This window comes from Nonomuraea sp. LP-02, assembly GCF_036289125.1.
GTDB classification, from domain to species: Bacteria; Actinomycetota; Actinomycetes; order Streptosporangiales; family Streptosporangiaceae; genus Nonomuraea; species Nonomuraea bangladeshensis.
In genome coordinates this window covers 4,286,334-4,344,004 of the sequence record NZ_JAXCLK010000001.1, presented here as the reverse complement: position 1 = coordinate 4,344,004, position 57,671 = coordinate 4,286,334, and the positions used below count along the sequence as shown (strand labels likewise).

Genomic DNA, 57,671 nt, shown 5'->3' with positions numbered 1-57,671 from the left:
CCGGCGAGGACACCTTCGTGGCCTGCCACTCCTGCGGCTACGCGGCCAACGCCGAGGCCGTCACCACGACCGCGCCCGCCGCCCGCTCCTACGACGACCTGCCCCCGCTCACCGTCATGGACACGCCCGACACCCCGACCATCGAGACGCTGGTGTCGTACGTCAACGAGCACCACGGCCTCTCCGTCACCGCCGCCGACACCCTGAAGAACGTCGTCGTCAAGGTCACCACCCCGGGCTCCGACAAGACCGAGACGCTCGTCATCGGCGTCCCCGGCGACCGCGAGGTCGACTTCAAGCGCCTGGAGGCCGCGCTCGCCCCCGGCGAGCCCGCCATCTTCGAGGCCGCCGACTTCGCCAAGCACCCCGGCCTCGTACGCGGCTACATCGGCCCGCAGATCCTGCGCGAGCTCGGCATCCGCTACCTCGTCGACCCGCGCGTGGCCACCGGCACCTCCTGGGTGACCGGCGCCAACGAGCCCGGCAGGCACGCCGCCAACGTCGTCGCGGGCCGCGACTTCACCCCCGACGGCACCATCGAGGCCGCCGAGATCCGCGCCGGCGACCCCTGCCCCCGCTGCGGTTCCGAGCTGTCCATCGACCGCGGCATCGAGATCGGCCACATCTTCCAGCTCGGCCGCAAATACGCCGACGCCGCCGGCCTCGACGCCCTCGGCCCCGATGGCAAGCCCATCCGCATCACCATGGGCTCCTACGGCATCGGCGTCTCGCGCGCCGTCGCCGTCATCGCCGAGCAGGCCCACGACCAGCTCGGCCTGGTCTGGCCGCGCGAGGTGGCGCCCGCCGACGTGCACATCGTCGGCACCGGCAAGGACAACCAGGTGGAGGCCGCCCTGGAGCTGGCCGGCGAGCTGGAGTCGCGCGGCCTGCGCGTGCTCGTGGACGACCGGCCGCAGGTCTCGCCCGGCGTCAAGTTCAAGGACGCCGAGCTGCTGGGCGTCCCGACCATCGTGGTCATCGGCCGCGGTCTGTCCCAGGGCGTCATCGAGCTCCGCGACCGCGTGACCGGCGAGAAGTCAGAGATCCCCCTCGCCGAGGCCGCTGACCGCATCGCCGCCACCGCCACCGCCTGACCCTCGCCGCCGTGAGGTGCCCAGCCGGTCAGGGCACCTCTCAGCTGCCGCCCTGGGCGCTGGGCGTGGCGGGCGCGGGAGCCGCCGGCATGCCGGGGAACGCGGCCGGCTGGGCCGGGCGGAAGGCGTACGCGCGGGCGACGGCGTGCTGCATGGCAAGGGCGGCGAACCGGCGCAGCGCGGCGTCCTCGGCCGCCACCAGTTCGAGGTAGGCGGCCGTCACCCCGCCTTCGAGGTGCGCCGCCAGCCGGGCCGCCAGTTTCGCGTCCGAGGGGAAGAACGGCAGCGCGTACGCCGCCTCCGCCTCCACCGGCTTGCCGCCGCGCTCCGTGATGAGCTTGCGGACCTGGTCGCGCCGCGCCCGGTGGGCGTCGTAGGCCGCGCTCATCCGCGCTCGAAGCTCTCCCGACGTCCGCGCCCCGAGCAGCCCGTACGCGAACAGCGCGGCGTGCTCGGCCGCCAGCGCCTTGCGCAGTTTCTCCAGGTCGTCCCCGTTCACGGCCACCTCGTTCACACCGACTTGGGCAGGGCGACGACGTGCGCGGCCTCGCAGGCGCCGATGCTGGCGATGAGCTGAGCCATCCCGGGGGAGATGCCCGCGAGCTGCTTGGGCCGCAGCGCCGCCGCCTTCCGCTCCAGCTCGCGCAGCCGCGACAGCGACGGCTTGTCCGGCTCGGCGGAGCCGGAGGGCGCGGGCGAGCCCGAGGGGGCGGGGGTGCCGAGGCCGGTGACGTGCTTGCGCAGCTCGTCCAGATGCGCCTGGTGGCGGTCGCGGAAGGGCACGAGCCGCTCGCCGCCGTCCGCGATCAGCGCAGAGTAGAGCGCGATCGTCCGCTCCTTCTCCGCGATCAACTGCTTCACGAGAACCGTCTCGGGCGAGTCGGGGACGGGCGTGGCCGGCTGCCGGGCCGGCCCGGAGGCGCTGCAGGCGGCGAGCGCGGCCACTCCGCCCGCCAGCAGGCCACGACGGGAGAGCTGACGCGGGCGCACGAGCGGGAACCTCCTGTTGTCACTGACGCAGATAGCATCGTACGGTCTGAGCCCGCGAACGCCGCCAGGCGACGCTCCGCCATTCGGCCGTGACGAGTGGCGCTCTTTCTGTGCCCTCGTACGGATAGGGTGTCAACTGTCGTCGCTGGCCCGAGTGGCCGGGCGGCGGGGAGCCAGTGGCGAGGTCCGCCCGGCTGAGACATGACAATAGGGGAGGTCGATATGGGCAGCGCATCACCCCGCGACCACCTGATGAAGCTCCTGGAGCCCGTGGTCAGCGCGGAGGGCCTCGATCTGGAGGACATCACGGTCACCCAGGCGGGCAGGAGACGCGTGCTGCGCGTGATCGTCGACCGTGACGGCGGCGTGAGCCTCGACGACATCGCCGACGTGAGCCAGGCCGTCTCCACGGCGCTGGACGACGACGACTCGATGGGGCAGGCGGCATACACGCTGGAGGTCTCCTCGCCGGGTGTCGACCGCCCCCTCACCGAGCCGCGCCACTGGCGTCGCGCGGCCAGTCGTCTGGTGAAGGCGGAGCTGCGCGACGGCAGCGTGGTGGAGGGCCGGATCACGGCCGCGGACGACGCCGGCGTCGATCTCGACGTCGAGGGCGCGCCGCGCCGGTTTGAGTACGAGGACCTGGCCCGCGGACGGGTGCAGGTGGAGTTCCGCCGCATCGACGACGTCGACGGCGACGAAGGCTAAGGGGGAGCCGCCGTGGACATCGACATGAGCGTCCTGCGCAGCCTCGAACGGGAGAAGGACATCTCCTTCGACCTGGTGGTCAAGGCGATCGAGGACGCGCTGCTGATCGCGTACTTCCGCACCGAGGGCGCGGCCTCGAAGGCGCGGGCCGAGCTCGACCGCGCCAGCGGGCACGTCACGATCTGGGCCGCTGAGCTGGGCGACGAGGGCGAGGTGGTCAGGGAGTTCGACGACACCCCTGGCAACTTCAGCAGGATCGCCGCGACCACCGCCAAGCAGGTCATCCTGCAGCAGCTCCGCGACGCCGAGGACGAGATCAACTTCGGCGAGTTCGCCAGCCGTGAGGGCGAGCTGGTCTCGGGCGTCATCCAGCAGGGCAAGGACCCTCGCGTGGTGCTGGTCGACCTCGGCAAGATCGAGGCCGTCCTGCCGCACGCCGAGCAGGTGCCCGGCGAGGACTACGTGCACGGCGAGCGCATCCGCGCCTACGTCGTGCAGGTCAAGAAGGGCCACAAGGGCCCCTCCGTCACCCTCTCGCGCACGCATCCCGGCCTGGTGAAGAAGCTGTTCGCGCTGGAGGTGCCGGAGATCGCCGACGGCACCGTGGAGATCGCCGCCGTGGCCCGCGAGGCCGGCCACCGCACCAAGATCGCGGTGAGGTCGCGCAAGCCCGGTGTCAACGCCAAGGGCGCCTGCATCGGCCCCATGGGCTCGCGGGTGCGCAACGTGATGACCGAGCTCCACGGCGAGAAGATCGACATCATCGACTGGTCCGAAGATCCCGCCGAGTTCGTGGGGAATGCCCTGTCTCCTGCGCGTGTTTCCCATGTCGAGGTTCTCGATCTCGACGGCCGGGTCGCGCGGGTGACCGTGCCCGACTACCAGCTTTCCCTGGCCATCGGCAAAGAGGGGCAGAACGCCCGGCTCGCGGCGAGGCTCACGGGTTGGCGGATCGACATCCGGCCTGACACCCAGGCGGAGGATGCCGCCGGTTCCGTAGATGCGTCAAAGCGGTAAGCTGGAATATGGTGGCCGTAGGGGCCCTCAGCGCACGTGTGTGGGCTGCAGGGTTCGCACGGCCAAGTCCGAGCTGCTCCGCCTGGTGCTGGCCGGAGACCATGTGGTCCCCGACCTGCGAGGACGGCTTCCAGGCCGAGGTGCGTCGCTGCATCCGGCCTTGAGTTGTCTGGAGCTCGCCGAGCGGCGGCGGGCGTTCCTGCGCGCGTTCCGCGTGCCGGGTCCGCTCGACGTCTCGCCCGTGCGGGCACACCTGGAGGGAGAACCCAATGTCATGTAGGACGCCGAGTTGATGGGCGGAGTCAGATTGCTATGAGCGCCTGATGAGCACGCGGCGATGAAGACGTCAAGGTAGCGACGGTCCGGACGGCACAGCCAGCCTCCCGGGCCGAGTAAGGGAGTGCAGTGGCGAAGGTCCGGGTATACGAGCTCGCTAAGGAGTTCGGCGTCGAGAGCAAGGTCGTCATGGCCAAGCTCCAGGAGATGGGGGAGTTCGTCCGTTCGGCGTCCTCCACCATCGAGGCGCCGGTGGTCCGCAGGCTCACCGAAGCTCTGGGCGCATCGAAGGGTGGGCCCTCCAGAGGCGGCGGACAGCCGTCCAACAGGCCGCAGCCGCCAAGGGCTGCGCACCGGCCGGCCGAAGGCCAGGCCGGCAACGGCAGCGGGCAGGCTCCGATGCCTGCTCCTCCGCGTCCGGGCCCCCGGCCCGGTCCGCGTCCGGGTCCGCAGAGCGGCCCCCAGGCCCCGCAGGCCCCCCAGGCCCCGCAGGGTCCCCAAGGTCCGCAGGGCCCGCAAGGTCCTCAGGGCGGTCAGCCCCGCCCGCCGGTTCCCATGCCTCACCAGCAGCCGCAGGCCGCGCGCGGTGAGACGTCCCCGGCTCCGCAGGCGCGCTTCGAGAGCGGCGCTCCGGCTCGGCCGACCCCGGGTCCGCGTCCCGGCCCGGCTCCGCGTCCCGGTCCCGGCCCCAAGCCGGGTCCGCGTCCCGCCCAGCAGGGCGGTGGCGGTGCGCAGGCGCCGCGTCCCGGCGCGCCCGCCGGCGGCGGCCCGCGTCCCGGCCCCAAGCCGGGCCCGCGCGGCCCGCGTCCCGGGAACAACCCGTTCTCGTCCAACGCCAGCGGCATGGGCCAGGCGCCCCGGCCGCCGCGTCCGGGCGGCGGCCAGCGTGACGGTGGCCCCGGCCCGCGCGGCGATCGCCGTGACGGCCCGCCGCGCGACGGCGCGATGCCGCGTCCGCCGCAGGGCCGCGGCGGCGACCGGCCCACTCCGGGCCCGCGTCCCGGTCCGCCCTCCGGCGGTCCGCGTCCGGGTCCCGGTGCCGGTGGCCCCGGTGGTCCGCGTCCCGGCGGTCCGCGTCCTAACCCGATGATGATGCCGCAGGGCCGTCCTGCCGGTCCCGGTGCGGGCCGTCCTGGTGGTGGCCCTGGTGGTGGCGGCGGCGGTCGTCCCGGTGGCGGCGGTGGCCGTCCCGGTGGTGGCGGCGGTCGTCCCGGCGGCGGCGGTTTCGCCGGCCGTCCCGGCGGCGGTGGCGCGGGTCCGCGCACCGGTGCCGGTGGTCCCGGTGGCGGCGGCGGTGGCTTCGGCGGCCGTCCCGGCGGCGGTGGCCGTGGTCGTGGCGGCGGCACCGCGGGTGCCTTCGGCCGTCCCGGTGGCCGTCCGGCCCGCGGGCGCAAGTCGAAGCGGCAGAGGCGCCAGGAGTTCGACAACATGTCGGCGCCGTCGATCGGCGGCGTGCAGGTCGCGCGCGGCAACGGCGCGACGATCCGCCTCCCGCGCGGCGCGTCGCTGTCCGACTTCGCCGACCGCATCGGCGCCAACCCTGCCGCGCTCGTGCAGATCATGCTGCACCTCGGCGAGATGGTGACCGCCACGCAGTCGGTCAACGAGGAGACGCTGCAGCTGCTCGGCGCCGAGCTCGACTACGACATCCAGGTCGTGAGCCCGGAGGAGGAGGACCGCGAGCTTCTCGAGGCCTTCGACATCGAGTTCGGCGAGAACGAGGGCGACGAGGCCGACCTCGCCGCACGTCCGCCGGTCGTGACCGTCATGGGTCACGTCGACCACGGTAAGACCAAGCTGCTCGACGCCATCCGCAACACGAACGTGGTGGCGCGCGAGGCGGGTGGCATCACCCAGCACATCGGCGCTTACCAGGTCGCCGCCGAGCACGAGGGCGAAGAGCGCAAGATCACCTTCATCGACACCCCGGGTCACGAGGCGTTCACCGCCATGCGTGCCCGAGGCGCGAAGTCGACCGACATCGCGGTGCTGGTGGTCGCGGCCGACGACGGCGTCAAGCCGCAGACGATCGAGGCGCTCAACCACGCCCAGGCGGCCGACGTGCCGGTCGTGGTCGCGGTCAACAAGATCGACAAGGAGGGGGCCGACCCCAACAAGGTGCGGGCCCAGCTCACCGAATACGGCCTGATCGCCGAGGAATACGGCGGCAGCACGCTGTTCGTCGACATCTCGGCGAAGAACGGCATCGGCATCGAGAACCTCCTCGAGGCGATCCTGCTGACCGCCGACGCCGAGCTCGACCTGCGGGCCAACCCGACGATGGACGCCCAGGGCATCGCCATCGAGGCACACCTCGACAAGGGCCGCGGCCCGGTCGCGACCGTCCTGGTCCAGCGCGGCACGCTGCGCGTCGGCGACTCCATCGTCTGTGGCGAGGCCTTCGGCCGCGTCCGGGCGATGCTCGACGACACCGGCGAGCCGGTCGACGAGGCCACGCCGTCGCGTCCGGTCCTGGTGATGGGTCTGACGGCCGTGCCGGGCGCCGGTGACAACTTCATCGTGGTCACCGACGACCGGATGGCCCGGCAGATCGCCCAGCAGCGCGCGGCGCGCAAGCGCAGCGCCGAGATGGCGAAGTCGAGCCGTCGCCGCACCCTCGAGGAGCTGTTCAGCGACCTCGAGAAGGGCCGCGTCGACGAGCTCAAGCTCATCATCAAGGGTGACGTGTCCGGTTCGGTGGAGGCCCTGGAAGACGCCCTGCTCAAGATCGACGTCGGCGACGAGGTCAGGCTCCGTGTCCTGCACCGCGCGGTCGGCGCCATCACCGAGTACGACGTCAACCTGGCGGTCGCCGACGACAACGCGGTCATCATCGGCTTCAACGTGCGGCCCGAGCCGCGGGCACGCGACCTGGCCGAGCGCGAGGGCGTCGACATCCGCTACTACTCGGTCATCTACCAGGCGATCGAGGAGATCGAGGCGGCCCTCAAGGGCATGCTCAAGCCGGAGTTCGAAGAGGTCCAGATGGGCACCGCCGAAGTCCGCGAGGTCTTCAAGGTGCCGAAGATCGGCAACGTCGCCGGTTCTCTGGTCCGCTCCGGTCTGATCGTCCGCAACAGCAAGGCCAGGGTGATCCGCGATGGCGTCGTCATCGCCGACAACCTGACCGTCTCGTCCCTGCGTCGCTTCAAGGATGACGCGACCGAGGTCCGCGAGGGCTTCGAGTGCGGCATCGGTGTCGGCTACAACGACATCAGGATCGACGACGTGATCGAGACGTTCGAGATGCGGGAGAAGCCGCGCGTGTGACACGCGGCCGGGCGCCCGGCGGGTCCTCCGCCGGGCGCCTCTCGCGCGCCCTGGCCTGCTCCCCACCGCAGCAGGACGGGCGCGCGCTCAGCACACCAGGCCAAGCGGTGGTGACCAACGATGTATGTGGGTGCTCTGACCCTGGACATCCTGCTCGGCGACGTGCGCTCGCTGAAGCAGAAGCGCTCCGTCGTACGGCCGCTGATCGCCGAGCTGCGACGCCGTTACCCCGCCATCGCGGTCGCCGAGACCGGGTGTCATGATCTGCATCGCAGAGCCGAGGTCGGCATAGCGGTGCTTTCCGCCTCCGCGGGTAACTGCAAAGAGGTGATGGACGCCTGCGAGCGGATGGTGGCCTTTCGTCCGGAGATCGAGCTGCTGTCGGCCAGGCAGCGTCTGTACCACGACGAGGATTGAACGACTAGCACGGCCAGATCGTGCGTGAGGGGGAGCCAACATGGTGGATGCCGCACGAGCGCGCAAGCTCGCCGACCGCATCCAGCAGATCGTCGCCGAGATGCTGGAGCGACGGATCAAGGACCCGCGTCTCGGCTTCGTCACCGTGACCGACACGCGCGTCACCGCTGACCTGCGCGAGGCGACGGTCTTCTACACGGTCTTCGGCTCCGAGGCCGAGCGGGCCGACAGCGCGGCCGCCCTGGAGAGCGCCAAGGGGATCATCCGTTCCGAGGTGGGCCGCCAGACCGGCGTGCGCTTCGCCCCGACGCTGACCTTCAAGCACGACCCGCTGCCCGACAGCGCCCGCCACCTGGACGACCTCATCAACGCGGCGCGGGCGCGCGACGCCGAGGTGGCCAGGCAGGCGCAGGGCGCCTCCTACGCCGGCGAGCCGGACCCCTACCGCAAGCCTGACGAGGAGGACGACGACGAGCTCGCCGACCTCCGGGGGGCCGAGCGCGCGGCCGGGGACGACCAGGCGTGACGCCGGACGTACGCGACCGGGCCGACCGGCCGCCGCGGGCCCGGGCGGGCGCGGGGCACGGCATCCCCGAGAGCGCGTGGAAGCGCGCGCTGCGGCTGATCGACTCGGCCGACGAGATCGGGCTGGCCTGCCACGTCACGCCCGACGGCGACGCGCTCGGCTCCATGCTGGCCGTGGCGTTCACGCTGCGCGCGATGGGCAAGCGGGTGCGCGCGTCGTTCGGCGACCGGCACTTCGCGGTGCCGCGCCTGCTGCGGTTCCTGCCGGGGCAGGAGATGCTGGTGCCGCCGGCCGAGTTCCCGGCGGCGCCCGAGCTGGTCATCACCTTCGACTCCTCGACGTTCGAGCGGCTGGGGCTGCTCAGCGGCAACACCGCGCGGGCGGCCGAGGTCATCGTGGTGGACCACCATCCGGCCGGCGCCGGGTTCGGCACGCTGGGGCTCATCGACGCCCACGCGGCCGCCACGGCGATGCTGGCCGAGCAGCTCATCTACCGGCTCGGCGGGCGGCTCGACCGCGACATCGCCACGTGCCTCTACGCCGGGCTGGTCACCGACACCGGCTCGTTCCGCTACTCCTCGACGACGCCCGCCGTGCACGAGATGGCGGCCCGGCTGGTGGCGACGGGGCTGCGCACCGACGAGATCGCCCGCGAGCTGTGGGACCGCTCGCCGTTCGGCTACCTCAAGGTGCTGGCGGCGGCGCTCGACCGGGTGCGGCTGGAGGACGGCCTGGTCTGGACGTACGTCACGCGGGTCGACCGGGCCGCGCACGGGCTCCCGTACGCGGAGATCGAGGGCATCATCGACGTCGTGCGCCGCACCGACGAGGCCGAGGTGGCGGTCGTGCTCAAGGAGGACGACGAGGGCGCCTGGCAGGTGTCCACCAGGTCCAAGGGCGCCGTCGACGTGGGCGCCGCGTGCGCGGCCCTGGGCGGCGGCGGCCATCACAACGCGGCCGGCTACACCTCGCACGACGGCGTCGAGGACACCATGGCCGCCCTCAGGAGAGAGCTGGGAAAGGCGTAGATGGCCGAGAGCGGTCTGATCATCGTCGACAAGCCGGGCGAGTGGACCTCCCACGACGTGGTGGCCAGGATGCGGCGCCTCGCGGGCACCCGCCGGGTGGGCCACGCCGGCACGCTCGACCCCATGGCGACGGGCGTGCTGGTGGTCGGCGTGGAGAAGGCCACCCGGCTGCTCGGCCACCTGACGCTGACCGAGAAGGTCTACGAGGCCACGATCCGGCTCGGCGTCACCACCAACACCGACGACGCCGAGGGCGAGGTCACCGCGACCGCCTCGGCGGCCGGCGTCAGCGCCGAGGAGATCCGCAAGGGCGTCGAGGCGCTGACGGGCGCCATCATGCAGGTGCCGCCGCAGGTCAGCGCCATCAAGGTCAACGGGCAGCGGGCCTACAAGAAGGCCCGCGCGGGCGAGGAGGTCGAGCTGGCCGCCCGTCCCGTCACGGTGCGGGCCTTCGACGTGCTCGGCGTGCACGCCCATGACGACGTGGTGGACGTGGACGCCGTCGTCACCTGCTCCAGCGGCACCTACATCCGCTCGCTGGCCCGCGACCTCGGGGCCGGGCTCGGCGTCGGCGGCCACCTGACGCGGCTGCGCCGCACCCGCGTCGGCCCGTACGACCTGTCGCTGGCCAGGACGCTCGACGAGCTCGCCGAGCGGTGCGTGATCCTGCCCATCGGGGAGGCGGTCGCCGCGGCGTTCCCGCGCCGGAACGTCACCGCCGAGGAGGCGAGGATCATCGGCCACGGCGGCCGGCTGCCCGCGGCCGGGCTGGGCGAGGGGCCGATCGGCGTGTTCGGCCCGGACGGCACGCTGCTGGCGCTGGTCGAGGAGCAGGGCCGGACGGCCAGGCCGCTCGCGGTCTTCGTCTAGACCGGCTGCGTCTAGGCCGGCTTGGCGGCGACGATGACGTCGCGCACGATCGCCTGGTCCACCCAGTGCTCGAAGTCGGGGTAGTCCATGACCTCCAGGCCGGCGGCGGTCAGGACGGCGGCGAGCTCCTCGCGCTTGCCGCCGTAGGTGTTCCAGGCGATGCCCATGGCCCCGCCGGGCCGCAGCAGCTCCGCCCAGATCGGCACCGCCTGGCGCAGCAGCTCCAGCGGGCTGCGCGACAGCCCCGAGCCGCCCTTGCTGCCGTGCTGGACGCCGTAGGGCGCGTCGGTCACCACCAGGTCGAACGAGCGCGGCTTGAAGAACTCCCTGCTGCGCAGGGTGTCGCCGTTGACCACGGCGAGGTGCTGCACGTCACCTGCCTTGACCGCCTCCTTCGACGTCCCGAAGGTGACGTTGAGCCGCCGCCCGGCGAGCGCCCGCTCCCGGCGCACCGGCACGGTCTCGGCGGTGTGCTTGAGCCGCTTGTTGCGCAGCCAGGTCTTGATGAAGCCGGCGTAGGCCTCGAAGTCCTTGGCGTCGATGTCGAGGCCGTAGGCGTCGTAGCCGTACATGAGGGCCTGGTTGAGCGTGGTCCCCCGGCCGCAGAGCGGGTCGAACACCGACAGCCGCTCGCCGAGGCCCTTGCCCGAGGCCAGCGCGGTGACGTTGAGCAGCAGCTTCGTGAAGTGCTCGTTGGTCTTGCCGGCGTATTTCTGGATGGTGATGAGGTCGCTGCTCAGCCGGTCGAGCGGGCGTACGGGCAGCGGGCGCAGCAGCGGCTCATCGCCCCCCTCACTTTCGACGCTGCCCTCGACGCCGAAGAGCGCGTAGACCGACGACAGGTTGGACAGCAGCGCGACGTCCCGCTCCGCCAGCGGCGCGGCCGTCTCGAACGTCACGTAAGGGACGCCGCCGAACACGTGCTCCTCGCTCCCGGAGAGCTCCGCCCGCAGCCCGCGCGCGCCGAAGACGGCCAGCTCGCTCCTCGTCAGCCGGACGGAGCTGTCGGCGTAGACCCGGTTGAACGCAGGCAGGATCAGAAGCGCGTATCGAGGCATGATGGCCGAGTGTAGCCCCCTCGATTGGAGGTCACGGCCAGGCGCGTGGCAGGCTTGTGGGGTTCGATCCGCGACGAGCGAATTGGGGTCCGGCGTGCAGGGTTCGGGTAGGTCTGTCGTCACCGTCGGCGTGTACGACGGAGTGCACCGGGGCCACCAGCGTGTCCTCGGGCGGGCCGTCGCCGTCGCGCGCGAGCGGGGGCTGCCCGCCGTGGCCGTCACCTTCGAGCCGCATCCCGACGAGGTCGTGCGCCCCGGCACGCATCCGGCCCGGCTGACCGGCCCCCGGCGGCGCGCCGAGCTGCTGCGCGCGCTCGGCGTGGACGAGGTCGAGGTCGTGCCGTTCACGCTGGAGCTGTCGCGCGCCGACGCGGCCGAGTTCGCGCGGACGGTGCTGGCCGAGCGGCTGCGGGCGGCGGTCGTGATCGTGGGGGAGGGGTTCACCTTCGGGCGGGACGCCGGCGGCGATGTCGAGACCCTGCGGGCGCTGGGCGACAAGTACGACTTCGCCGTCGAGGTCATGCCCCCGGTGGCCGGGGTGTCCTCGACCGGCGTCCGCGAGCGCATCGTGGCCGGCGACGTCGAGGGCGCGGCGGCGCTGCTCGGCCGCCCGCACCGGGTGGAGGGCGTGGTCGTGCGCGGATACCAGCGCGGCCGTCAGCTCGGCTTCCCCACCGCCAACGTCGAGACGCCCCCGCACACCGCGATCCCGGCCGACGGCGTCTACGCCGGCTGGCTGGAGTGCGTGCCCGTGGCCAACCTGCCCGCGCTCTACCCCGGCGAGCGGTGGCCGGCGGCCATCTCGGTCGGCACCAACCCGACGTTCGAGGGGGTGCCGCGCACGGTGGAGGCGTACGCGCTGGACCGCGACGACCTGGAGCTCTACGGCGCGCACGTGGCGGTCGACTTCGCCGCCCGGCTGCGCGGCAACACCCGCTTCGAGTCGATCGAGGCGCTGATCGAGCAGATCCAGGCCGACGTCGAGGCCGCCCGCCGGCTGACCGCGTGAGGCTCCGGCGCGGCGCCCGCCCGAGCACCGGGCGCGGGATGGTAACCTTGCATGTCGGCTCTGTGACGGCAGCGCTTTCGCGCCTTCGCCCACGTCGGCCATCCACGCGGCGACTGTAGGCACGCACGGTCGTTCGCGCTTTTGTCACATCCACGCGTGTCCGTAGTCAGAAGGAGAGCCGTGTCCCTCGACACCGCTGCCAAGAAGAACATCATCAGCGAGTACGCCACCGCCGAAGGCGACACCGGCTCGCCCGAGGTGCAGATCGCGCTGCTGAGCAAGCGCATCAGCGAGCTGACCGAGCACCTCAAGACGCACAAGCACGACCACCACAGCCGCCGCGGCCTGCTGCTGCTCGTCGGCCGTCGTCGCCGCCTGCTGAAGTACCTGCAGAAGGTCGACATCCAGCGTTACCGGACGCTCATCGAGCGCCTCGGTCTGCGCCGATAACATGGAAAGGGAGCGGCGCACGCCGCTCCCTTCTTCATATGGGTAGAGCAACGGCGTGAGGCGCGTGGCGAGGTGAAATCGGCCCCGCGCCTGACGTACAACTGAAGATCCGAGACACACAGCCCCCGCGTCCGCTCAGCACCATGCGACCCGCGACGCCTGCGGGCCGGTCCTCGGTAGTGGCTTCCGGTAAGAACGCATGTGACCGGGCGCTTCGATCGAAGACCGGCGCTGCACCTAACGAGGGTGCCGGTGAGAAAAGGGCGCGGGAGACCGACCACAAGGAGGTCCCCCGTGGAGGGTGTCCACACCGCTGAAGCCGTCATAGACAACGGCTCTTTCGGCACGCGCACGATCCGGTTCGAGACCGGTCGTCTCGCGCGGCAGGCGGCCGGCTCCGCCGTCGCCTATCTCGACAACGAAACCATGGTCCTGTCGGCCACCACGGCCTCCAAGACCCCCAAGGAGCAGTTCGACTTCTTCCCGCTGACGGTCGACGTCGAAGAGCGCATGTACGCGGCGGGCCGCATCCCCGGCTCGTTCTTCCGCCGTGAGGGCCGGCCGTCCGAGGACGCCATCCTCACCTGCCGCCTGATCGACCGGCCGCTGCGCCCGTCGTTCGTCAAGGGCCTGCGCAACGAGGTGCAGGTCGTCGCCACCGTCATGGCGCTGCACCCCGACCACCTCTACGACGTGGTCGCCATCAACGCCGCGTCGCTGTCCACGCAGCTCGCCGGGCTGCCGTTCTCCGGCCCGATCGGCGGCGTGCGGGTCGCGCTGATCGACGGCCAGTGGGTGGCCTTCCCGACGCATCCCGAGCTGGAGCGGGCCACGTTCGACATGGTGGTGGCCGGCCGGGTGCTGTCCGACGGCGACGTCGCGATCATGATGGTCGAGGCCGAGTCCACCAAGGACACGCTCAAGCTGGTCGCCGAGGGCGCGGTCGCGCCCACCGAGGAGACCGTGGCGCAGGGCCTGGAGGCCGCGAAGCCGTTCATCAAGGTGCTGTGCGAGGCGCAGTCGCGCATCGCGCAGGTCGCGGCCAAGGAGACGGCCGAATACCCGGTCTTCCTCGACTACCAGGACGACACCTACGCCGCCGTCGAGGCCGCGATCAAGAACGAGCTGGCCGCCGCGCTCACCATCGCCGGCAAGCAGGAGCGCGAGAACGAGCTCGACAAGGTCAAGGCACTGGCCGCGGAGAAGCTGCTGCCCGAGTTCGAGGGCCGCGAGAAGGAGATCAGCGCCGCCTTCCGCGCCGTGATGAAGAAGCTCATGCGCGCCCGCGTGATCAGCGAGGGCGTACGCATCGACGGCCGCGGCACCAAGGACATCCGCGAGCTGTCCGCCGAGGTCCACGTGGTGCCGCGGGTGCACGGCTCGGCGCTGTTCGAGCGTGGCGAGACCCAGATCATGGGCATCACCACCCTCAACATGCTGCGCATGGAGCAGGTCATCGACACGCTCAACCCCGACCGCACCAAGCGCTACATGCACAACTACAACTTCCCGCCCTACTCCACGGGCGAGACCGGCCGCGTGGGCTCGCCCAAGCGGCGCGAGATCGGCCACGGCGCGCTGGCCGAGCGGGCGCTGATTCCCGTGCTGCCCACGCGCGAGGAGTTCCCCTACGCCATCCGCCAGGTCTCCGAGGCGCTCAGCTCCAACGGCTCGACCTCGATGGGCTCGGTCTGCGCCTCGACGATGTCGCTGCTGGACGCCGGCGTGCCGCTCAAGGAGATGGTCGCGGGCATCGCGATGGGCCTCATCGGCGAGGGCGACGACTACGTCACCCTGACCGACATCCTCGGCGCCGAGGACGCCATGGGCGACATGGACTTCAAGGTCGCCGGCACCCGTGACGTCATCACCGCCCTGCAGCTCGACACCAAGCTCGACGGCATCCCCGCCTCCGTGCTGGCCGGCGCGCTCAAGCAGGCCAAGGGCGCCCGCCTGGCGATCCTCGACGTGATGCAGGAGGCCATCGACCGGCCGGCCGAGATGAACCCGACCGCGCCGCGCATCATCACGATCAAGGTCCCGGTCGACAAGATCGGCGAGGTCATCGGCCCGAAGGGCAAGATGATCAACCAGATCCAGGACGACACGGGCGCCGAGATCACCATCGAGGACGACGGCACGATCTACATCGGCGCCACCGACGGCCCGGCCGCCGAGGCGGCCCGGTCGGCGATCAACGCCATCGCCAACCCGCACATGCCGGAGGTCGGCGAGCGCTACCTGGGCACGGTCGTCAAGATCGCCGCCTTCGGCGCGTTCGTCTCGCTCATGCCCGGCAAGGACGGCCTGCTGCACGTCTCGCAGATCCGCAAGCTGCACGGCGGCAAGCGGATCGAGAACGTCGAGGACGTCATGGGCGTCGGCGAGAAGATCCAGGTCGAGATCGCCGAGATCGACGGCCGGGGCAAGCTGTCCCTGGTGCCGGTCGAGGTCATCGAGAAGGAGGCCGCCGAGCGCGAGGCCAAGGCCGCCGTGGCCGGCGAGGGCGACGAAGGCGAGGCCCCGCAGGCCGACGCCGAGGCCGCGCCCGCCGAGGAGCGGTCGGAGCGCCCGCGCCGCACCCGCACCCGCGTGCGCACCCGCGGCTCGGCCAACGGCGAGGGGGACGACCGCAACTCGTGAACACCACCACGCTGCACCCCGGTAAGGACGGAGCCGGGGAAGTCAAGCGCACCGTCCTCCCCGGTGGGCTGCGTGTGGTGACCGAGACCATGCCGACCGTGCGTAGCGTCGCGGTCGGCATGTGGGTCGGCATCGGCTCGCGGGACGAGGCCCCCGAGCACATGGGCGCCACCCACTTCCTCGAACACCTGCTGTTCAAGGGCACCCCCACGCGGGACGCGATGGAGATCTCGGCCTCCGTCGAAGGCATCGGCGGCGAGATCAACGCCTTCACCGCCAAGGAATACACCTGCTACTACGCGCGGGTGCTCGACGAGGACCTGCCGATCGCGGTCGACGTCCTCGCCGACGTGGTGACCAGCTCGCTGGTGAGCGAGGACGACGTGGAGTCCGAGCGCGGCGTGATCCTGGAGGAGATCGCCATGCACGACGACGACCCGTCGGACGTCGTGCACGAGCAGTTCGCCGCGGCGCTCTACGGCGACTCGCCGATCGGCCGGCCCATCCTCGGCACGGTCGAGTCGATCAACGCGCTCGGGCGCGAGCGCATCGCCGAGTACTACCACCGCTACTACCGGCCGCGCCGCACCGTCGTCTCCGTCGCCGGCAACGTCCGGCACGAGGACGTCGTCGAGCTGGTCGCGCGGGCGTACGAGCGGGCCGGCGCGCTGAGCGGCCCCGCCGAGTACGAACCACCGCGGACCAGCGGCCCCGGCGCCGGCCCGCGACCCGGCGTCCGGGTGCTCGACCGGCCCACCGAGCAGGCCAACCTGGTGCTCGGCACCACCGGCCTGTCCCGCACCGACGACCGCCGCTTCGCGCTGGGCGTGCTCAACGCGGCGCTCGGCGGCGGCATGTCGTCGCGGCTGTTCCAGGAGATCAGGGAGAAGCGGGGGCTGGCGTACTCCGCCTACAGCTACACCTCCGCCTACGCCGACACCGGGCAGTTCGGCATCTACGTCGGCTGCCTGCCGACGAAGATCGACGACGTGCTCAAGATCTGCCGGGACGAGGTGGCCCGCGTGGTCGCCGAAGGGCTGAGCGAGGAGGAGATCGGGCGCGGCAAGGGCCAGATGCGCGGCGGCCTCGTGCTCGGGCTGGAGGACACCGGCTCGCGCATGTCCAGGATCGGCAAGAACGAGCTCGTCTACGAGGAGCTCATGTCGGTCGACGAGGTGCTGGCACGCATCGAGGCGGTCACCTCCGAGGAGATCGACGAGATCGCCCGCGACGTGCTCAACCGGCCGCTCACGCTCGCCGTGATCGGCCCGTACGGTGACAAGGACTTCACCGACACGATCCGCTGAACGGCGGCGGAACGGTGGCGTAACGGCCCTCGCGCCCGGCGCGGGGGCCGTTCGCGTGCCTTGGGATAGGGTTGCCCTGTGATCAGGGTAGGTGTGCTGGGCGCGCTCGGGCGCGTGGGCGTCGAGGTGTGCAAGGCGGTCGAGGCGGCCCCCGACATGGAGCTGGTGGCCGCGCTCGACAAGGACGATCCCGTCGAAGGGCTCACGGGCGCGGAGGTGGTGGTCGACTTCACCCATCCCGACGTCGTCATGGGCAACCTCGAATGGGCGATCTCGCACGGCATCCATCCCGTGGTGGGCACGACGGGGTTCGACGAGGGGCGGCTGGCGACCGTACGCGCCTGGCTGGGCGAGAACCCCGGCACCAACTGCCTGATCGCCCCCAACTTCGGCATCGCCGCCGTGCTCATGATGCACTTCGCCCAGCAGGCGGCCCGCTACTTCGAGTCGGTCGAGATCGTCGAGCTGCACCACCCCAACAAGGCCGACGCCCCCTCCGGCACCGCCCGCCGCACGGCGGAGCTGGTGGCCGAGGCCCGCGCCAAGGCCGGGGCGGGCGCGATGCCCGACGCGACCAGCACCTCCCTCGACGGCGCCCGCGGGGCCGACGTCGGCGGGGTGCACGTCCACGCGGTGCGCCTGGCCGGCCTCATCGCCCACCAGGAGGTCCTGCTGGGCGGCGACGGCGAGATCCTCACGATCCGCCACGACACGATGAGCCGCTCGGCGTTCACGCCGGGCGTCCTGCTGGGCGTGCGCCGGGTGCGCGAGCTTCCCGGCCTCACGATCGGCCTGGAGCCCTTGCTCGACCTGTGATCGGCTTGACGTGCGATCGGCTTGACCTTTCATGGGCACGGCCGCACGACGTGCCCACCAGGCGATGGGCCGGTGGGCACGCCGTGAGGAGAGGGTCCCGGCTCCGCACAGCCGGGCCTACGATCACCCACACTAATAACGGTGTGCGCGATCGGCCCGAAGGATGAGATCGTGTCGGCGTGGTGCGATGGGCTGATCCTGAGGAACTCCCCGGTCTCGTGTCGGTCGAGCTGGCGGCCGACCGTCTCTTCGAGCAGGTCGGCATCACGTTCCCGCCGGGCACGACGATGATCGAGGAGGCCGGCGACCCCGGTCTGGTCCTGGTCGAGGGCGAGCCGCCGGCCGGATTCGCGCTGATGGGCCAGGTGGACGGACACCTCCATCTCGACCAGCTCGCCGTGCACCCTGAGAGCATGCGCCGCGGCATCGGCGGGCGGCTCGTGACGGCCGTCCTCGACCACGCCCGCGCCATCGGGGCCCGGCGCGTGACGCTGACCACCTATCGCGACGTCCCGTGGAACGCCCCCTGGTACACCCGTCACGGCTTCGCCGTCCTCCCGCCGGAGGAGTGGGGGCCGGAGCTGCGCGCGCTGGTGGAGCACGAGCGCGCGCTGGGTCTGGAGGTCGCACCCCGCGTGGTGATGGCCGCCGCCACCAGCTGAGTGCCGCGGGCATGTGATGGCGGGCGCTTCACGGCTGGGCCGGGGGCGCCGACGGCAGGGCCGACGGCGCCTGACGGCGGGCCGGTGGGGCCTGACGGCGGACTGGTAGGGCCCGATGTTGGCCGGTGGGGGCTGACGGTGGACCGGCGGGGGCTGACGTTGGCCGGTGGGGGCTGACGGTGGACCGGCGGGGCCTGACGGTGGCCGGTGGGGGCTGACGGTGGACCGGCGGGGGCTGACGTTGGCCGGTGGGGGCTGACGGTGGACCGGCGGGGCCTGACGTTGGCTGGCGGGATCTGACGGCGAGGCTCGTGGGCGTGTGAGGGTGGGGGCGGTGGGCGTCTAAGGGTGGGGGCGGTGGGTGGCGAGCCAGTCGGTGGCGTGGTCCACGGCGGCGCGTAGGGAGAACAGCCGCGCTTCGGCCGCCCCCACTCGCCCTCGCCGTACCGCCCCCGTCTGCTCGAACGCGGCCCCCAGCGCGGGGAAGTCGCTCGCGTCGAGCTCCACGTCCTCGAACTCGGTCCACCGCCGCCCGTCCCCGTCGTCCACCACCGCCCGGTAGGTGCGCCGCGGTGGCCGCTCGGCGCAGCGGTACTCGGCCAGGTGGAAGGCGGTGCACCGGTCGTAGCCGACGCCGAGCAGCAGCACCTGGGCGTCGGCGTCGTACAGGCGGGCGAGGGGGGAGCGTTCGCCGAGCAGGCAGTCCCGCGCGTGCCCGTCGGTGATCTCCGCCGCCCTGGCCCCCACTGCGGCGAACGAGGTGTGCGGATGGGCGCTGCGCCGCGCACCCGGCAGCGTTCGTACGTGCTCGGCGATCACCCCCATCCCCTGCGACGGCGTGGCGGCGGGATCGAAGGCCGGCATGCGCTCGCGGTAGGCGGCGATCTCCTCGGGCGTCATCCCGGCCACCGCCGCGCGGTAGAAGGGCGAGGTGTCGGAGTTCCCGGCGGTGCCGGCGGGGACGGCGAGCGTGCCGCCGTCGCCGAGCAGCCCGCGCAGGGCCGCGACCACGGTGGCGGCCCCGCCTTCGGTGGGGCCGACCTGGCGCAGCGACGAGTGCAACATCACCATCTGGCCAAACGCCACACCAAGAGCCGAAAAATCACGACTCAAGGCATTAAAGGTGTATTTCGGGTACTTAACGCTCTTAGCGGTCACAAGATCATCCGATCGGGCTCAGGAGGTACTGTCGAGGCTGTTTGGTCATTCTTGGCCGTTCTGTTGATCATGGCGGCATAAATGCCACGCCGACGACGGTATAGTGACGGACCAGAAAGAGTGCCGGATGCGTATGCCAGGGTGTTGTCCCCTATACTGCAACGGGTCGCGGCTGGTAAATACCTGGTAAGTAGTCCAATCCCCCACGTAAGAGGCGGCTTGTGTCATGCTCGACCGCTTATGACCGAAAGGTCGGGTTCGAAAAGGCAGGGGGCGTGGACGAGACGGCTGACCACCCGCGGCACAAAGCGGCAAAAATGCCGATTAAGGCTAGCATTGCCCCGATTTGGGCTGGTTCGGCCATTTCGACAGTCGGCATGCGCACGCTCGGTGTCGCCTATCCGCTTCTCGCCCTGGTGCAGACGTCCTCACCCGCCGCCGCAGGCTGGGCCGGGTTCGCGCTCACCCTCCCCATCCTGCTCTTCTACGTGCCCGGCGGCTTTCTGGTCGACCGGTTCTCGCCCCGCCGGGTGATCCTGTGCGTGGAGGCCGGTCGCATGCTCAGCGTGGCCTCCGTGCTGGTCGCCATGATGTTCGGCGGGCCGTCGCTCGCGCATCTCCTGCTGGCCGCGGCGGTCGAGGGCAGCCTCTGGGTGCTCTACACCCTGGCGGAGTCGGCCCTGCTGCCCGCGATGGTGCAGCCGGCCAGGATGCACAGCGCGCTCGCCAAGAGCGAGGCCGCGAGCCACTTCGCCTCGCTGGCCGGCCGGCCGCTCGGCGGCTATCTCTTCGGGGTCGGCCGGTTCGTTCCCTTCGTGGTCAACTCGGTCCTCTTCGCGATCTCCTACGCCTTGTTCTTCGGATGGGGGCGCGACACGGGCCGGCACCCCAACCGGCCGTCACGGCTGCGTGACCTGGCCGAGGGCTTCCGCGAGCTGACCAAGCTGCCGTTCCTGGGCGGTTCGATCGTGGTGACCACCTTCACCAACCTCATGGTCAACACCCTGATCATGATCTACGTGGCGGGGTCAGGAGGCATGTCCTCGCTCAAGGTTGGGATCGTGCTCGCGGCGGGAGGGGTGGGAGGCGTGCTGGGCTCGGCCCTGTCGTTCGTCCTGCCGCCCTTGCGCGGCGTGCTGCGGCTGCACCTGTGGATCTGGGCGTTCGCGCTCGTGCTGGCGGCGTTCGGCACGTACGTGAGCCTGCCGTCCTACTTCTTCGCCCTGGCCTTGGTGGCCACGGGCATCGGCGGCGCGCTCAGCAACGTGGCGATCAGGTCGGTGGAGGTCCACAAGGTCGATCCGGCGACGCTGGCCCGGGTGGTCGGGGTGTCGCGCCTTTCCTCGTACGGCGGGTTCTGCTTCGCCGCGCCCCTGGGCGGCTTCATGGTGGCCTGGGGCGACGTGCAGGGCGGCTCGGCGGTGCTGTGCGTGCTCATGGTGGCCGCGGCGGCGCTGAGCGGCTGGCCGCCCATAGGCGCGCGGCTGACCCCGCTGCTGCCGCCCGATCTGCCGAGGCCCGAACTGCCGGGGCTGCTGAGGATGCGGGGGGCGCGCCGCCTGTCCCGGGACCTCGTGCCCTCACCCAGTGTCGAAAGGTGAGTTTCCGGCCATTCATCAGGAAAGGCGCGTTGTGAAATTCTCGCGTGCCGTCATCGTTCGTGGCGTCCGGCGGACAGCCCCGCGAGGGAGTTGGTGAAGGCCGCGACGTCTCCCCCCTCGTCGAGGCAGGACGTCATCGCCGCACGGAGCGCCGCGCTTTCCACCGACAGCATGTCCGCCAAGGAAAGAGCGCTGACATCGATCAACGTGCCCTGCTTCTGATGCCCGTCACGCATGCGCACCCCATCCGTTTCGGTCGCCCGCATATGAACCCGTGTGCGGGCGCGTTCTGCATTGTGGCTATTTAGCATTCTGTGACAGCGCGGTGCGCTAATCAACCTCTAGTATGGAGCTCTACGGTTGCCTCACCTCTTCGGATATGAAGCGGAGGACCGACGTGACGGAGAATTTCCTGCCGCCGCAGAGCTCCCAGGTCTGGGAGCGCGTGCCCAATCGCAACCCGAACTTCACCGGCCGCAAGGACCTCCTCACGGCATTGAGAAAAAGCATCAACACCGTGACCGCGGTCGTCGCGCAGCCGCGGGCGCTCCAGGGCCTCGGCGGCGTCGGCAAGACGCAGCTGGCCATCGAGTACGCCTGGCAATACCGCGCCCACTACGACCTGGTCCTCTGGGTCTCCGCCGACCAGCCCCTGCTGGTGCCCTCGACGCTGGCGGAGATGGCGCCGAAGCTCGGCCTGCCCCCCGCGAGCAGCACCGGCGTGGAGAAGACCGCCCAGGAGGTCATCCGCGCGCTGGAGAGCGGGTCGCCGTACCGCGGCTGGCTGGTGATCTTCGACAACGCCGAGGAGCCCGAATACGTCAAGGAGTTCATCCCGAGAGGCCCCGGCCACGTCATCATCACCTCGCGCAACTCGCGCTGGAGCGACCACGAGCCGACCATCCAGGTGGACGTGTTCAGGCGCGAGGAGAGCGTGGCCTTCCTCCGCAGGCGGCTGAGCGAAACGGTCCGCCTCGACGAGGCCGACCGCATCGCCGAGCAGCTCGGAGACCTGCCGATCGCGCTCGAACAGGCCGCGGCCCTGCTGGTCCGCACCCTGATGCCGGTGGAGGACTACCTGGAGCTGCTGCAGGAGCAGACCAGCAGGCTGCTGGAGCTGGAGAAGTCACCCACCTACCCGACCTCCATGACGGCGGCGTGGCGCCTGTCCGTCGAGCAGTTGCAGAAGACCCTTCCCGCGGCCGTCGAGGTGCTGCGCTGCTGCGCGTTCTTCGGTCCCGAGCCCATTCCGCGTGACGTCTTCCGCCGGGGCAATCGCTCGGTCGGCTCACGCCTCGGGCCGATCCTCTCCGACCCGATCACGCTCACCAACGCGCTGAGTCAGCTGGAGCGGCTGGCTCTGGTCAAGGTGGAGCCGTCCGTCCGCACTCTCCAGGTCCACCGGCTCAACCAGGCCCTGCTGCGCGACGAGACCCCGGAGAAGGACCGCGCCGAGCTGCGCCACGAGGTCCACCTGCTGCTGTCGGGCACCGCTCCCGCCGATCCCGACGACACGGCCAACTGGCCCCGCTACGAGGAGCTGGCCGCGCACCTGGAGCCGTCCGGACTGATCGACTGCACGGTGCCGACCGTCCGGAGGTTCGCCCTCAACCTGGTGCGTTACCTCTACATGCGCGGCAGCTACCGCCAGGCGCAGTCGCTGATCAACGAGTACATCGCGAAGTGGTCCCAGGTGGACGGCACCGACCACAAGGACGTGCTGGTCGCCCGCGTCCACCTGTCCAACGTCTACCTGCAGCTCACCCAGTACACCAAGGCCGTCGAGCTCATCTCCGAGACCTTCGCCCGCATGAGCGACTCCCTCGGCCCCGACCACCCAGAGGCGCTGTGGGCCAAGACCGGCTATGCCGGAGCCCTCCGCGGCCGGGGCGAGTTCTCCGAGGCGCAGAAGCTGGACGCGGAGGCGTCCGAAACCTACGAGCGCCTCTACGGCGACACCGACCCGCAGACCCTGCGCGCTCGCCACAGCCTGGCTCTCGACTACACCCTGACCAGCGACTACGACCGGGCCAGCCAGTTGCTGCAGGACGTCTATCTCAAGCAGAGCAGCATGGAGGGCGTGGGCCGTCGCGTGCTGCTGCTCACCTGGACCAACCTCAGCCGGGCCGTCCGGCTGGGCGGCCAGTTCGAGGTGGCCACCGACCTGGCCGAAGAGGCCTACTCCTACGGCGTGGCGAGCCTGGGCGAGGACCACCCGAGCACATTGATCGCGGCCAAGGACCTGGCGATCTGCCTGCGCCGCGTGGGCAGGCTGCCAGAGGCCCTGCAGCTCATGAGGGACACCTACATCCGCTCGCGCCGCCTGTTCGGTGAGGAGCAGGCTTACACCATGGCCTCCGCCCTCGGCCTGGCCAACGTGCTGCGCGCCATCGGAGAGCTGGACGAGGCGCTGGAGCTCACCGAGCGGGCCCTGCGGCTCTACCCGGTGGTCTTCGGCGGCGAGCACCCGTTCACCCACGCGGCGCGGATCAACCACGCCCTGCTCCTTCGCCTCACGGGTGACCCCGAGGCGGCCCTCGCGCTGGACGAGCGGATGCTGGCCGGGCTCACCGCCCGCGTCGGCCGCGACCACGACTACACCGTGAGCTGCGCCATCAACCTGCAGAACGACCTCGCCGCCCTCGGCAGGCACGAGGACGCGCGCGCCCTCGGCGAGGAGAACCTGCGGGTCATCCAGGCCGGCTTCTCCGCCGACCACTACCTCAGCCTCATCTGCGCCGCCAACCTCTGCCTCGACCTGGAGGCGGCCGGCGCGAGCGAGGAGTCCAAACGGCTGCTCGCCGAGACGACGCAGCGCTTCGAGCTGACCATGGGGCGCGAGCATCCCGACGCGCTGGGGCTGCTCGCGGGCGAGCGGCTCAACTGCGACTTCGACCCGCCGCCCATCTGATCCGCCTCACCCGGGGCCGTGGGACCGCCGGTGCGCCTCGGCCATCGCGCGGGCCCGCTCCGCCGCGCCCGCGCTCACCGGCTCGCCGTCCAGGCCGGCGAGCGTGTCGCGCAGCGTGCCGACGAAACGCGTCCCTTCCTCGGTCAGGCCGCCGCTGTCCAGCAGCGTCGCCGTGACCTGGGTGGAAGCCTCGCGCCAGCGGGCGAACTCCACCTCGGCCCTCGCCCCGTGCTCAGGGTCGGCGAGGTGCCGCCGCCAGAAGGCCGCGACGGCGGTGTGCGCGTACGCGCCGTGCAGCAGTCCGTGCAGCGGGCGCGGATCGGGCCGCCAGGGGGCGTAGAAGCGGCGCCCGTCGTCCGGCAGGGTGAGCGTGACGAGGTCGGTCAGCGCGTACAGCTTGATGTGCTGGAGCTCGTGCGCCAGGGTGAGCGCCATGCCGATCCCGTCCACGGGGTCGGACAGGGCGATCGCGCCGAAGAGGTCGCGCGCGGAGGCACTGCGCTGCTCCACGGCGGTGCCGAGGATCGGCGTGAGCACCGAGACGGCCGCGCCGACCTCCTCGGCCACCGTCGCGTGGCGCGCCCGCAGGATCTCCCACGCCTGGCCGAGGCAGGTGCTCCAGCGCCGCCGCCGCGCCGGGGGCAGGCGACCGGCCACGTCGTCGCCCCGCCACCGATGGGGGTCGAGGTCGTCCACGGTCATGGTGGTGTCCGGGCCGAACGACATCCGGTGCAGGGCCTGCCAGCCCCGCCCGTCGTGGCCGGGACTCACCAGGAAGGCGCGCCCTCCGGCGTGGATGCGCGCGCCGCCGTCCGCCGGCTCGACGGCCGCCACGACCCGTTCTGGGCTGCCGGGCGGCAGGGTCAGCAGGCCGAGGGAGGGCAGCACGAGCCGGCCGCCGGGCGCCGGGACCTCCAGCCGGCACGCCGCGCCTGCCCGCACGGCCGCGGCCAGCGCGACCGCCGCCAGCCGGCCGGGGTCGGCCTGGCCACGGCAGGCCCGCAGCGCCCACGCGCCCACCGCGGGATGGCGCAGGCAGCCGCTCACCTCGCCGGGCGCGCCCGCCTCCAGCTCGGCCAGCGCCTCGTAGGCGCGGGCGGCGGTGCCGGACTCCTCGGCGGCCAGGCGTACGAGGAGACGGTGCTTGCTCGTCTGGGCGGCGCGCAGCTCGGCCAGGGCGGCCGCGCCGCCGCCGCCCGTGGCCAGCTCGGCGAACGCGGCGGCGGACAACCGGTGCCTGACGGGCCTCATCGCCCTGCTCTCAGCCGGGCCACGTCGCGTCCGCAGCGCGCCCCGATGTGGCTGATCAGCCGGTAGAGGTCGGGGCAGTAGACCGACGGCTCGGCGAAGCCGGTGCGCGGGCTGTAGCGGTGGGCGTACTGGCCGCCGCCGCAGACCGAGACGAGGTCGCAGCGGCGGCAGGTGGACGACAGCGCCAGCTCGCCGATCTGGCGGGCGGCGATGGCGGGCTGCAGCAGGGCGTGGTCCAGGGGATCGCGCAGCACGTGCAGCGGGGTTCTGGCGGCGCCGTGGAAGGCGCTCTTGAGGCTGTCGGACTGCTCGATGCCGCCGTCGGTCTCGATGACGACCATGCGTACGGGGGACAGGCCCACGTTCTCCGCGCGCGAGTGGCCGCCCATCAGCAGCCGCATGATCTCCCTGAACAGGCGGACGTCGGTCTGCAGCACCGGGCTGTCGTACCAACGGTCGAAGATCTGGATCAGCCAGTCGGCGTAGGGGGTGGCGGGGGAGCCCGGCTCGCGGAACGGCGGCGGCTCCGCCCAGTTGCCGTGCGGCAGCAGGAAGTCGACCGCCGGCGGGTCGAACTCCAGCAGCGCCTCGTAGGTGCGGATCGGGTCGTTGCGCACGTCCACGGTGCAGAGGAGGCCGCTGAACAGATGGTGGTAAGGCCCCTCGCTCAGCCGCCGCAGCGACTCGCTGACCAGGGCGTGGCTGCCGCGCCCGTCGGCGAAACGGCGGTGGCGGTCCTGGCCATCCGCGTCGCCGTCCAGGCTGACCCCGATCCGGATCTCCAGCGACTCGAACAGGCGCAGGTAGTCGTCGTGCAACCGTACGCCGTTCGTCTGGATGTGGGCGTTGACCCGGGTGCCCGTGGGCACCGCGCCGCGCACCCCTCGTACGATCCGGGCGATGAGCTCGGGGCCGGCCAGCAGCGGCTCGCCGCCGTGCAGGATGACGTCGATCTCGCCGAGGTCGTGCGCGGCGGCGTGCTCGGCGATGCGCTCGATCGCGCGGTCGGCGATCGCGTCGGACATCCTGCGCGGCTGCTCGCGCCAGCTCTGGTCGGCCATCTCGTACACGTAGCAGTGGCGGCAGGCCAGGTCGCAGCGGCTGTGGACCTTCAGGATGAACTGCTGGAAGGCGAGCGGGCGCCAGCCTCCGGCCAATAACGCGTCGACGTCGAGGAGGTCCGGGAACCCTGTGGCGTGCGAGAGTTCCGGCTCAGGGCTGAGTGACAACGGCTACCTCTTAGCGTCGTGATGCACCCCGCTCTATCTTTACCCACTTTGCGGCTTAGTCAAGATTCACGACGTCAAGAGAAGAATGTGTTCCGGGTTATGGCGCAATTTCCGGAAAAGTCGATAAATATCGTGGATTTCTGGGGCGAAAGGTGTTCACCGCGTCCGGGGACGCACCCGCGGCGGCGGATCCTCGAAACGCGGGCGTTGCGGCGCCTCCCCGGTCACCTTCCGTACGATGCCCGCCGCCACCTGGTAGACCTTGACGTTGCGGTCCTGGGAGACGTGCCGCAGCACCTCGAACGCCTGCTGCGAGGTGCAGCGGCGCTGCGCCATCACGATGCCGAGCGCCTGGTCGATCACCGCCCGCGTGTTGAGCGCCTCCTTGAGCTGCGCGGCCACCTCCTTCAGCCGGGCCGCGCCGAGAGCGGTACGGAACAGCACGCCGATGTGCCCGGCCGTCACCCGCGCCGTCACCCGCGTCGCCTCCGCGAAGCCGCCACGCTCGCCCGAGTAGAGCGTCAGGACGCCCAGCAGCAGACCCTCGGACTTCAGCGGCTCGGCGTGCAGGCTCCGCAGCCCGGCCTCGGCGGTGAACCGCGACCATCGGGGGTCGGCCGCCAGGTCGGCCGAGGTGACGGGCTCGCCCGTGTCGAGCGCGTCCACGCAGGGCCCCTGACCGGTGACCGACTGCAGCTCGTCGAGCAGCTCGGCGCGCGCGTCGGTGCAGGCGACCGTACGCAGCCCGCCCTCGGCACGCAGCGCGATGCTCATCATGGGGGAATCGGGCATGGCGCGGGTGGCGATGGAGAGGCAGTCGCCGAGCGCCCGTTCGAACTCCTCGATGTCCATGGGGACACTAGGCCGGTTCAACGAAGATCCCTCGCCCTCGGTTGTCCGGACCGTCCGCAACGATAAGACTGCCCTGCGGTACGGGCCTTACGCCACCCCTCAGCGGGCCCGGGAGGCGAGATAGGCGTCCACTTCCGCGAGGTAGGCGTCCTTGACCGGACGGGGGAGCCAGGTCACCTCGAACGCGTTGCGCTCCAGCCCCGCCAGCTCCTCCTCGCTGAGCTGCAGCGCCTCCTGCAGCGCGATCAGGTTCTCCTGTACGTAGCCGTCGAAGTACGCCGGGTCGTCGGAGTTGACCGTCACCCGCACGCCCAGGTCCATCAGTTTGCGGATGCCCTCGGCCTTCATCGAGTCGGTGACGAAGCCGTTGGAGATCGGGCAGCAGGTGAGCCCCATGCCCCGCGCCAGCACCAGCTCCACCAGCCGCTGGTCCTCCAGGATGTTGACGCCGTGGTCGATCCGGTCGACGCCGATGTCCTCGATCGCCTGGCGGATGTGCTCGACCGCGTCGTCCTGGTCGACGTCGCAGTGCATGGTCAGCAGGTAGCCCTCCGCGCGGGCGCGGGCGTAGACCTCGGCGAACTTCGCCGGCGGGTTGCCCTTCTCGTCGGAGTCCAGGCCGATGCCGGCGATCCACTCCTTGTACGGCAGCGACTCCAGCAGCGTCGCCATCGCGTACTCGGCCTGGAAGTCGCGCAGGAAGCACATGATGAGCTGCGCCCGCACCCCGAGCTGCGCCTCGGCGTCCATCAGCGCCCGCCGCAGCCCCCGGATCACCACGTCGAACGGCACCCCGCGCCCGGTGTGCGCCTGCGGATCGAAGAAGATCTCCGCGTAGCGGACGTTCTGCGCGGCGGCCTTGCGGAGGTAGGCCATGGCCAGGTCGTAGAAGTCGGGCTCGGTGCGCAGCACCCGCATGCCCTCGTAGTAGACGGTGAGGAAGGACGGCAGGCTGTCGAAGGAGTAGGCCCCGCGCATCTCCTCGGCCGACGCGTACGGCAGTGCGAGCCCGTTGCGGGCGGCCAGCTCGAACTTGAGCTCCGGCTCCAGAGTTCCTTCGATGTGCAGATGGAGCTCGCACTTGGGCAGCCCGGCGATGAAGTCCTTCATCTGCCCAGCCTAGAACGCCGGCCTCAGAAGACCAGGGCGAGACCCACCGCGAACAGCAACCCGTACGCCATCTGCAGCTTGCCCGTCTGCTGCAGCACCGCGATCAGCGCGGGCCCGACGGCCCTGCCCAGCACGGTCCGGATCGGCGTCACCGCCAGCGGGGCCGCCAGCAGCGCCAGCGCCGCCCACGGCGTGACCGCCACCATCGCCAGCGCCACCACGAACGGCAGCACCTGGCAGGCCACGTACAGGGCCCGCGTGCGCTGCGCGCCCAGCACGACCGCCAGCGTACGCTTGCCCGACTGCCCGTCGGTGCCCACGTCGCGCAGGTTGTTGACGACGAGCATCGAGCACGACAGCAGGCCCACCGGGATCGACGCGAGCAGCGCCGCCCAGCTCAGCGACTCGGTCTGCACGTACGTCGTGCCCACCACCGGCACCACGCCGAAGAACACGAACACGGCCAGCTCGCCCAGCCCGCGATAGCCGTACGGGCGTTTGCCGCCGGTGTAGAACCAGGCGGCGGCGATGCAGGCCGCGCCCACCAGCAGGATCCACCAGGCCCGCGTGACCACGACCAGCGCCAGCCCCAGCACCGCGGCGACGGCGAAGCAGCTCAGCGCGGCCGTCAGCACCTGGCGCGGGGTGGCCGCGCGCGAGCCCACGAGCCGCATCGGGCCGACCCGCTGGTCGTCGGTGCCGCGGATGCCGTCGCTGTAGTCGTTGGCGTAGTTGACGCCGATCTGCAAAGCGAGCGCCACCAGCAGCGCCAGCACGGCTCGCCACCACACGAAGCCGCCCTCACCGATCGCCACGCCGGTGCCCACCATGACGGGGACGACGGCGTTGGGGAGCGTGCGGGGGCGGGCGCCGGCGATCCATTGGCCGGGTGTTGCCATGTCCTCTGCCTCGTCCTCTGCCTAACTGATGTCCGTGGTGAGCCTCACCATGCGGATGGGACGGCCCATGTCGAGCACGCGCTCCGCCATGTCCTCGCCCCAGCCGGCCGACTCCAGGAAGCCGAGCACCGCGTAGTTGTCGGCGAACACCCAGGTGACGATCTGCCGGAAGCCGTCCTCGCGCAGGTAGTCGACGGTGGCGTTGAGCAGCCGGCTGCCGTGCCCGCGACGGACGAAGTCGGGGTCGACCAGCAGCGTCAGCATCTCGGCCACGACGCTGGGATCGAGGTCGGGGTCCTCGGCGGGGGCGTGCGAGGCCAGGCCGACCACGCGCTCGCCGCCGCGCGGCGTGACGAGCGCGGCACTGCCGCCCGCGCCCAGGGCGGGGAAGCCCTCGGTGTCGAGGATGGTCTCCACCGCGACCAGCACCCGGTGCATGGGGCTGGGCGGGGCGACGATCGCCTCGTCCCACTGGCGCAGCCACATCTTCTCGGCCGCGGGGCCCGTCATCTGCTCAAGCGGCCCTTCCGGGAGGAAGTCCCGGTAGCCGTAGCGCCAGGCACGAATCTGACAATTCGCAACCTGAAGCACATCCTCGCGCCGGGCCGCCCGGACGCCTACGTCTGCCATCTCGGCCCGCTCCTTCGCCTGCCGTTCATGCCACAAGGCACGAGTTACACCGTATCGGTGTTTGAGGCTTGGAGACGACGCGAACCCCGCTTCCTCGCCCGGTAAGCCCGTGTCTTGGTGCGGTTGCCGCATACACGCATAGAACACCACGAGCGGGAACGGTTTCTGGACGAGTCGATGAACGCCCTCTGACACGTTCCCTCCGCGCACACCTTCAGCCGGTCCCACGCGGCGCCGAGCGTCGCGGCCGCGATCGCGGCCAGCCCGCCTGCGACGCCCGCCCCGGCCGGCGCCAGCTCCGGCTCACCACTCGCCCCCACCCTGACCCGCAGCGGAAGGCCGGGCAGGGTGGCCGGCTCGCGCCGCAGCGCCGCCCGCATGCCCTCGCGGAGGGCGTGCGCGGTGTGCAGGTCGTCGTCGGTGGCGCGCTCGCGCGGGCCGGTCAGGCCGCGCTCGCGCAGCCAGACGGCCAGCTCGGCGGGGGAGGACAGCTCGTCGGTGTCGGTTGCGACGTCGTAGGTGTTCACGAAGTCTCGGACGAGCTCCGCGGGGGACGACATGACCCCACTCTAGCGGCCGATCATGAACCTCATGATCGCGCCTCCGCCCCGTACGAGGTCCTGGGGTCATACGTCCGGGCGTGGTCCTGGGGTCATGCGTCCGGGCTTGGTCTCGGGGTCATGCGTCCGGGCGGGCGAGGTCGTGGAACGCGCGGGCCAGGCGGCGTACCCCCTCGTCCAGCTCCGCCAGGTGGGCGGCGGCGGCATGCGTCACCCTGAGCCGCGGCCCCGGCGGCTCGGACGGGTAGTACATCCGCCCCGGGCTCACCAGCACACCATGCCGCCGCGCGGCCTCCACCAGGGCGTCCTCGTCCAGACCGGCGGGCAGGCGCAGCCACAGATGCATGCCGCCCGCGGGCAGCAGGTGCAGCTCGGCCTCCTCCGGCAGGCGGGCGGCGAGCGCGGCGGCGAGAGCGTCCCTGCGTACGCGCAGCTCGGCGTGGACGGCCGCCAGATGGCGCCGCCAGACCGGCGAGCCCACCAGCTCCAGCGCCGTCTCCTGCAGCGGCCGGGCCACGAAGAACGACTCCACGAGCTGCCCGGCCCGCAGCCGATGCGCGGCCGGGCCCCGGGCGATCACCGCGGCCACCCGCATGCTGGGGGAGAGGATCTTCGTCAGGGACCGGACATGGACCACCGTGCCGTGCTCGTCCATCGCGGCCAGTGTCGGCGGGGGCTGCTCGGTGAGGTAATGGGCGTAATCGTCCTCGATCACGAACGCGCCCGCCGCCCGCGCCACCTCCAGCACCTGCCGGCGGCGTTCGGGAGGGAGGATGGCGCCGGTCGGGTTGTGCAGCGTGGGCTGGCAGAAGAAGACGCGGGCTCCGGTCACCGCGAACGCCTCCGCCAGCAGCTCCGGACGGACGCCGGACGCGTCCACGGGCACGGCCGTCGCCCGCAGCCCCGCCGCCTTCGCCGCGGCCAGCGCCCCTGGGTACGTCGGCGTCTCCACCAGCACCGGCGTCCCCGGCGCCGCCAGCGCGCGGAAGGCGTGCGTGAGCGCGGCCTGGCCACCGCTGACGACCAGCGCGTCCGCCGCGGTCACATCGCCCCCCGTCTGGTCGGCGAACCAGCGCCGCAGCTCGGCGAGACCGGCGAGCGGCGGCTTGGCCCACGCGTCCGGACGGCGTACGGCGCGCGCGGCGGCCGCCGCGAGCTGCCGGTCGGGGCGCAGACCGGGCGGCAGGTAGCCGCCGGTCAGCGGGACCACGCCGTCGGGGGCCTCGGCCAGCAGCGCGGCGACGGGACCCTCGTCCACGACGCGGTCGCCGAGCGCGACCGTCTGCCAGGAGAGATCCGCCGACTCCCGGCCGCCGGCCGGCTTCTGGGGGTGGGTGACGAAGGCCCCGCTCCCCGGTTTGGTGACCACCCGGCCCTCGGCGGCCAGCTGGCCGATCGCGCGGGAGACGGTGACGGGGGAGACGTTGTGGGTGCGCATGATCTCCCGGCTGGAGGGGAGGCGGGCACCGGGGCCGAGGCGGGCGGCCTCTTCGCGCAGTATCGCGGCGATATGGGCGATACTGCTATCGTTGGTCATGAAAGACGATGATAGCGCTACTGTTGAGGATGGAGTAGCGGTCTCCTCCGATGCGCCCGTTCTGCGGGGTGCGTCGGCCGCGTCGGTGGTCGCTGGTTCAGGCGGCTCCCGCGTCGCTGCCGAGGCCTCCGGAAGGCCCGGCGTTCGGAGATCCGACGCTCAGGGCCTGGACGCTCAGGGCCTGGACGCTCAGGGCCCGGACCCTCAGAGCCTGGACACTCAAGACCCGGACCCTCATCAGGACCTCGGCACTCGGGCCTTGGACGCTCGTCGGGCCCGCACCGGAGGTACCCTTCTCGCCTTTCTCGGCGTGCTGGCCTTCTCCGGCTCCTTCCCCGGCACCGTCTACGCCATGGAGGGCTTCAACCCGTGGCTGGTGGCGATCGGCCGGGCCGCCGTAGCCGGCCTGCTCGCCGTCGTCTGCCTGCGAGCCGCCCGCCGCCCCCTTCTCCCGCCGCGCCGCCTCTGGGGCCCGTACGCGCTGATCTCCCTCGGCGTCGTCTTCGGCTTCCCCGTCTTCAGCGGTCTGGCTCTGGCCCTGGGCTCCAGCACGTCCCATGCCGCCGTGATCACCGCGCTGCTCCCGGCCACCACCGCCGCCTGCGCCGTACTGCGCGCCGGTGAACGCCCGCGTCCGCTGTTCTGGGCGGCCTGCCTGTCGGGCGCGGCCGCCGTGACCGCCTTCACCCTCCTCCAGCAGGAAGGTACGGCAGCCGCGGCCTGGCCCGACCTGCTCCTCCTGGCCGCGCTGGGCTCCGCCGCGATCGGCTACACCGAGGGCGGCCGGCTGGCCCGCGACACACCCGGCTGGCAGGTGATCTCCCACGCCCTCGTTCTGTCCCTGCCCGTCACCGCCCCCGTCACGGCCGCGCTGACCGTGCTCACGCCGGTCACCGTCACCCCCGGGGCGCTCGCCGGTTTCGCCTACGTCGCGGTCATCTCCATGTTCCTCGGTTTCTTCCCCTGGTACGCGGGCCTCGCCAAGGGCGGCATCGCCCGCGCCGGCCAGACCCAGCTCACGCAGCCGCTCCTCACCCTGATCTGGGCGTGGTTCCTCATGGGCGAACGGTTCGGCCCGGTGACGGTGGCCGCCGCGCTCGCCGTACTCGTCTGTGTCGCCATCACTCAGCGCGCCCGTACTTGAAAGCCGTGACGCCTCCGCGCAGGATTGGAGGAGGAGGTGTCACAAATTATGGCGGACCTCACGATCCCGGAGGGCGGCTTCTGGCCCGCGCCGGAAATCCCGCAGCCCAACATCTATCCCATGGAGTGGCGCGTCGAGACGGAGAAACTCGCCGCGATCTACGAGAAGTCCAAGCGCGTGGTCTGGAACCCCGCCGACCTGCCCTGGGACCAGCTCAAGCCCGAGGACTTCACCCGTGAGCAACGCCTCGGGATCATGTACTGGTTCGCCGTCCTGGCCAACTTCGACGCCTCGGGGCCCGCCGTCTTCGCCCGCGCCACCATCAGCGCCTTCGAGAAGCACGAGGAAGATCCCGTCAGGAAGTGCTTCTTCTCGATCACCCGCGACGAGATGAACCACGAGGAGTGCTGCCAGCGCACCATCGCCAAGCTCTGGCCCGGCGGTCCCCTCGACTGGACCCCGTCCGACGACCTGGAACACGCTGCCCACAACAACATCGGCTGGCTCTACCACAACGGCGGCCGCTACTGGAACGGCTACAACTCGGCCGTCGGCAAGTACTCGCTGCCGGTCCTGTTCACCAGCTTCATGATGGGCGAGATGGCCGCCTCGACCCTGTTCAGAGGCATGTCGTCGGGCACGCAGCACCCGGTCTTCAGCGAGATGTTCCAGCGCATCGGACGCGACGAGTCCCGCCATCTCCAGATCTGCATGACGATCCTGGAGAACGAATGGCCCGGCCTCACCGACGACACGCGCAGCCTCATCACGCGCCAGCTCCGGGCGGGCTTCGTCTTCCTCAGCATGATCCTCTGGGAGCCGCCCGGGGGCTTCTGGGAGCTGCCGCCGTACTTCCTGCACAACCACCGCGTCCTCATGGACTACGCGAGGGAGGCGGGGCTGGGGGTGCTGTCGTACGAGGAGCAAGCGGACAACTGGCGCGTCGCCATGGCCCACGTCCGCGCCATCGTCGAGCGGTGGGGCATCGCCTTTCCCGCCATTCCCGAACTTGACCTGGAAGGGGTCGAGGTCGACTTCCTCGACCCGGAGGACATCATCCCGGTCTTCTGACCGGTACGGTCCCGTACGGTGTTACCCATGTGGCCTCGATTCGACGGGCTCCGGACGCTCGAACTCGGCACTCCGGGCGAACTGCGTACCCGGCTCACCAACCTGGCTCTGATCGGCCGCAAGACCGCGACGGCCGGCCTCCTCGCCCTGGACTACGAGGCCGAGGGCGAGGAGGTCGAGCACGTCGGCGAACGCCTGATCCTGCTGACCGACGCCGGGGAGCGGGCGGCCGAACTGGAGGTCACCCGGGTCAACCTTGTTCCGTTCGCGGAGGTCCCCTGGGACTTCGCCCATGCGGAAGGCGAGGGCTTCACCTCGATCGAGAACTGGCGCGAGGTTCACCGCGACTACTGGGCGTCGCAGGGCTTCGAAGTCGATGACACCACGATCGTCGTCTGCGTACGCTTCCACCTCGTCGACACCCCATAGACGAGCACCCCGCCGCAGCAGGCGCTCCGCCGGAACCGAGTACGGGTGGGGGTCAGCGCATACGGGGTGTCAGCGGAGCGCATCACCGAAGCGACCGCGCTGTCGAAGCGAACGCCGCCCCATACACCGTCACCGTCACCGCCACCGGCGCTGGCACTGGCGACTGCCCTATACCTCGGCCTGAACGAACCCCCGCCCCTCCTTGCGTCCCCCGCTGTCTCTGAGCCCCGCTGTCTCTGCGTCCCCGACCCGCTCTGCGTCTACCGCCCCTCCCTGCGCCCCTCGAACCTCAACTCGCCCCACAACCTCCTAGGCCAGCCCGCACTCTCCCCTGAGAAGCGCACTCTCCCTGAGAAGCGCACTGCCCCGCAGAAGTGCAGCCGATCCTCGACAAGCGAAATCCGGTCGAGAAGAGCCGAGCGCCCGACTGCGGCCCTACCCAACCCGCCGCATGATGCCTTCCCGCGCCGACGAACTGGCCGTTGAACAGAGCTGACAGCCAGGCACTCCCGCAGTCCGCGCTCGACGACGTCCGCCGAGCGAGCCCCAGCCCTGATGAGCGAGCCTCAGCCCTGATGAACGGTCGTCAAGCCGGCCGCCCCTGCGGCGCCATCGAACAGGACCGACGAACCAGCGGTAGACGATCAGCACTATTCGACCGGCCACTCTTCCCGAGCCGAAACGTAGGTCCCGTGCTGCGGCACCGTGAACACCCAGCCACACTCCCTCAAACGCGCCACAGCCTTACGCGCGGTGACCTTGGCAACCCCATGCCGTCGCATCAACGACTCCTCGCTCGGAATGGCCCGATGGGGCCGCAGCTCACCCCGTCGAATCCGAAGCGCGATCTCGTCCGCGATCCGTACGTAGATGGCCCTCGAACGCTTCCGCAACGGCACCCCGGGCGGCCCCACGAACGTGCCCTCCCCTGGAACGGTGTGGACCAGCCGGCGCCTGCGAAGTTCCCGCGCCACGTTGCGTGCCGTGGTGCGCGCGATCTCGAACTCCTCCTCCATGGCAGCCTCACTCGGCACGGCGTCGCCGTACGTCAACTCACCGCTGGCGATCTGTTCCTCGATGATCTCGGCGACCTGGATGTAGAGCGGGACAGGCCCGTCACGGTCGAGCACGTTCCCAGCGTAGACGTCTCGATACAAGCAGTTGAGTGAGATCAAGCCTGGGGCCACGACTCTTTCGGTGAGACATAACTGCCACGCTGCGCAACGGTGTAAATCCAGCCCTGCTCTCGCAGGAGCCCCATGGCCCGTCGCACCGTCTCACGCGCGACACCGTACTGGCCGACCAAGGCGGCCTCGCCCGGGATGGGACGCCGTGGGCGGAACTCACCCGCCTTGATCTGTTCCGCGATGTCCGAGGCGATCTGCTGATACAGCGGCACTTTTCGCTTCTTGCGAGGAGCTTCGTCGGGTGTGCCGACGAATGCCCCTTCGCCCTGAACGGTATAGACAAGCCCCTCTTCGCGCAGAACGTGAATCGCCCGCCTGGCCGTGGTCCTCGCCACGCCGAACTCCTGCTGGATGTCGGCCTCGCTGGGCACCGGATGTCCGGACGAGAGCCCGGCAACACGCCGTCGGATGATGTCGGCGATCTGAAGGTAGATGTGGGTGTCGCCGTCGTAGTCGAGCACACAGGAAACATAGGCGAAGAGGTACAAGACCTGGCATACCGTGCTGTCTGTTTAGACAGAAGCTTCTTACCGTATCCATGAGCAGATACAACTAGACGTAGCATTAGCTCATGACCGAGCTCGCCCTCGCACCGCGGGTCACTTGTCTCGCCGCTCATGTCCCGCGCCCTCACCCCGGCCACGGCTCTCTGCAGTGGGTGCCCCTTCGTCCCCCCATGGAACGTGTGCGCGTGCGCGACTACACATGTACCTGTCAGCTCGTCTCCTACGAGCTCTGCCAAGCCGGCGGCCTCTTCTTCATCCGCAGGACGCGCAGAGGCAACGGAAGTGCCCTGATCGATGAGTGCCCTCGATTCAGACCTGCCGCCGCAACGACGATCTGGATAAGACTCCTGCAGGGCAGAATCACCTAGTTTTCCCCGCACCAAAGTTCATTGCCCCGGCCCCGACACCAGATCATTGTGTATCGACTGACGCCTTGTGCACCGAAAGCCTTTTGTCCCGAGAACCTCTGTACCGAAATCTATGCGTCGACCTTTGCCTCGACCTCTTGCGCCGCCTCGGCATCTTGCGCCGGCACTATCTACGCCCGAACCGAAATGACCCCCGCCGTTCGGGACGCCCATGTGCGCACCCTGTACCCTGTGAACCACTATGCCCGTGAAGAACCCGGGCTTCCCGAACGACCCACGTTCCTGCCTGATTGAACTTCTGGGTCGTCTTGAACGAAATCCCCGCTTCCCGGCTCCCCTGCCGCCGCCGAGCCGGGTCTGACACGACATCCGTATTCAGGGATATCAAGGTGCTCACGATGTCGTGTTCCACGGCCGCGGGTACAACCGCGCCCGTTGAGCGGACAGGTGAACTGCGCTCACCTGTCCCGTACACGGCAGGTGTTCCCTCTGCACCGCACCTGCCGTCGGCCGTGCCCATGACCGCGAGGCTCGGCTCAGCCGCAGTGCTGGGGACCGCCTGGAAACATACCTGGCCCACCCCAATGCTCGGCGGAGCTTCGTCGACGCTACTCACGATCACGTCTTCCCCTCACGGAACGTCATCGAAGAGCAAGCCGCCACGAGACTCCACCCAGTGCCGGTCCGACGGTATCGGGCCGTCCTGACTGTGAGGATCGACGTAGCCGAGATGGATTTCGCCCTCTCGGAGGCCGGGGTCGTACTGTTTTCTTTGTTGCCGGCATTGACCGATAGGTGTTGGCAGAGGGCCCGTATTCCAAGCCGAAGCCGCGGACCCGGAATACGGGCACCTCTGCCGGGCGCACGTGAAGTCGACCATCCTTCACGCGCTGCGCGCCTTCGCACCGCAACCCCAGGCGGAACGCCCCGGTCAGAAAACCATCGACGCGACCGAGAACGCTTCGCCTGGGATCGGCGCGGAAGCATGGATACGACCCTCGCCCCAGGAGGCGGAGGACCACACCCACGACGAGCACTGGCCGGCTGACGTCCATAACGGCCTACCCGCGGCATTAGATTCTCATGGGCCGAGCTTGGACAACGGCTGTTCGACGCTATACACAAGATGATTCCCTTTGGCGTTCCGTGGGCGAGTGGACGGCATTTACGTGGGGATTCGCCGCCAAGCGGTGTCCGTGATGATCAGGTGGTCGAGCAGCCGCAATCCGACTGTTTCGGCAGCCTCGACGAGGCGGGCGGTCGCCTCCAGATCGGCGCTGCTCGGGTCCAGGGAACCGCTTGGATGGTTATGTGCGAGGCCGAACATCGCGCCGCCGGTGGTGAGCACCTCGGTGATCACCTCGCGAACCGGCATCGCCGTGTGATCGGCGCCGCCTTCGGTGACGACTGACCGTTTCAGCACCCGTCCGCCCGTGTCACACACGACCATGACCAGGCGTTCCTGTGTGTGTCCGCGGAGGAGAGGGGCACAATGGCCGGCCAGCTCGGTGGTGCTGGTGATGCGTTCGCGCTCGGGCTCGGCCTCGGCCCGCCGGGCGAGGTGGAAGGCGGCCGCGACTCTCGCCGCCTTGGCGGGGCCGATGCCCGGTACGGTGAGGAGCCGATGCGGGTCGGAACGACCCAGCCTGTCCAGGTCTCCACAGTGATCGATGACTTGTGTGGCCAGATCCAGGGCGCTGGAGCCACGGAAGCCGGAGCCGAGGAGCACGGCGAGCAGCTCCCGGTCTGCCAGGGCGTTCGCACCTCTGGACATAAGGCGTTCGCGGGGCCGGTCTTGCTTGGACAAGTCTTTGAGACGCATCGGCAACCTCCGCGACTGTTCTATCAACGACGGCCGACAATTCCCGGCCCGCTTCTGCTGCTACGAGTTCGGATGATTTCTCCGTCTGGTGCAATTTGTGCCCCATCAATAGGAGTACCAGCATGTGTCGGATACGACAGATCGCCTACCAGGAGAGATGTCGGCCCGCTGGGTCGTAAGCGGCCAAAGATCAGCCAGCTTCGCAAAGAGTACGCACTGCTTGTTCCGGTGTAATCACCTTAGAATGGTGCATGCTCTCAAGATATGGCTGATCGCTGCCACTGCGCCTTTTGGGAAGGAAGCATTTATCGCCATATCCTGCGAGGCGCCCAACTGTCCATGGTTAAGGGCGATCTCGTCTACGGCGAGGAGCTCGAAGTCGTGTGCTCGGATCAGAGCGACCAGAGCGTTGTGTAGCAGCAAGCTCTCTCATCCCAAACGGCGCTGGTCACGATGGACGGGCGCAGGACGGTCGCGCATGGGTGAGGGCTCGCGACGAGACGGCAGTCGACCAAGAGCCGATGCCTCAACCGGAAGCCTAGCTGCTGTCTCAACGCCTGCCTGGGTTTCTCGCGATCAGGCGCTTGCCGTCCGACCGTCCGCCTCGATCAGGTCATGCAACTCGAAGCGGCCGGACAAGACAGACCTCTTCCCGTTCTGGATGCGGGCGGAGGGTGTGACCGCAGCCAGCTTCAATCCCGTGGCTTGCCGCTCTCCCGGAGGCATGATCACCCGGCCTCCGCGCATCCCGCCAGCGTGTTGTTCAAGCGTCTGCAGCGGAAAGATGAGACGTTCAGGTGTGCCACGCCGCCGACACTCGCCGGCGAAGAGGGTCCCTCGACACTGCGGCATCACAGGCGATGAATGGGCGCGGTGGGGGTGATGTCTGTCTTGCTCGCCTTGGGCTTCACCGTACTGATGCGGAGTATGGATGGTGGGAGGCTCCGGGCGAGGAAATGGTGGGGCTCGCCCGGAGCCTTTCCGGGTCGGCTGAGCAGCTCCTAAGCGGGCATGCTGTACGTCACCCGGAACCGGTCACCGGGAATGACGATGTCGCTCGTCTCAACGGGACGATCGCCCGCCCAATGCGTACGCTCCACATGCAGCACGTGCACCCCCGCCGACAGGTCGAGTGCGTCGCTTTCGGCTGGGCGGGGAACGCGGGTGCTGACGCTCTCGACGACCTCGGTGACCTTGATGCCGTGTGCGTACAGCCTCGCGAACAGGCTGCGCCGCTCCTCCTCGGTATGCGGTGCGAAGTCCATCGGTTCGTACGAGGTGGCGATCTGGAGCGGTCTTCCATCGCCGCGGAAGACATAGTGCGTCTTGGTCAGCGTCGTGGTCTCCCTGATGCGGAGGCGGCGGGCGATCTCGGGCCCTGCCTCGGCCGGTTCGCTGTGCCAGTCCCAGGTCACGCGTCTGCCCTGAGACTGCAGATCGGCCGCTATCGGGGCCGGATGATCGAGGTAACGCCAACGGTGGAGAGGGGTCAGAACGGGGCGTTCCCTGACGTAATGGCCAGAGCCGACGCGGCCGATGATGAGACCCTCGCTCGCGAGCACACGCAGCGCATGGCGAGCGGCAGTCTCGCCCACCCCGTATTTGCGGGTCAGCTGCGCCCGTGACGGAATGGGCGCACCGGGGGGAAGGGTGCCGTCGGTGATCTGTCGCCGAATGTCTTCGACGACACGCAGGTAGACCGGATCTGAGGTGGCCACTAGTCCATCCCTGGGGGGTTCGTGTGAGGCGATGCCCCATGTTGCCGTATTCGGCAGGTAACCGACCGTCATCGAAGGCTGCTGGAGCCCCAACTTTGCGATGGCGGAAAATTATCGGAGAAACTCTGTAACGCAGTCGTAAGGGCCCCCGATTCTCCGGTAGAGGTCGTCGATGTGTGTACCCCCGAGCACATATCGGCGGCCTCTTCCATTGCCCCCTGTTGGGCTGACCAGCGTGGCCTGCTGTGACCTCGTGGGATGCGGCGATGACTTGCTCAACGACCGGCTTGGCGGCCGTGCGTGCCGAATAGTTCGCGGTAATGATCTGGTCGGGCATGTCCTCCCTCTCCGTATGCAGGAGGCAAGCGCTGGACTCGACTCGTGGCCGAGAGGAACCTTGCCCAAGGCGACCGATTTGTCACCATTTGCTCCAACTGCACCCATATGACTCTCCGTGAAGCCAGGGACAGTGACGGTCGGCCCGGGTAACGCCTTCTTGGTGACTCTGATGCCGAGGAGAGACTGTCCGGGTCGGACGCCCATCTGTATGGGCGGTGCAAGCCGGACGAGGGGCAAGCCGGGATCGGGGACACCATCCAAGGCAGCCTTCGGGATCTTCGGGGCAGGCCGGAAGGTGGAGCTGAGCCGATCGCCGAGGAGTCTCGCGAGGCTGGTCCATTTCCTCCCCCATCGGGCGAACTGGCGACTGATGCCGACGGCTGCCTGCAGGACCCATTCACAGGTCGGAGATGCCCGGGCCGTGAGACAGGCTCTCTTGCCGGGGATGATCGAAGGGGTACGGGAACGGGCCTGCACTGGAACGCACACGAAACCAAAACCAACGTCACCGCCCGGCCCGGCCAGCGCGGCCCAGCCCTGCCCAACCGCGGCGCAGCGCAGCGCGGCCCCGCCCAGTCCCGGCGCGGTGCAGCCCCACCTGGCCCCGCCCAGCTGGACCCGGCCCAGTCCAGCCCAGCCCGGCCGCGGCGCAGCGGGGCCCGGCGCGGCTCGCGCGGTGCAGCCCGCCCAGATAGGCGCGCCGCGCCGGCGGCGCGCCTCCATGGCAAGGCGGCCGACGACCGGCGCTTCGGGGATCTCTGGACCGACCCGTTGGTATAACCCGGTTGGTACGTTGTCATGAGCGGATTGCCTGATCCAGGTGGTTTGTGAGCCGAGCCTCGGGGGAGGGCCCGCTGAAATGCCCGCGAAAGTGGGCAAAAAGCGGTTCCAGGCAGGCAAAGCGGGGTGGCGGCGTCCAATGGATTTCCGAATCCAGGTAGCGTTCGCACTATGGCATCGCCAACTGGAACCACCGATGCGCCCTTCGGCCGCATGCTGACCGCCATGGTCACGCCGTTCACCGCGGACGGCGAAGTCGATTACGGTGCTGTGCGTCGGCTTGCCACCTACCTGGTGGACGAGCAGCGCAACGACGGTTTGATCGTCAACGGGACGACCGGGGAATCCCCCACCACCTCGGACGAGGAGAAGCAGCGCATCGTCAGCGCCGTCCTCGACGCGGTCGGCGACCGCGCGGCCGTGGTGGCGGGAGCGGGCACGAACGACACCCGCCACAGCGTCGAGCTTGCCAAACAGGCAGCCCGCGCCGGTGCGCACGGGCTGCTCGTGGTGACGCCGTACTACAGCAAGCCTCCGCAGGAAGGGCTCTACCGGCACTTCACCGCCGTCGCCGACGCGACCGACCTTCCCGTGATGCTCTATGACATCCCGGGCCGCAGTGGTGTGCCGATCAAGACAGAAACACTCATCCGGCTCGCGCAACACGAGCGCATCGTGGCCGTGAAGGACGCCAAGGGCGACCTGTTCGCGGCCAGCCAGGTGATGACGGCGACCGATCTCGCCTTCTACTCCGGCGACGACCTGCTCAATCTCGCCTGGCTCTCGCTCGGCGCGGCCGGGTTCGTCAGCGTGGTGGGACACGTGGTGGGTGCCGAGCTGGCACGAATGATCCACCTGCACAAGAGCGGTGACATCACCGGCGCGCTGGCCGTTCACACCCAGGTCGCGCCCGTGGTGGACGGCATCATGCTGCGCGCGGGTGGCGCGATCATGGCAAAGGCGGCACTGAGCATGGTCGGCGTGCCGGTGGGCCCGGTGCGGCTGCCGCTCGTGGACGCCACAGAACAGCAAATCGCCGAGCTGCGTGCTTGCCTGGTGGCCGGCGGGGTGAAGTTGACAGACGTATAGGAACGGGGAGGAACTGGCAGTTTTGTACAGACCATTTGATAGTGGGGGCCATGCATGAGCCATCCGCATCCTGAGCTTGGCCCCCCGCCGACGCTGCCTGAAGGCGGCCTGCGCATCGTCGCGCTCGGCGGGCTGGGAGAGATCGGCAGAAACATGGCCGTATTCGAATACGACCGCCGCCTGCTGATCGTCGACTGCGGGGTCTTGTTCCCCGAACCCGACCAGCCGGGTGTCGACCTCATCCTGCCCGACTTCGAGTACATCAGGGACCGCCTCGACGACATCGAGGCCATGGTGCTGACACACGCCCACGAGGACCACATCGGGGCGGTGCCGTACCTGTTGCGTGAACGACGCAACATCCCTCTGATCGGTTCCAAGCTCACTTTGGCCCTGATCGAGGCCAAACTCAGCGAGCACCGGATCCAGCCGAACAAACTGGAGGTCGTCGAAGGCGAACGGCACGTCTTCGGGCCTTTCGACTGCGAGTTCCTCGCGGTCAACCATTCGATCCCGGACGCACTGGCGGTGGCGATCAGGACGCCGGCCGGCATCGTCCTGCACACCGGTGACTTCCGTATGGACCAGTTGCCGAGCGACGGCCGGCTCACCGACCTCGGTGGCTTCGCCAGGCTCGGCAGCGAGGGCGTCGACCTGCTGATGTCCGACTCCACCAATGCCGAGGTGCCCGGATTCGTCACGAGTGAGCGAGAGATCGCTCCGGTCATCGACGAGGTGATCCGCACCTCCGAGCAACGGGTCATCGTCGCCAGCTTCGCTTCCCACGTGCACCGCATCCAGCAGGTCATGGACGCCGCCGCCAAGCACGGCCGCAAGGTCGCCCTGGTCGGCCGGTCGATGGTGCGCAACATGGGCGTGGCCCGCGACCTCGGCTACCTCAAGGTGCCACCGGAGCTGATCGTCGACTCCCGGGACATCGAGGAGTGGCCGCCGGAGGACGTGGTGCTCATCTGCACCGGTTCGCAGGGCGAGCCCATGGCGGCTTTGTCGCGGATGGCCAATCGCGATCACCCGATCCGTATCGCCCAAGGTGACACCGTGCTGCTGGCCTCGTCGCTGGTGCCCGGGAACGAGACGGCGGTCAACAAGGTGATCAACGGGCTGACCAGGTGGGGCGCCCGGGTCATCCATAAGGGCAACGCGAAGGTGCACGTCTCCGGCCATGCGGCCGCCGGCGAGCTCCTGTACGTGCTGAACCTGACCCGCCCCTCGAACTTCATGCCCGTGCACGGGGAGTGGCGCCACCTGCGCGCTCACGCCAAGCTGGCCGCCCTCACCGGCGTCCCCGACGACCACATCGTGATCGCCGAGGACGGGGTCGTGGTCGACCTGGTCGACGGCAGGGCGAGGATCACCGGCGCGGTGCATGCCGGCTACGTGTACGTGGACGGCACCTCCGTGGGAGAGATCACCGACACCTCGCTCAAGGACCGCAGGATTCTCGGCGACGAGGGATTCATCTCCGTGGTCGTGGTCGTGGACTCGGCCACCGGCAAACTCACCGCCGGCCCCGAGATCCACGCTCGCGGCTCGGGTATCGATCCTGCGCAGTTCGACGAGTTCATCCCGCAGATCGAGCGGGCACTCGAGGACAAGGCCGCCGACGGCGTGGTGGACATGCAGGAGATCCGCCGCGTGGTCCGGCGTACGGTGGGACGCTGGGTGAGCGACACCTACCGGCGCCGACCGATGATCATTCCTGTGGTGGTCGAAGTCTGACCATCCTGGCGGTACGGCAGACGTCACTCTCGTCTGCCGTACCGACGCCTCTCGCCTTCGCCACACTGACGTCACTCTCGTCCGCTGCACTGAGGCCACTTGCATCTGTCGCACTGACGACATTCGCCTCTGTCGTACTGACGTCGCTCGCTCTTGCCGTATCGAGGAGAGGTCCTCGCCGCCGTCCAGTCGCGGTGGAGGTGTGTCGTCGAGGCCGGCGGACGACACAGTGGCTCTGCCGCAGCTGGTCACGCCTGTGCAGGCGCCGCAGGCGACCGTACCTGAGGCTCCATCACCTGCGGTGGGCAGCGCAGTTCTGCTGCCTGGGGCCGACGGCGCGGTACTGCTTTCAACGGGCAATGCCATCGCGCTGCTGTTCGTGACCAGTGATGAGTTTTCATCCCGGTACGAGAGCGTCGGCAGAACCTCAGCGTCATGCTGAATCCTCCTCCGTCGCTCATGCTCTCGCGATCGACAAGTCCTTCGCCGAACCCTGTGGCGACGCCACTGTGACCGCGGCTGACGGAGAGACTGCGAAACGTTCACTTGATCAGGGGTCTGGTTGGTTCCGAACGGTGGTGTCCGCCAGGCGCAAGCCGTCCACAGCAATCCGAGGAGACGCTGAAGGCCGCGCCAAACCCCCCGAACGCGGCGATGCGCCGTCTCGCATAGGGAGGACAGCTCCGCGCCCGCAGCCGGCAACGCACGGCGGCACGGCCTGGCTTCCCGGGGCATGTCGCTGGGAAGCGGGCACGGCCGCGAGGATGGCGGATGCACGCAGACCTCCCTTCGACGCCACCTCAGACGCCCGCTTCGATGTGTTGCAAAGGGTCGCCCGGACCAGGTCAGACGTCCCTTCGGCGAATCGCCCAAGTGGCGGCGAGGAGGGGCAGGGCCGCATAGGCGAGCAGGACTGTGGTGGCGGTCGCGGGTGACAGGAGAGAGCCGAACACCGAGGAGGCATTGCCGTCGCCGGTGATCTGCCGTGGGAGAGCGCCGATCATGACCGAGCCGAGCCTTTCACTCCACGGCTCGGGGATGTTGCCGATGATCATCGGGATCACATAGACGAGCCCGACGATGACCGCGATCGATCCGGCGGTGGAGCGGAGCAGAGCACCCAGACCGAGCCCGAGCAGTGCGAACACCGGAACCGTGAGGCTGAGAGCGGCCAGAATAGGCATCCTGTCCATGAACGGGTCGGCGTACGCACCGGAGAACCGATCGCCAAGCACCGCTCGGGACACGGCGTAAGTGCCGAAGACAGCGATCGGACCGATGATCAGGCCCACTGCGCCGACGGTGGCCGCTTTGGCACCGAGAACCGGCCAACGTCGAGGGACGATCGCGAGGCTCGTTCTGATGAGCCCCGTCGCGTACTCGGAGGTCACGGCCAACGCGCCCAGGATGCCCAGGCACAGTTGAGGCACGATCACCAGGACTTCCTCCAGATCCGCGATGCGCGCGTCTGGGCGCTTGTCCACAGGCGCGCTGTCGTACATCCCCGCGGCCATCACCGCGAGCGCGAGGCCCACGAGGATGGCCCCTAGGCTCAAGCCGAGGATCACGTAGGTGGATCGGACTGAGCGGACTTTCAACCATTCGGCGGCAAGGACACTCATGACGCCGCTCCTTGGCAGGCGGCGGGACGGGTGCGGTGTTCGAAGCCGTTTGCGGCTGTACAGAAGGCCGAGCGGCGGTCTTTCGGGGGGATCATGCGTCTCTTCTCCTGAAGCAGGTGGTGGCCGATGGCAAGGGCAGCGGTGGATAGGCGGCGAGGGCGGCCTGCGGTGCGAAACTGTGATGAGGCTGGTGCGGATCATGGCGACCGCGTACTCGCTGGTCATGGCCAGCACGCCCAGGACCGCCTGGCTGATCTGGATGAGTGGCAGGAAGCCCTGTTCCGGTGCGGGGGCGTGCAGGGACCTATGGCGGTCGGCCGGGTTGCTTACGTACAACGTCCATGCCGCGGCAAGGACCGCCGTGAAGGCCGCCTTACCTATGGCCTGACAGGGGCAAAGGCTGTGGACGGGGTTTGAGCCGCTCGGCGGAGAGGGTGGCCTTCATCTGGTTGCTCCGTATTGGACGCTGTCGGCCGTCAGGGCCATGTAGGCATCCTCTAGGGAGGGATAGCGAGTGGTCAGGTCGGCGACCGTGGCCTCAGCGATGAGCCGGCCTCGGCCGATGATGACGATGCGTTCGGCGGTGAGGGCCATCTCGCTCATCAGATGGCTGGACAGCAGGATTGTCCGGCCCTCGGCGGCCAGGGAACGCATGAGGTCGCGGATCCAGCGCACACCGTCAGGGTCGAGGCCATTGACCGGCTCGTCGAACATCAGCACGCCGGGATCTCCCAGCAGCGCGGCGGCGATGCCCAGCCGTTGCTTCATCCCGAGGGAGAAACCGGCCACGCGTTTTCGCGCCACACCTGCCAGACCTACCTCCTCCAATACCTGGGCAACGCGCCCCGAACCGATGTCGTTGGTGCGGGCCAGGGCGAGCAGGTGGTTGTAGGCACTGCGGCCACCGTGCACGGCGCCGGCGTCCAGCAGAGCGCCGACCTCGTGCATCGGCTTGCGCAATGAGGTGTAGCGGTGGCCGTTGATCAGCGCCTGTCCGGAAGTGGGGGCGTCCAGACCCAATATCAGGCGCATCGTCGTCGACTTGCCTGCGCCGTTGGGGCCCAGGAAACCGGTCACATGGCCGGGTTCGACGTTGAAGGACAGGTCGTCGACGGCGAGAGTGCCGCCATAGCGCTTGGTGAGGTGCTGAAGCTCGATCACGGCGTGAAGCTTGCCTGAAGGCGGACGGCAAGCGCGTCGGACCACGGTCCGAAGTTCAAGGTCAGACCCCGGGTTGATGTGCGCACGCCGCCGCAGCGGCTACGGTTCCTCGCGTGGACGAGACCTCCGACACGGTGAGTAGCAAGAACCGCGGCCCCTTCTTCGCCAGACGCCTGAGGCGCGGGCAGTTGGTCATGCTCGACCTGGTGGCGGGGATCGTGATCGCCTTCGTGTTCCTCACGTCCGCGGCCGCTGCGGCGCACCTTCCACCGTGGGCGAAGATCGCACTGCCGCTCGGGCTCGGGCTGCCCTTGGCGTTGCGGAGGGTGTGGCCGATGCCTGTCTTCCTGTTCACGCTGGCGCTCGCGGTTATAGCTCAGATCACGGGCGCCGTCACGTTCTCCTACTTCGCGCCCGCGTACGCGCTCTACGTGGTCGCGCTGAACGAGCGAGCCGGCAGCCTGGTGCCGGTCTCGGCCATCGGGTCGCTGAGTCTGCTCACCGTCGCGGGGCTGGTGGTGGCGGGCACGCCACAGGCAGTCCCCTCATGGGTCGTGAACCTCGACGAGCCGTTGATGGGCATCGCGGCGCTAGGGGGCGCCTGGACGATCGGCAGAGCCGTGTACGAGCGCCGGCTGTACGCGGCGCGCAATGCCGAGCGGTTGGCTGCGCAGGCGGTGACACAGGAACGGCTACGCATCGCGCGAGAACTTCACGATGTCGTCACGCACAACGTCGGCTTGATCGCGGTCAAGGCGGGGGTGGCGAATCACGTGATCGCGACCAGGCCGGAGGAAGCGCGGGACGCCTTGCGCGTGATCGAGACCGCCAGCCGCGGCGCCTTGATCGAGATGCGGCACCTGCTCGGGATGTTGCGATCGACTTCTGATGCGGCCGATCGGACTCCGGCGCCTGGGCTTGCTGGGCTGGACGGTCTTGTCCGACAGGCTCGTTCCGCAGGGATTGAGGTGCAGTTCGAGACGCGCTTCCACGTTGCGACTGGCAAGAGAGGCGTGATGGGAAGCCGGGGTGAAGACCAGGATGATTCGGATGGAAAGCACGTCGGTGGCGAGCACCTTGACGCTCGAGGTGCCTCAGGTCGAGACGCTGCCGGTCGAGATAACGATGACCGGGGCGTCGAGCGGCGCAACGGCATCGATGGCATCGACCGTGGCGGGACGCACGGTAACGGCACGGGCGGTAAGGGCACGGGCGGTAAGGGCACGGGCGGTAACGGCACGGGCGGTAACGGCATGAGCGGCGCCACGGCTGATGGATCTGTGACTGAGGGCATTACGGCTCACGGTGCAGGTGGAGACGGCGCTGGAGTCGACGGTGGACGGGCCGAGGGTGTGCGGGGGAACGGTGCACCAGTTCGCCCTGCGGCTTCTGGCCCCGCGACTTTCGGCACCGGTGCTGATGGCGTCGCTGTTGGTGGTGCCGCTGTTAGTGGTGACGCGTCTGGCGGCGGGGGCATTGGTGACCACGGAGTTGGTGGTGGGGGCATTGGTGGCATGTCCGCGGCCGCTGGGTCTTCAGCAGCGCGATTGCCGGAAGGGATCGAGTTGGCGGTGTACCGGATCGTGCAGGAGGCGCTCACCAACGTCATCAAACATGCCGCTCCGGCACGGTGCCGGGTCTCCGTTCTGGGTGATGGAAGGGATGTGAGGATCGAAGTCGTCGATGACGGGCCAGGCAGGAGAACGCTGCCCTCTGCGGGAGCCGGTCATGGGCTGATCGGTATGCGAGAGCGGGTGATGATGTACGGCGGCGCCTTTGAGGCCGAAGGTCTGCCTGGACGAGGATTTCGGGTATTCGCACGCTTGCCGTACGGGGAGGAGGTCACGTGATTCGAGTGGTCATTGCCGACGATCAGGCCTTGCTACGGGGCAGCTTCAAGGTGCTGGTCGACTCCGAGCCGGACCTCGCTGTGGTGGGAGAGGCGGCCACTGGGGCGGAGGCGGTCGCAGTAGCCCTGAGGCAGAAGCCCGACGTGGTGCTGATGGACGTACGGATGCCGGAGATGGACGGTATCGAGGCCACGCGACAGATCAGAGATATCACTCGGGTCCTGGTTGTGACCATGTTCGACTTGGATGCGTACGTTTACGATGCCCTGCGTGCAGGGGCGAGCGGGTTCTTGCTCAAGGACACGCCTCCCGTCGAGCTGCTGGCTGCCATTCGAATTGTGGCCGGCGGAGAAGCGCTGCTGGCTCCCACGGTCACGCGGCGGTTGATTGAGCAGTTCGCTCGTTCTCCGGTGTTTCCCCAGGTGAAAGGGCTGGATGGGGTCACGGAGCGGGAGCGCGAGGTGCTCTTGCTGATCGCGCGTGGATTGTCGAACGGAGAGATCGCTCTGCATCTGCAAGTGAGCTTGGCGACGGTGAAGACGCACATCACCCGGCTGCTGGCCAAGTTGGAGGCTCGGGATCGTGCGCAATTGGTGATTGCTGCCTACGAGAGTGGGTTGGTCTCTGCCGCGCCATGAGTGGCAGGGGGTGACGTTGCTGGGGCATGTCGGTGGTCGGTAGGAAGTACGTAGTAGTAAGCCGTGTGTGGTCCGCGGGGTAGGTATGGCGGTAGTGCTTGGCTGTCGGTGGTAAGACTGGGCGTTGGGTGCAGTTCGTCGGGCTGGTGGCTTTGTGGCTTTAGAAATCCCTATTGTTGTATTGGGTGATGGAGCTTCGAGTATGTGCCCCCGATGGGGTCGGGGGCACTGGTTTCGATTAAGAGTCGCCGTTTTCCAACAGGCGGTCGAGTCTGATGCCCAGGTCGATCATCTCGCAGCGGAGTGAGTCGAGGGCTCGCACGAGGTCGGAGTGCGAAGTTTTGAGATAGTCGTTGAGCTGGCAGCGAACGCCGGCCACCTCGTCGCCCCACGCTGCGAAATCTTCGGCTACGTCGGCTCGGAGTTCGGCGATGTCCGTTCGGAGGGCGGTGATGATACTCACGGTTGCCGTGCGGTCAGTGTCGGCGATCATGCACGCCTCCAGAGCCTCAACTCGCAGTTTCAGACCGAGGATCTCCGTCTGCACGTCCACGCATTCCTACCTTTGCGGTAGTCGGGAGAGACGCCGGCCTCTCATGTCCGGGTCTCGCTTGCTGTTATCCATGGTCGCAAGCAGTTGGGGGTGCTGTGGCACGGGCGATCGACGGCGGGAGTGGGTTTGTACTTCTGCGTGTTGAGCCGTTCATCCCGGAGCCCCAGCATGTCCGATTTGGTCGGAGTTTCGGGGGGAAGAAAACTGCCCCTGAGGACATCTGAGTCGTGGCCGTTTTGTCTGTTATGTGCGGAGTGTGAGTGTAGAGGCTTGGTGAACGCGTTCGCCGGGGTTGGCTGCGGATGCGGGAGATGGGAGCCGGGCCGGCGCGAGGGGTTGCGGTAGGGCGGTTGTCGTCGTGGCGGAGATTGCATCGCTGTGTGATGGAATCCGTGGCTCATGGTTTTGGTGATGTATAGCGATGCTTAGCTCTCGTGGTGGCCCTTGGCGCGTTCGTTGGCTGGTTCGGTCTGCGGCGGATGCTGGTCGGTATTTCTGACGCATAATTGAGTGGCGCTGAAAAGTTCTCGGGTTGTCAGTAAGGTCTAATATTCTCTCGGCTTGGCGTAGGCGTGTAGTCGCAGATGAATACGGTTAGGTTCGGCGCTTTTGGTATCTGTGGATATGTGCCGATTGGATCTGGTCATACTCGGTCTATTCGGGTGATGCTGCTTAGTCTGGTCGTATGGGGCAGGGGCGTCTGCTATGGCGATGACAATGAAGAAGGCGCTGCTGCGGACTGGTGTGGCCAGCGCTGTAACAGCGGTCGTGGGATCAATCGGAACGAATCCTCGTACTCGTTGGTATCGACGGTTGCGGAAACCTGGCTGGCAGCCGCCGGCGCAGGTGTTTCCATTGATGTGGACGCCGCTCTACGCGCTCATCGCGTTCGGGGGCGCGCGGGCGCTGTCTCAGGGGGACGGGCAGCAGCAGAAGGCCGTCGAGCGGGCTCTGGCTGGAAATCTGGCACTCAACGCGACGTGGTCTGCGCTCTTCTTCCGGGCGCGTTCGCCTCGATGGGCGTTGGCCGAGATCGCGGCGCTCAACGTCTCGAATGTCATGCTCGTCCGGCAGGCCATGAAGGTCGATCGCGTGGCAGGGACTGTCCTGTTGCCCTATGCGGCGTGGACTCTGTTCGCGACGGCTCTCAACGCTTCCATCGTTCGGCGTAATCGCTGAGTGCTGGTGGTTGAGCTGGTGGTCTGGCTCGCGCAGGGTGCGATGGGCGGGCCTGTGGAGAGCGCCGAGATGGTTGCTGGGGCCTCGTGTGCGCTGGCGGTGGGGTGGCTGCGGGACCGGGAGATGGAGTCGATGTCGGTATCGGGGCTGAGCTGGCCTGGTGCTGGGCTGGCCTGGCGCCGGGCTGACCTGGTGCTGAGCTGACCTGGGGCTGGGCTCGGCTGGGTCTAAAGAGCTTCTAACAGAGTCACCAGCGAACGAGGCGGCGCCAGCAGATGATGGCAGTGGCCTAAGTCGAGCTGCATGTCAGCGGGAATGGGGTCGGAGTCGGGGTCCGGCGGCGCGAGCGACGGCGCTGGTGAAGCGGGCGCGCTCGCAGGTGCGGTACTGGCCGAGGGGGTAGTTGGCCATGAACGCCTCGGCGAACTCGATGGGGTCGTCCCGGAAGAGGTCGCGGATCGGGGTGCCGTCGGCCTCGCCCTGCAAGGCTGGCGAACGGGGATAAGCGGCTGAGAGGGGTGAAGCTGGCATTAGGTGAGCGAAACGGGTGCATGGCAACTGGTGCGTGCTTTGGCGGAGCGGACGCAGGGCTCAGTTAGGGGAGTGGGGCCCAACGGGCGCAGAGTTGAGGATGACGGGGCTGTGGTCGACAAGGGCTGGGAGGCGGGGTTGAGTTACACGGCCCCCGCGGGAAACGGCCTCGCCAGTGGGCATTGGGCTCTGATGGTTGCAGGGCTTTGAGGGAGTGCAGGGCTTGAGGGGGCGCCGCCTTTCCATGGGGGTGCCGGGTTGGTGGCGGGGCGTGCGGCTCGGTGAGTGGATCCCTGATCTGATGGGCTGTCGCTAGCGCAGGGCTGTTCTGTTGGTGGTGGGTTGCGTGTTCTGGTCTGCCTTCGGAGGCCGCCGCTGGTGTGGTTGTGGTGTATCTAGGGGAGTGGCGCCTTGGATCGGGTTAGGCGAACTGGCGTAGGGCTTCGGTCAGGGCTTCCAGACGGGTGGGGGAGGCCAGGCCTGCGTGGTACAGGTGGAAGTCGGAGGCGCCGGCCTTGGCGTACGTTCTGATGTGGTCCGCCAGGATCGATGCGTCCGCTGGGCGCGGGGGGAGCGCGAGGACGTAGGCGCCTACGCGCTGGGTTGGCGTGGTCAGGGTGGTCAGGTGAGTCAGGCGGGGCGCGTCCTGACTGGGATCGCCCCAGCAACTGGCTATCAGGACGTCGGCGGCAGGGTCGCCTGACGGGAGAGCGGCGAAGGCGCCGGTTGCCCAGGGGTCCGGGTTGGCGTGCAGGGCGATGGGGATGTTCGGGGCGATTTCGCGGATGGTTGTCAGGAGGCGCCGGCGCAGAGTCGTGGAGAGGGCGACGCGGGTGGTGCGTACCTCGTCGGCGAGGGGGCCGAGGGCTTCTTCCACGGTCAGGAAGTCGGAGGTCGGGAGGGTACGGTCGAGGGCTGCGCGTACTCTCGCCCCGGTGGGCTCCGGATAGCGAGGGGCGCAGGATGCGCAGAAGCAGAGGGAGAGCAGGTCGGAGTCCACGGCGGTCCAGTCGGCGCCGAGCGTCTTTTCGTGGACGCTCTGGTGGCTGAAGCCCATCGGCCCGCAGGCCTCCAGGATCAAGCCGTCAGGCGCGGCGAGTGTGAGGATCTCCCTGACGAGGTGGTCGCAGTAATCGAGGACGTCGTCGTGGGCGGGGCACAGTGCGTACGGGTACGGGTCGCCGAAGGCGTTCCGGACGATCAGGTCGGGGTTCGCGGCGCCCAGGCGGGAGTTGTGGGTCAGGACCGTCCAGGCGTGAACCTGGAGGCCGACCGCTTTGAGGGCGTCCCTCGCCTGCAGGAAGGCGTCGGCCGGTGTCCACGTCGGGGACGCCGGGAGCAGACGGGACCAGGCGGAGGGGCGTACCGGGAGGTAGAAGGCGGGGTACGGGGCGTCCAGGACGCGGTGTGACGGGTGGTACGGGGTGGCGGCCCGGGTTGAGTGGTAGCTGGCGGCCAGGGCGATCGCGTCCACACCGAGCGCGGCGAGGCGGTCGGGTGCGGACGGGTCGCCGACCACGTCCCAGGGGTAGACGTAAGCGATGTTCATGGGACCCACTCGGCTCCTGAAGGATGAGGCGGCTGTTGCGGGGTGACTACTTGGCTTTGCCGGCTTGGCCCGGCCTGGCCCGATCTGGCCCGGCCTGGCTTGGTCTGTGGGGGAGCGGCCCAGGCCCAGGTAGGGCCTGGGAGGGCGGCCATGCTGGGGGTTGTGCGCGGTCCTGATGGGCGGCTGCGCGGGGCGGTGTGCCGGGGCCTGTGGAGCGCGGTTGTGCGGAAATGGCGTGCTGGGCGGCTGTGGGGTGCGGGTGTGCGGAGACGGCGTGCTGGCGGCTGTGGAGCGCGGTTGTGCGGGGCGCTCTGCTGGGCGGTTGTGGGCGGCGTGCTGGGCGGTTGTGGGTGGGCGGTGTGCTGGGCGGTTGTGGGTGGCGGTGTGCTGGGGGCGGCCTTGGTTGGGCGGCGCGATGGGCGGCTGTATTGGGGTGGGACGGTGGCCGGGCGGTTGTGGTGCTGCCGTTGAAGGGGCGCTCGGCTGCTGTGGTGCTGCTGTTGAAGCGGCGCGAGGCCGCTGTTGTGGGGTCGTCGTAATGGGATGAGTGTGCTGACCACTGTGGTGGCCTGCTCTGGTGGTGCTGCCGGTCTCGGGGCGGCAGGTGGGGGGCTGCTGTCATGGGCAGCTGTGATGAGGTGATCGTTTGGTGCTGGATGAGTAGAAAAGGCGGTGGGGACTGGGCGTTTCGGGGCGGGTGGTTTGAGGGTTGGAGGCGGGGGAGGGGGTTTGGGGAGTGGCGGCGGGGCCCGAGTTGAGTGGGAGCGGGAGGACGAGGGGCTACCAGCGGGGGCGGGTGGCGGAGAAGGTTGGGTCGAAGCGTTTCATGTACGTCGTGTCGTCCCGTGCCACGACGCCGCACTTCTCGTACTGCTCGTGCATGCGGGCCAGCGCGTCCCGGTCGAGTTCCACGCCCAGGCCGGGGCCGGTGGGAACGGGGACGGCGCCGTCGGCGAAGCGGAGCGCGCCGGGTGCGATCACGTCCTGGCCGTCCTGCCAGGGGGTGTGGGTGTCGCAGGCGAACGTGAGGTTCGGCGTGGCGGCGGCGAGGTGGGTCATGGCGGCCAGGCTGATGCCGAGATGGGAGTTGGAATGCATGGACAGCGACAGGCCGAACGTCTCGCACAGGCTGGCGACGTGGGAGGAGCGGACGAGACCGCCCCAGTAGTGGTGGTCCAGCAGGAGTACGCCGATCGCGCCGGCGGCGATGGCGGGGGGCAGGTGGTCGGGGGTGACGACGCACATGTTCGTGGCGAGGGGCATGGGGACGGAGGCGGCGACCTCGGCCATGCCGGAGATGTCGGGAGTGGGGTCCTCCAGGTACTGGAGCAGGCCGTCGAGTTCGCGGCCGACGCGGATGGAGGTCGCGACGGTCCAGGCGGCGTTCGGGTCGAGGCGGAGCGGCACGCCGGGGAACGCCTCGTGCAGGGCTCTGATCGCGGCGATCTCCTCGTCCGGCGGGTAGACGCCGCCCTTGAGTTTGATCGACTTGAAGCCGTACTCCTTGATGAGGAGGGCGGCCTGCTCGACGACGCCCGCCGGGTCCAGCGCGGCGCCGAAGCGGTCCGGCTCGTCGCCGGGGTGGCCGGCCCACTTGTAGAACAGGTACGCGCTGTACTCGACGGCGTCGCGGACGCGGCCGCCGAGCAGGTCGACGACGGGCACCCCCGCCGCCTTGCCGCGAATGTCCAGGCAGGCCACCTCGAAGGCGGCGAAGACCCTGTCGACGCTCTTCTCCTTGGTCGCGGCGCCGGTCAGGCCGTGCAGGTCGGTGACCACGTCGCCGACGGTGGCGGCCACGCGGGCGTACATCTCGTTCATGGCGTGGACGTCCAGTCCGACCAGGGCCTGCGCGCACTCGCGCACCTTGCCGAGGTGGCCGAGGTCGCCGTAGGTCTCGCCCAGCCCGGTCAGTCCCTCGTCCGTGACGACCTCGACAATGGTACGGAGGGCCCATGGTTCGTGGACCCCGGCGGCGTTGAGGAGGGGTGGATCCCGGAATGCGACTGGGGTGACGTGGATCTCCCTGATGATCATCTCGACCGCCGTCCATATATGTGAACAAGAGACAGATTTGTGGACAAGTATCCAGAACTGTAAGAATCGGGCTGAAGAAGTGTCAAGACTCCGAAGGGCCATTCGATGATCTACGGACACGACCCCAGGACCGGCCAGACCGTGGGCGACGCCCTGCCAGAGACCGACACCGCCGGGGTCGACTTGGTCGTTTCCGCCGCGGCGGCAGCAGGGCAGGCATGGCGGGCCACCCCGGCGGCCGAGCGGGCGCAGGCGCTGGAGGCCGTCGCCGACGCCCTCGCCGCGCACGTGGACGAGCTGTGGCAGCTCGCCGACCAGGAGACCGCCCTCGGCGAAGTACGCCTGCGCGGCGAGGTCGCGCGGACGGCGGGGCAGTTCCGGCTTTTCGCCGAGGTGATCAGGGATGGCGGTTACCTGGAGGCGATCATCGATCACGCCGACGGGTCCCTGACCCCGCCGCGGCCGGACGTACGGCGGATGAAGCACGCGCTGCCGGGCGTGGTGGCGGTGTTCGCGGCGAGCAACTTCCCGTTCGCGTTCTCGGTGGCCGGGGGCGACACCGCCTCGGCGCTGGCGGCCGGATGCGCGGTGGTCGTCAAGGCGCACCCGGGGCACCCCAACACCTCCGAGCGCGTGGCGAAGATCGTGCGGGAGGCGCTGCCGTACCCGGATCTGCTGGGGCTGGTCCAGGGCATGGGCGCCGGGGCGGACCTGGTCCAGCATCCGCTGGTGGTGGCGGCCGGGTTCACCGGGTCGGTGGCCGGGGGCAAGGCGATCCAGCAGCTGATCGACGAACGGGAGACGCCGATCCCGTTCTACGGTGAGCTCGGGAGCGTCAACCCGGTGGTCGTGCTGCCGTCCGCGCCCGTGGACAAGGTGGCGGCCGGGTTCGCGGGGTCGCTGACGCTGGGGGTCGGGCAGTTCTGTACGAACCCGGGGCTGATGTTCGTCCCCGAGGGCGACGAGCTGCGCAAGGCGCTCGTGGAGGCGGTCGAGGGGACGAGCGGCGGGCCGATGCTGGCCGAGCGGATCAGGGACGGTTACCTGGGCGGCGTCCAACGGCTCGGCGAGCTGCAACTGCTGGCCGAGGGCAAGGCCGGGGAGGGGAGCTGGGCGGTGACCCCGAAGGTGTTCACCGCTGACCTGGCCACCTTCGCGGAGAAGCTGCCGGAGATCGGGGAGGAGTGCTTCGGGCCGGCGTCGATCGTGGTGACGTACCGCGAGGTGGGGGAGCTGCGGGCGGTGCTCGAGCGGCTGGACGGGTCGCTCACGGCCACCGTCCACGGGACCGATCCCGATGAGGCCGGTGAGGTCGTTGAGGTGCTCGGGCGCAAGGCGGGGCGGCTCATATGGAACGGCTGGCCGACGGGGGTCGCGGTGTGCTGGGCGATGCACCATGGCGGGCCCTGGCCGTCGGCCACCACGGCGTCCACCTCCGTCGGGGCCACGGCGATCGAGCGGTGGCTGGCGCCGACGGCGTACCAGGACTGGCCGGAGGCGTTGCTGCCGGATGAGCTGAAGGACGGCAACCCGCTCGGGATCCCGCGGCGGGTGGATGGGCGGTTGCAGCTCGGCGGCTGATGGCTGCCCGCCGATCTGCCCGCTGATGGCTGACCCCTGTACGGCCGGCGGTGGTTGCGCGCCGGTCGCTGGAGAAAAGGCCGGGGGAACCGGGACGGTGGGGAAGAGGGTGCTGGGAGGGGTGTCGGCGGAGATGGCGTGAAAGGGGAGCCGGGGCAAAGGGGGAGGTGCTTGAAGGGGGAGGCGGGGCGAAGGGGGAGGCCGGGCAAAAGGGGAGGTGCTTGAAGGGGCTGGGTCAGGCGCCTGCTAGCTCCAGTCCCGTCGCCACGATCCGCTCCAGCCGTTCCACATGCTCCACCGACGGATCCACCAGCGGCGCCCGCACCCCGCCGACCTCCAGCCCGCGCAGTCGCACCCCCGCCTTCACCAGCGACACCGCATACCCGGGCACCAGGTCGCGCAGCTCCACCAGCGGCAGGTAGAACCCGGTCAGCAGGCACCGCACCAGCGCCTCGTCCCCGGCGGTCAACGCCTTGTGGAAAGCGATCGCGATCTCGGGTGCGAACGCGAACACCGCGCTGGAGTACAGCGTCACCCCGAGCCCCCGGTAGGCGGGCATGGTGAACTCGGCGGTCGGCAGCCCGTTGAAGAAGGTGAAGTCCCGGTGGCCGGCCTCCCGCACCCGCAGGATGATCCGCTGGAGCAGGTCGAGGTCGCCCAGGCCGTCCTTGAAGCCGATGATGTTCGGCATCTGGGCGAGTTCGGCCACGGCCTCGGGGGTGAAGCGGGCGTTGCCCCGCTGGTAGATGATCACCGGCAGCTCGGTGGCGGCGGCCACGTCGCGGACGTACCGGACCAGGCCGGCGGCGGGGGCGTTGACGAGGTAGGGGGGCATGAGCAGCAGCCCGTCGGCGCCGCGCGCGGCGGCCTCGCGGGCGACGGCGCGGGCGGCGGGGAG

Annotated in this window: 49 protein-coding genes and 1 pseudogene (2 of these 50 cut by a window edge); 26 read left to right on the top strand and 24 right to left on the bottom strand. The window is 69.5% G+C overall.

What is annotated here, in order from left to right; all coding sequences use genetic code 11:
• Positions 1 to 1,094: the 3' portion of a proline--tRNA ligase gene (locus tag SMD20_RS20095; protein ID WP_329583288.1), read on the top strand. 652 nt of this gene lie to the left of the window's left edge; only the last 1,094 of its 1,746 coding nucleotides appear in the window; the start codon falls outside the window, past its left edge; the stop codon is at positions 1,092 to 1,094.
• A gap of 40 nt (positions 1,095 to 1,134) precedes the next feature.
• On the opposite strand, the gene SMD20_RS20090 is transcribed toward SMD20_RS20095, so the two are convergent.
• The gene (locus tag SMD20_RS20090) at positions 1,135 to 1,593 is read right to left on the bottom strand and encodes a ferritin-like domain-containing protein (protein ID WP_329583286.1); all 459 of its coding nucleotides are present in this window, start codon (positions 1,591 to 1,593) and stop codon (positions 1,135 to 1,137) included.
• Positions 1,594 to 1,604: 11 nt separating this feature from the next.
• Entirely contained in the window at positions 1,605 to 2,084 is a 480-nt protein-coding gene (locus SMD20_RS20085) for a hypothetical protein (RefSeq protein WP_329583283.1), read from the bottom strand.
• 222 nt (positions 2,085 to 2,306) lie between these two features.
• Here SMD20_RS20085 and rimP point away from each other — a divergent pair, with 222 nt between their 5' ends.
• The 8 genes from rimP to truB all read left to right on the top strand — a co-directional run bounded on the left by rimP (position 2,307) and on the right by truB (position 10,196).
• Positions 2,307 to 2,792 carry a ribosome maturation factor RimP gene (gene rimP / locus SMD20_RS20080; RefSeq protein ID WP_329583280.1) on the top strand — a complete coding sequence of 162 codons (486 nt, stop codon included), beginning with the start codon at positions 2,307 to 2,309 and terminating at the stop codon, positions 2,790 to 2,792.
• A 12-nt stretch (positions 2,793 to 2,804) separates the two neighbouring features.
• Positions 2,805 to 3,809: a transcription termination factor NusA gene (gene nusA, locus SMD20_RS20075; RefSeq protein ID WP_091092351.1), complete on the top strand. Its 1,005-nt coding sequence runs from the start codon at positions 2,805 to 2,807 to the stop codon at positions 3,807 to 3,809.
• Complete coding sequence (locus tag SMD20_RS20070) at positions 3,793 to 4,089, top strand: YlxR family protein (protein WP_329583275.1); 297 nt, start codon at positions 3,793 to 3,795, stop codon at positions 4,087 to 4,089. The genes nusA and SMD20_RS20070 overlap by 17 nt, the downstream gene beginning before the upstream one ends.
• 125 nt (positions 4,090 to 4,214) lie before the next feature.
• Entirely contained in the window at positions 4,215 to 7,355 is a 3,141-nt protein-coding gene (gene infB, locus SMD20_RS20065; protein ID WP_329583272.1) for a translation initiation factor IF-2, read from the top strand.
• Positions 7,356 to 7,475: 120 nt separating this feature from the next.
• The gene (locus SMD20_RS20060) at positions 7,476 to 7,772 is read left to right on the top strand and encodes a DUF503 domain-containing protein (protein ID WP_329583269.1); all 297 of its coding nucleotides are present in this window, start codon (positions 7,476 to 7,478) and stop codon (positions 7,770 to 7,772) included.
• A 40-nt stretch (positions 7,773 to 7,812) separates the two neighbouring features.
• Positions 7,813 to 8,298, top strand: coding sequence for a 30S ribosome-binding factor RbfA (rbfA, locus tag SMD20_RS20055; protein ID WP_329583267.1), 486 nt, complete (start codon positions 7,813 to 7,815; stop codon positions 8,296 to 8,298).
• On the top strand, positions 8,295 to 9,326 hold the full coding sequence (locus tag SMD20_RS20050) for a DHH family phosphoesterase (RefSeq protein WP_329583265.1): 1,032 nt from the start codon (positions 8,295 to 8,297) through the stop codon (positions 9,324 to 9,326). Before rbfA ends, SMD20_RS20050 begins: the two co-directional genes overlap by 4 nt.
• The gene (truB, locus tag SMD20_RS20045) at positions 9,327 to 10,196 is read left to right on the top strand and encodes a tRNA pseudouridine(55) synthase TruB (protein ID WP_329583262.1); all 870 of its coding nucleotides are present in this window, start codon (positions 9,327 to 9,329) and stop codon (positions 10,194 to 10,196) included. It begins immediately after the preceding gene.
• Between the two features lie 11 nt (positions 10,197 to 10,207).
• On the opposite strand, the gene SMD20_RS20040 is transcribed toward truB, so the two are convergent.
• Positions 10,208 to 11,254 (bottom strand): TRM11 family SAM-dependent methyltransferase, encoded by a 1,047-nt coding sequence (locus SMD20_RS20040; RefSeq protein WP_329583259.1) that lies wholly within the window; start codon positions 11,252 to 11,254, stop codon positions 10,208 to 10,210.
• 82 nt (positions 11,255 to 11,336) lie between these two features.
• Here SMD20_RS20040 and SMD20_RS20035 point away from each other — a divergent pair, with 82 nt between their 5' ends.
• The 6 genes from SMD20_RS20035 to SMD20_RS20010 all read left to right on the top strand — a co-directional run bounded on the left by SMD20_RS20035 (position 11,337) and on the right by SMD20_RS20010 (position 18,141).
• Positions 11,337 to 12,263, top strand: coding sequence for a bifunctional riboflavin kinase/FAD synthetase (locus tag SMD20_RS20035; protein ID WP_329583256.1), 927 nt, complete (start codon positions 11,337 to 11,339; stop codon positions 12,261 to 12,263).
• Between the two features lie 180 nt (positions 12,264 to 12,443).
• The gene (gene rpsO, locus SMD20_RS20030; RefSeq protein ID WP_091092336.1) at positions 12,444 to 12,713 is read left to right on the top strand and encodes a 30S ribosomal protein S15; all 270 of its coding nucleotides are present in this window, start codon (positions 12,444 to 12,446) and stop codon (positions 12,711 to 12,713) included.
• Between the two features lie 294 nt (positions 12,714 to 13,007).
• Entirely contained in the window at positions 13,008 to 15,356 is a 2,349-nt protein-coding gene (locus tag SMD20_RS20025) for a polyribonucleotide nucleotidyltransferase (protein WP_329583249.1), read from the top strand.
• The gene (locus tag SMD20_RS20020; RefSeq protein WP_329583247.1) at positions 15,353 to 16,663 is read left to right on the top strand and encodes a M16 family metallopeptidase; all 1,311 of its coding nucleotides are present in this window, start codon (positions 15,353 to 15,355) and stop codon (positions 16,661 to 16,663) included. Before SMD20_RS20025 ends, SMD20_RS20020 begins: the two co-directional genes overlap by 4 nt.
• A 78-nt stretch (positions 16,664 to 16,741) precedes the next feature.
• Positions 16,742 to 17,479, top strand: coding sequence for a 4-hydroxy-tetrahydrodipicolinate reductase (dapB, locus tag SMD20_RS20015; protein ID WP_329583244.1), 738 nt, complete (start codon positions 16,742 to 16,744; stop codon positions 17,477 to 17,479).
• A gap of 179 nt (positions 17,480 to 17,658) precedes the next feature.
• Positions 17,659 to 18,141, top strand: a complete 483-nt coding sequence (locus SMD20_RS20010; RefSeq protein ID WP_329583242.1) for a GNAT family N-acetyltransferase — start codon at positions 17,659 to 17,661, stop codon at positions 18,139 to 18,141.
• 342 nt (positions 18,142 to 18,483) lie between these two features.
• Here SMD20_RS20010 and SMD20_RS20005 read toward each other — a convergent pair whose 3' ends face one another.
• Positions 18,484 to 19,212, bottom strand: a complete 729-nt coding sequence (locus SMD20_RS20005; protein WP_329583239.1) for an aminoglycoside N(3)-acetyltransferase — start codon at positions 19,210 to 19,212, stop codon at positions 18,484 to 18,486.
• Between the two features lie 404 nt (positions 19,213 to 19,616).
• On the opposite strand from SMD20_RS20005, the gene SMD20_RS20000 reads away from it, so the two are divergent.
• Positions 19,617 to 20,900, top strand: coding sequence for an MFS transporter (locus SMD20_RS20000; protein WP_329583237.1), 1,284 nt, complete (start codon positions 19,617 to 19,619; stop codon positions 20,898 to 20,900).
• Positions 20,901 to 20,950: 50 nt separating this feature from the next.
• Here SMD20_RS20000 and fxsA read toward each other — a convergent pair whose 3' ends face one another.
• Entirely contained in the window at positions 20,951 to 21,166 is a 216-nt protein-coding gene (fxsA, locus tag SMD20_RS19995; protein WP_329583234.1) for an FxSxx-COOH cyclophane-containing RiPP peptide, read from the bottom strand.
• Between the two features lie 131 nt (positions 21,167 to 21,297).
• On the opposite strand from fxsA, the gene fxsT reads away from it, so the two are divergent.
• On the top strand, positions 21,298 to 23,811 hold the full coding sequence (fxsT, locus tag SMD20_RS19990; protein ID WP_329583232.1) for an FxSxx-COOH system tetratricopeptide repeat protein: 2,514 nt from the start codon (positions 21,298 to 21,300) through the stop codon (positions 23,809 to 23,811).
• 6 nt (positions 23,812 to 23,817) lie between these two features.
• Here the strand turns inward: fxsT and SMD20_RS19985 are convergent, their stop codons facing one another.
• From SMD20_RS19985 to SMD20_RS19950, 8 genes are all read right to left on the bottom strand, one after another.
• The gene (locus SMD20_RS19985) at positions 23,818 to 25,062 is read right to left on the bottom strand and encodes an HEXXH motif domain-containing protein (protein WP_329583230.1); all 1,245 of its coding nucleotides are present in this window, start codon (positions 25,060 to 25,062) and stop codon (positions 23,818 to 23,820) included.
• Positions 25,059 to 26,291 carry an FxsB family cyclophane-forming radical SAM/SPASM peptide maturase gene (locus SMD20_RS19980; protein WP_329583228.1) on the bottom strand — a complete coding sequence of 411 codons (1,233 nt, stop codon included), beginning with the start codon at positions 26,289 to 26,291 and terminating at the stop codon, positions 25,059 to 25,061. Before SMD20_RS19980 ends, SMD20_RS19985 begins: the two co-directional genes overlap by 4 nt.
• Positions 26,292 to 26,447: 156 nt before the next feature.
• Positions 26,448 to 27,143, bottom strand: a complete 696-nt coding sequence (locus SMD20_RS19975; RefSeq protein ID WP_329583225.1) for a GAF and ANTAR domain-containing protein — start codon at positions 27,141 to 27,143, stop codon at positions 26,448 to 26,450.
• Positions 27,144 to 27,242: 99 nt separating this feature from the next.
• Positions 27,243 to 28,253 carry an adenosine deaminase gene (locus SMD20_RS19970; RefSeq protein ID WP_329583222.1) on the bottom strand — a complete coding sequence of 337 codons (1,011 nt, stop codon included), beginning with the start codon at positions 28,251 to 28,253 and terminating at the stop codon, positions 27,243 to 27,245.
• Between the two features lie 23 nt (positions 28,254 to 28,276).
• A complete protein-coding gene (locus SMD20_RS19965; protein WP_329583220.1) occupies positions 28,277 to 29,152 on the bottom strand; it encodes a 1,4-dihydroxy-2-naphthoate polyprenyltransferase in 876 nt (291 codons plus the stop codon).
• Between the two features lie 21 nt (positions 29,153 to 29,173).
• Entirely contained in the window at positions 29,174 to 29,662 is a 489-nt protein-coding gene (locus tag SMD20_RS19960) for a GNAT family N-acetyltransferase (protein WP_084774786.1), read from the bottom strand.
• Between the two features lie 164 nt (positions 29,663 to 29,826).
• On the bottom strand, positions 29,827 to 30,342 hold the full coding sequence (locus SMD20_RS19955; RefSeq protein WP_329583216.1) for a CGNR zinc finger domain-containing protein: 516 nt from the start codon (positions 30,340 to 30,342) through the stop codon (positions 29,827 to 29,829).
• A 118-nt stretch (positions 30,343 to 30,460) separates the two neighbouring features.
• The gene (locus tag SMD20_RS19950; RefSeq protein ID WP_329583213.1) at positions 30,461 to 31,879 is read right to left on the bottom strand and encodes an aminotransferase-like domain-containing protein; all 1,419 of its coding nucleotides are present in this window, start codon (positions 31,877 to 31,879) and stop codon (positions 30,461 to 30,463) included.
• 259 nt (positions 31,880 to 32,138) lie between these two features.
• On the opposite strand from SMD20_RS19950, the gene SMD20_RS19945 reads away from it, so the two are divergent.
• The 3 genes from SMD20_RS19945 to SMD20_RS19935 are packed head-to-tail and all read left to right on the top strand — an operon-like array spanning position 32,139 to position 34,523.
• Positions 32,139 to 33,023 (top strand): DMT family transporter, encoded by an 885-nt coding sequence (locus SMD20_RS19945; protein WP_329583210.1) that lies wholly within the window; start codon positions 32,139 to 32,141, stop codon positions 33,021 to 33,023.
• Positions 33,024 to 33,071: 48 nt separating this feature from the next.
• A complete protein-coding gene (locus SMD20_RS19940) occupies positions 33,072 to 34,094 on the top strand; it encodes a hypothetical protein (protein WP_329583207.1) in 1,023 nt (340 codons plus the stop codon).
• Positions 34,095 to 34,121: 27 nt separating this feature from the next.
• Entirely contained in the window at positions 34,122 to 34,523 is a 402-nt protein-coding gene (locus tag SMD20_RS19935; RefSeq protein WP_329583205.1) for an ASCH domain-containing protein, read from the top strand.
• Positions 34,524 to 35,173: 650 nt separating this feature from the next.
• Here the strand turns inward: SMD20_RS19935 and SMD20_RS19930 are convergent.
• From SMD20_RS19930 to SMD20_RS19915, 4 genes are all read right to left on the bottom strand, one after another.
• On the bottom strand, positions 35,174 to 35,653 hold the full coding sequence (locus SMD20_RS19930; RefSeq protein WP_329583203.1) for a winged helix-turn-helix domain-containing protein: 480 nt from the start codon (positions 35,651 to 35,653) through the stop codon (positions 35,174 to 35,176).
• A gap of 41 nt (positions 35,654 to 35,694) precedes the next feature.
• Positions 35,695 to 36,171, bottom strand: a complete 477-nt coding sequence (locus SMD20_RS19925; protein WP_329583200.1) for a GntR family transcriptional regulator — start codon at positions 36,169 to 36,171, stop codon at positions 35,695 to 35,697.
• A gap of 1,578 nt (positions 36,172 to 37,749) precedes the next feature.
• A complete protein-coding gene (radC, locus tag SMD20_RS19920) occupies positions 37,750 to 38,406 on the bottom strand; it encodes a RadC family protein (RefSeq protein ID WP_329583197.1) in 657 nt (218 codons plus the stop codon).
• A 1,001-nt stretch (positions 38,407 to 39,407) separates the two neighbouring features.
• Complete coding sequence (locus SMD20_RS19915; protein ID WP_329583195.1) at positions 39,408 to 40,196, bottom strand: GntR family transcriptional regulator; 789 nt, start codon at positions 40,194 to 40,196, stop codon at positions 39,408 to 39,410.
• Between the two features lie 1,218 nt (positions 40,197 to 41,414).
• Here SMD20_RS19915 and dapA point away from each other — a divergent pair.
• Positions 41,415 to 42,332, top strand: a complete 918-nt coding sequence (dapA, locus tag SMD20_RS19910) for a 4-hydroxy-tetrahydrodipicolinate synthase (protein ID WP_329583192.1) — start codon at positions 41,415 to 41,417, stop codon at positions 42,330 to 42,332.
• Between the two features lie 54 nt (positions 42,333 to 42,386).
• The gene (locus tag SMD20_RS19905) at positions 42,387 to 44,072 is read left to right on the top strand and encodes a ribonuclease J (RefSeq protein ID WP_329583190.1); all 1,686 of its coding nucleotides are present in this window, start codon (positions 42,387 to 42,389) and stop codon (positions 44,070 to 44,072) included.
• Between the two features lie 845 nt (positions 44,073 to 44,917).
• Here the strand turns inward: SMD20_RS19905 and SMD20_RS19900 are convergent.
• A complete protein-coding gene (locus tag SMD20_RS19900; protein ID WP_329583187.1) occupies positions 44,918 to 45,694 on the bottom strand; it encodes an ABC transporter permease in 777 nt (258 codons plus the stop codon).
• 507 nt (positions 45,695 to 46,201) lie between these two features.
• Positions 46,202 to 46,855 (bottom strand): annotated as a pseudogene (locus SMD20_RS19895) (ABC transporter ATP-binding protein); the annotation flags it as partial.
• A 113-nt stretch (positions 46,856 to 46,968) separates the two neighbouring features.
• Between SMD20_RS19895 and SMD20_RS19890 the strand changes: the two are divergent.
• On the top strand, positions 46,969 to 48,705 hold the full coding sequence (locus SMD20_RS19890) for a sensor histidine kinase (protein WP_329583182.1): 1,737 nt from the start codon (positions 46,969 to 46,971) through the stop codon (positions 48,703 to 48,705).
• Positions 48,702 to 49,343 (top strand): response regulator transcription factor, encoded by a 642-nt coding sequence (locus SMD20_RS19885; RefSeq protein ID WP_329583180.1) that lies wholly within the window; start codon positions 48,702 to 48,704, stop codon positions 49,341 to 49,343. The genes SMD20_RS19890 and SMD20_RS19885 overlap by 4 nt, the downstream gene beginning before the upstream one ends.
• Positions 49,344 to 49,581: 238 nt before the next feature.
• Here SMD20_RS19885 and SMD20_RS19880 read toward each other — a convergent pair whose 3' ends face one another.
• Positions 49,582 to 49,896, bottom strand: coding sequence for a hypothetical protein (locus SMD20_RS19880; protein WP_329583177.1), 315 nt, complete (start codon positions 49,894 to 49,896; stop codon positions 49,582 to 49,584).
• A gap of 717 nt (positions 49,897 to 50,613) precedes the next feature.
• Here SMD20_RS19880 and SMD20_RS19875 point away from each other — a divergent pair.
• Entirely contained in the window at positions 50,614 to 51,075 is a 462-nt protein-coding gene (locus SMD20_RS19875) for a TspO/MBR family protein (protein ID WP_329583174.1), read from the top strand.
• 306 nt (positions 51,076 to 51,381) lie between these two features.
• Here the strand turns inward: SMD20_RS19875 and SMD20_RS19870 are convergent, their stop codons facing one another.
• The 3 genes from SMD20_RS19870 to SMD20_RS19860 all read right to left on the bottom strand — a co-directional run bounded on the left by SMD20_RS19870 (position 51,382) and on the right by SMD20_RS19860 (position 55,192).
• On the bottom strand, positions 51,382 to 51,561 hold the full coding sequence (locus tag SMD20_RS19870; RefSeq protein WP_329583172.1) for a hypothetical protein: 180 nt from the start codon (positions 51,559 to 51,561) through the stop codon (positions 51,382 to 51,384).
• 466 nt (positions 51,562 to 52,027) lie between these two features.
• Positions 52,028 to 53,155 (bottom strand): hypothetical protein, encoded by a 1,128-nt coding sequence (locus SMD20_RS19865; protein ID WP_329583169.1) that lies wholly within the window; start codon positions 53,153 to 53,155, stop codon positions 52,028 to 52,030.
• Positions 53,156 to 53,935: 780 nt separating this feature from the next.
• Positions 53,936 to 55,192: a glucarate dehydratase family protein gene (locus SMD20_RS19860; protein WP_329583167.1), complete on the bottom strand. Its 1,257-nt coding sequence runs from the start codon at positions 55,190 to 55,192 to the stop codon at positions 53,936 to 53,938.
• Between the two features lie 105 nt (positions 55,193 to 55,297).
• Here SMD20_RS19860 and SMD20_RS19855 point away from each other — a divergent pair, with 105 nt between their 5' ends.
• Entirely contained in the window at positions 55,298 to 56,773 is a 1,476-nt protein-coding gene (locus SMD20_RS19855; protein ID WP_329583164.1) for an aldehyde dehydrogenase (NADP(+)), read from the top strand.
• Between the two features lie 235 nt (positions 56,774 to 57,008).
• Here SMD20_RS19855 and SMD20_RS19850 read toward each other — a convergent pair whose 3' ends face one another.
• Positions 57,009 to 57,671, bottom strand: the 3' portion of a protein-coding gene (locus SMD20_RS19850) for a 5-dehydro-4-deoxyglucarate dehydratase (protein WP_329583162.1). 243 nt of this gene lie beyond the right edge of the window; only the last 663 of its 906 coding nucleotides appear in the window; its start codon lies beyond the right edge, outside the window — the gene reads right to left on this strand; it ends in the stop codon at positions 57,009 to 57,011.

Coding starts and splice junctions, on each gene's coding strand:
- rimP (WP_329583280.1), top strand. CDS start 2,307: ATGGGCAGCGCATCACCCCGCGACCACCTGATGAAGCTCCTGGAGCCC.
- SMD20_RS20070 (WP_329583275.1), top strand. CDS start 3,793: ATGCGTCAAAGCGGTAAGCTGGAATATGGTGGCCGTAGGGGCCCTCAG.
- SMD20_RS20060 (WP_329583269.1), top strand. CDS start 7,476: ATGTATGTGGGTGCTCTGACCCTGGACATCCTGCTCGGCGACGTGCGC.
- rbfA (WP_329583267.1), top strand. CDS start 7,813: ATGGTGGATGCCGCACGAGCGCGCAAGCTCGCCGACCGCATCCAGCAG.
- truB (WP_329583262.1), top strand. CDS start 9,327: ATGGCCGAGAGCGGTCTGATCATCGTCGACAAGCCGGGCGAGTGGACC.
- SMD20_RS20040 (WP_329583259.1), bottom strand. CDS start 11,254: ATGCCTCGATACGCGCTTCTGATCCTGCCTGCGTTCAACCGGGTCTAC.
- SMD20_RS20005 (WP_329583239.1), bottom strand. CDS start 19,212: ATGGTGATGTTGCACTCGTCGCTGCGCCAGGTCGGCCCCACCGAAGGC.
- SMD20_RS20000 (WP_329583237.1), top strand. CDS start 19,617: ATGCCGATTAAGGCTAGCATTGCCCCGATTTGGGCTGGTTCGGCCATT.
- fxsA (WP_329583234.1), bottom strand. CDS start 21,166: ATGCGGGCGACCGAAACGGATGGGGTGCGCATGCGTGACGGGCATCAG.
- SMD20_RS19985 (WP_329583230.1), bottom strand. CDS start 25,062: ATGAGGCCCGTCAGGCACCGGTTGTCCGCCGCCGCGTTCGCCGAGCTG.
- SMD20_RS19975 (WP_329583225.1), bottom strand. CDS start 27,143: ATGGACATCGAGGAGTTCGAACGGGCGCTCGGCGACTGCCTCTCCATC.
- SMD20_RS19970 (WP_329583222.1), bottom strand. CDS start 28,253: ATGAAGGACTTCATCGCCGGGCTGCCCAAGTGCGAGCTCCATCTGCAC.
- SMD20_RS19965 (WP_329583220.1), bottom strand. CDS start 29,152: ATGGCAACACCCGGCCAATGGATCGCCGGCGCCCGCCCCCGCACGCTC.
- SMD20_RS19960 (WP_084774786.1), bottom strand. CDS start 29,662: ATGACGGGCCCCGCGGCCGAGAAGATGTGGCTGCGCCAGTGGGACGAG.
- SMD20_RS19955 (WP_329583216.1), bottom strand. CDS start 30,342: ATGTCGTCCCCCGCGGAGCTCGTCCGAGACTTCGTGAACACCTACGAC.
- SMD20_RS19950 (WP_329583213.1), bottom strand. CDS start 31,879: ATGACCAACGATAGCAGTATCGCCCATATCGCCGCGATACTGCGCGAA.
- SMD20_RS19940 (WP_329583207.1), top strand. CDS start 33,072: ATGGCGGACCTCACGATCCCGGAGGGCGGCTTCTGGCCCGCGCCGGAA.
- SMD20_RS19935 (WP_329583205.1), top strand. CDS start 34,122: ATGTGGCCTCGATTCGACGGGCTCCGGACGCTCGAACTCGGCACTCCG.
- radC (WP_329583197.1), bottom strand. CDS start 38,406: ATGCGTCTCAAAGACTTGTCCAAGCAAGACCGGCCCCGCGAACGCCTT.
- SMD20_RS19915 (WP_329583195.1), bottom strand. CDS start 40,196: ATGACGGTCGGTTACCTGCCGAATACGGCAACATGGGGCATCGCCTCA.
- dapA (WP_329583192.1), top strand. CDS start 41,415: ATGGCATCGCCAACTGGAACCACCGATGCGCCCTTCGGCCGCATGCTG.
- SMD20_RS19905 (WP_329583190.1), top strand. CDS start 42,387: ATGAGCCATCCGCATCCTGAGCTTGGCCCCCCGCCGACGCTGCCTGAA.
- SMD20_RS19900 (WP_329583187.1), bottom strand. CDS start 45,694: ATGAGTGTCCTTGCCGCCGAATGGTTGAAAGTCCGCTCAGTCCGATCC.
- SMD20_RS19875 (WP_329583174.1), top strand. CDS start 50,614: ATGAAGAAGGCGCTGCTGCGGACTGGTGTGGCCAGCGCTGTAACAGCG.
- SMD20_RS19865 (WP_329583169.1), bottom strand. CDS start 53,155: ATGAACATCGCTTACGTCTACCCCTGGGACGTGGTCGGCGACCCGTCC.
- SMD20_RS19860 (WP_329583167.1), bottom strand. CDS start 55,192: ATGATCATCAGGGAGATCCACGTCACCCCAGTCGCATTCCGGGATCCA.
- SMD20_RS19855 (WP_329583164.1), top strand. CDS start 55,298: ATGATCTACGGACACGACCCCAGGACCGGCCAGACCGTGGGCGACGCC.